Here is a 57,671-nt window from a genome sequence, read left to right on the forward strand (position 1 = left end):
ATTGGAATCCGTGCAGGTGCTGATGGTATCGAAAAGGATAAATACCAAAAGCTATCGGCTTTGAATACCGAAGGTACAACACCAACTTTCATAGCGACAACAGCACCGGTATTGATGACTGCTGCTGAGGTTTACTTCCTACGTGCCGAAGCAGCACTGAGAGGTTGGAACAATGCCGGCGGAACAGCGCAATCACTTTATGAAAAAGGAGTGGAAACTTCCTTTACGCAATGGGGTGTAACTTCAGGTTTAAGCACTTACCTAAATGATAATACAAGTAAGGCAGCAGCTTATGAGGATCCTTTCAATGCGAAGAATAATGCAGATTCACCAAGTGCTCTTACAATCAAATGGAATGAGGGCGCTACCAACGAAGAAAAATTGGAACGTATTATCACACAAAAATGGTTGGCGATCTTCCCGGAAGGACAAGAGGCTTGGAGTGAATTCCGCCGTACAGGATATCCACGTCTATTCCCAGTTGTTGTCAACAATAGCGGTGGACTGATCGATACTAAAATACAGATCCGTCGTTTACCGTTCCCACAAAATGAATACAATACAAATGCAGCTGAAGTACAATCTGCAATCTCCTTGTTGGGCGGACCTGACAACGGCGGTACCAGACTTTGGTGGGATGTAAATAAGGGTAATTTCTAATCGAGAAATCATCCGAAATAAATCTTAAACAGGGCTGTCCAAAACAATTGGACAGCCCTGTTTTTATGCAATTAATATCTATCCTCCAACTTTAACCAAGTCTCTTCTCTTCTCTTCTCTTCTCTTCTCACGGCTACGGCGACATACTCCAAGTTCGCTTAACAAAAACTTAATAGAGACCTCCTGTAGCAGAGATCAAAAATTACCCGTTTAGTTAAAAAACCAAGAAGAATATTATGAAAAATCTTTCCATTTTGGGTATAACCACCCTCTTAGCCTGCAGCATGCTATTTGTTGTCTGTAAATCAGAATCACATTTAGAAAATCCCTACAAGGACAAAACAGAAAAGGAACTTGAGTCGCTTTCCAATGAGAAGTACAGCAAAATCGTTGCCTTTGCTAGCCCAAAATCATGTACTGACGCTACAGAATGGAAAATGATGGAAATACGGACAATCTGCGGAATAAGTTACCTCCCCTACCACAAATCCGTAGACAAAACAAAATTGCAGAATATGATCAATGACAACAACAAACTGATGGAAATATACCAACCTATGATGGCTCCCCGAATAAATTGTGCCCCTTATCAAAAACCATTGAGCGTGATCTGTAAAGAAGGAAAAGCAGACATTAACTATGAAGAACCTGCTTCAAAATAGTCACACTAACCCAAGAAACGGCTCCATAAACGCATAAATTTTCGTAATTTAGCCATTCAAGAAGAATGGCTGAATTAAGTTTAATTACCCCCATAGAATACCTCAAAGGTGTAGGTCCACAAAAAGCAGATGTACTCAAAAAAGAGCTACAGGTATTTACCATTGGTGATCTGTTGACGCAATATCCTTTCCGTTATATCGACCGTACGGAGTTTCATAAAATCCGGAAACTCCATCCCGATATGATGGCTGCACAGGTTCTGGGCCGTCTGGTTTCTTTACAGCTCGTGGGCGAGAAGAGAACGAAACGTCTTGTCGGTTCCTTCAAAGATGAAACCGGCTCTATGGAACTCGTCTGGTTTCAGTCTATCCCATGGCTTCAAAAATCATTGAAAGTTGGTTCGGCCTATATTATTTATGGCAAGCCGAGTGAATTCAATGGACAACTATCCATTACCCATCCGGAAATGGATCTGTACAACCCGCAGGTAAAACAGATCGGCAATATGAGTTTACAGCCGGTTTATTCATCAACAGAAAAACTCAAAAAGTTCAATCTGGATACTAAAGGCATACAGCGCTTACAACAGACGGCTTTGGAAACCGTATTCCGTAGTATTGATGAATCGCTTCCCCAGGAAGTTCTCACTAAACATGGCCTCATATCGCGGCAGCAGGCTTTCGCGTCCATACATTTTCCAAGCGACCAAAAGGAGCTTAATCAAGCCATCAAACGCATCAAATTTGAAGAGCTATTTTTTATTCAGCTCAAGTTGCTCAACAACAAACAGCTCAATACCCAGAAGTTTAGAGGCCAGCGGTTCAATAAAGTCGGTGAAAAATTCAACACATTCTTTAATGAGCGCCTTCCGTTCCCGTTGACAGGCGCACAGAAGCGCGTTGTGAAGGAAATCCGTATCGATACCAATACAGGCGCGCAGATGAATCGTCTGGTGCAGGGTGATGTTGGCTCCGGCAAAACAGTTGTTGCCCTCATGAGTATGCTGCTCGCTGTCGACAATGGATTTCAGGCCTGCATGATGGCGCCAACAGAAATCCTGGCGACACAGCATTATCATGGACTCAAACAGCTGGTAGGCGATGATATCGTCAATATCAAGCTACTTACGGGATCCACAAGCACAAAGGAACGCCGTTTGATCCACCAGGCATTGGAAGATGGCAGCTTAGATATTTTAATTGGTACCCATGCCCTGATCGAGGATAAGGTGCAGTTCAAAAATCTGGGCTTCGTTGTTATTGACGAACAGCACCGCTTCGGCGTAGAACAACGGGCCAAACTTTGGCGGAAGAATGTCATTCCACCGCATATGTTGGTTATGACAGCCACACCAATTCCACGTACATTGGCGATGACCATGTACGGCGACTTGGACATCTCCGTGATAGACGAATTACCTGCTGGGCGTAAACCAATCAAGACTGTTCACTTTTTTGAAAGTTCGCGTTTGCGGATGTTTGGTTTTATGCGCGAGGAGATCGCCAAAGGCAGGCAGGTCTACCTGGTATATCCCCTCATCAAGGAAAGCGAAAAACTGGATCTGATTTATTTAGAAGCAGGCCTTGAGAACTTGCAACGCGAATTTCCGCTACCACAATACAAGATCAGTATTGTTCACGGCAAGATGCCCGTAAAAGATAAAGACTTTGAGATGCAACGCTTTGTCAAACATGAAACGCAGATCATGGTTGCCACCACCGTTATCGAGGTTGGAGTTAATGTCCCCAATGCCTCGGTCATGGTCATTGAAAATTCCGAACGTTTTGGGCTATCCCAGCTGCACCAATTGCGTGGCCGCGTAGGCCGTGGTGCTGAACAGTCTTTCTGTATCCTGATGTCGGGCAATAAGCTGAGCAAAGAAGGACGATTAAGGCTGGATACAATGGTGCGTACCAATGACGGATTTGAGATTGCGGAAGTCGACTTGCAGCTGCGTGGTCCGGGCGACATATCGGGCACCCAACAGTCGGGTGTACTTGACCTCAAGATGGCGAACCTAGCGACGGATCAGGCATTGCTTACCGAATGCCGTAACACCGTCATTGCTATCTTCAAAGAAGACCCAACACTACAAAGCGAAAAGAATCAGTTGCTGCGAAGCTTCCTCGCCAGAAAATCCGATGGCATTGCCTGGGACAAGATTTCTTAACCGCATGTCATTTTCGAAATAAAAAACGGGGCCAGCAAATCAATCAATAACGTGTTTAAGTGAATAAACAGAGCGCATTGGAATCTAAAGACCGATCGTCAACATAAATAGGATACGAATTGTTGTTAATTAGCGCTTGAAGACAATTTATCTTTTTTGTATATAAAACCAAATTTATTTACTTTTGCATCATTATGAACATGATATAGAAAAATATCCCTTCTTTTACTAGGCAAAAGATGGCGACCGAACGCTTACATATTTTGAGTTGCCCTGGTAAGCAAATCACAGGAAATTTATTGGTTAATGGAGAATTATGTCATAATCGGCATCAGTCTTGTGTGGTGTACAAACGCATAAATTCTTAAATTTACCTTTTCAAACAAAAACCGGGCTTGCGAGCTCATTGAAAATAATTAAAAAGTGAACGTATAACAAGAGGTAGGCAATAGCATACAGTGTAAAGCTTAATGACCTGCCGACTTCACTTGAAAGACTTAATAGTACAAAATGGCCAGATTTAAAATACACGATACAGCTATAAAACCCGAAACAGCCGTCTTGGTGAGTGTCATCACGCCAAGTGTGACGGAGACAAAAGCAAAGGAATACTTGGAGGAACTTGAATTTCTTGTACAGACTGCCGGTGGCGAGACCAAAGGTATGTTTACACAGAAACTGGGCTTCCCCGATCGCGCTACATTTGTCGGTAGTGGAAAGCTGGAAGAAATAAAAGCATACGTCGAAGCCGAGGAAATCGACATCGTTGTTTTCGACGATGAGCTTTCACCTTCGCAGTTGCGCAATATTGAAAAAGAACTGAAACGCAAGATATTGGACCGCTCCAATCTCATCCTGGACATCTTTGCCCGTCATGCCAAAACAGCACAGGCGAAGACACAGGTGGAATTGGCACAGCTGCAATACCTTTTACCTCGTTTGACCCGTATGTGGACCCACTTGGAACGTCAGCGCGGGGGTATTGGTATGCGTGGTCCGGGTGAGTCACAGATCGAGACCGATAGACGGATCATTCTGGACAAAATTTCCTTGTTCAAAGAACGCCTAAAAGCAATCGACAAGCAAAACGAGACACAACGAAAAAACCGTGGTGAGATGATCCGTGTAGCTTTGGTAGGTTATACCAATGTCGGAAAATCGACGATCATGAATATGATCTCCAAGTCTGATGTATTGATCGAGAATAAACTTTTCGCGACATTAGATACGACAGTACGTAAAGTTGTTATCGACAACCTTCCTTTTTTGCTTTCAGATACCGTTGGTTTTATCCGCAAACTGCCGCATCACTTGGTGGAATGTTTCAAATCCACATTGGATGAAGTTCGGGAAGCCGATGTCCTGATCCACGTGGTAGACATCTCGCATCCGAATTTTGAAGATCATATCCAGGCGGTAAACGAAACATTGAAGGACCTTAAAGCGCTGGACAAACCGGTGATTACGGTATTTAACAAAATTGACCTTTATAAACCAGCCGTCGAAGAAGGACACGATGGCGAGGAGATCGAGGTAACGTTGGATGATTTCCGTAATTCCTGGATGGCAAAAAATTCAGATCCCGCAATCTTTCTGTCAGCAACAAATAAAACGAATATCGAAGAGTTCAAACAAAAACTTTACGATATCATTGTGAAGATGCACAATGAACGTTATCCATACAATAACTTATTGTATTAATTTTGACAAACAATGCTGTGAATGGACCTTATGTCCATTCACAGCTTAAAAAAACACGAAATGAACAAAGAGGTGCAGTTTCAAGATTGGGGTCTTGTCGATTACCAAGAAGCCTGGGACAGACAAGAATCCATCTTTAAGGGAGTACTGGACATTAAGCACGACAATAGGGTCAACGCGACAGCAACCAGTACCCCGAATTACTTGATCTTTACAGCACATCCCCATGTTTATACCTTGGGGAAAAGCGGGCACGAAGAATACTTGCTGTTAGATGAAAAAGGGCTCGAAGAGAAAGAGGCCAAATTCTACAAGATCAACCGGGGTGGCGACATTACCTATCACGGTCCGGGACAGATTGTCGGTTACCCGATCCTGGATCTCGACAACTTCTTTACCGATATACATCTTTATCTGCGTACACTGGAAGAGGCCATCATACTAACCTGCGCTGATTTCGGTATCGAAGCCGGGAGATATCCCGGGTTTACCGGTGTATGGATAGAGCCCGATAAACCGACCGCACGCAAAATCTGTGCGATGGGGGTTCGCGCTTCACGCTGGGTGACCATGCATGGTTTTGCATTCAATGTCAACACAGACCTCGACTATTTTGGCAACATCATTCCTTGCGGTATCGACGATAAGGATGTAACGTCTTTAAAGCGGGAACTTGGCAAAGAAGTCGATATGGAAGACGTGAAAGAAAAATTGAAAGGACATATTGCAAAACTCTTTGAAATGCAAGTAGTCTAATTTAAGAATTCAATAACATCCAAAGGTCCTTTGAAAGCGGAGTTTTAATTCCCCTTCAAAGGGCCTTGTTTTTTGAGCATCCCTGTTCCTACTCGTTAATAAAATCCTTGCTAACATTACAAAGGAAGGACATTTTCAAACGCTTGGAAGTCTATACTTGACCCCGACACAATTTCGGAGTATTAACAATAATACATGCACTCATAGCTGGCCAGTTTTCCTTCGACAAATCTGAAAATAAATAACCCGGCATCGCCATTTTGAATATAGTACGTATGTGGCGTTGAAATCCAATCTGCCGAAAGCAGTTCACCAAAGTGGTTTACAAAGTCTCTTTCTGCGTAATTGGCATCCATTCGCTCGTTGCCTATGACAATGTTTTCGCCATCACTAAAAAACAGCTTATACATCGTACCGACCACTTTCCCCTTATAGTTTTCTTCAAAGGCAACGATCATATTCGGTGTTTTATAGTAATACCGCGGCTCCCAACCACATTCGGGCATATCGGGGATTTCGGAAACCCTTTGCAAAGCCAGTTGCTTCATCTGTGCATCCGTAATCTTGCCATCAGATAACGACACTCCTTTCCATTCAAAATGGAAATTCAGCGCTTTCAGTTTCTTTGCATAGACTTCGGATTGGAGCTCATTTTGGAATTTATTGGCCAAGAGTAATTCAAAGTCTATATCAACTTTGGGATCTACTATTCCCGCTTGGGCATAGGATTCCTTCCAATAGGTAAGGGCCTGTTTTAATTTGGGATACTTGGTCCAACCGATCTCACGCAGTCGGCCAACTGCTGCAAGCTCTTTCTCCTGGTCCTTTCCTTTTACGGCCAGATATTCTTTTAGCACCTTGTCATACGTTAGTTCAGACCCCAAAAATTTCATCTGAATATACTCCGGACTTTCATGAAAGTGGTCTCCGATGTAGACCCATCCATCTGTGTAGAGCGGCACATAATCGATACATACCATTTCATTGAGCCCTGCCCTACGCACAGCGGTACTTGTTGTATTGGGAGCCTTACGCACGCGCAATTGCGACACCTGAACATAGAAATGTGGGCATTGGGCATCTGTTGTTCCACGATAGAAATATTGTTTTGGCTCGCTGGCAGATCTTTTTCCGAACATTGCACTTTTCAAGGGCTGACGGTCAATATAGCCGATATCCCCATTACTCACCTGCACCTTATACTGTGTATTGGTGGAATCTAGCAGGTAGACAGGAGCCTCGGTCGGAAAAACCCCCAAGAGGTCTTTACTGTTTCCTGCTTCACGGTAAAGGTGCCCCCATGTTGAGGTATACATTGGGCGCTGACCCGCAGCCTGTGCTACTGCCTGATGCACAAAACAAGCTAAAAGCAGACAGCATATAACAAATACTTTTTTCGACATAAAATTAATTCTTTGAATAAAGGACTAGTGGCCGCTCCATTGCGATCAACCGCAGGGAACGAGACATCTATAAATGCAACAGAAACTTTTTCTGGCTGCCGGTCAAACATGCACCGTTACAATAACGAAATTAAAACAAAAAGGAGGCCAATGAAATCACCGGAATCAGGTATTTTTTTGGAGGAGATTATTTGGTTTCTAAACAACGCGATATGGCTATTTGCGCTGCAATAAACTCACCTGTCCTTCTAATGACTGGATTGTTTTTTCCTGTGCCTTGACTGTTTGCTCTAAGGCATTGACCAGCTGCCTATAAATTCCGAGGCCTTCGGCAGTAGAAGGAGCTGTTTCGGCAGGTGGAGCACTTACCACATTCCTCTCATCCTTCCGCATCATAGTTCCTTCCCCCATGAGTAACCAAGCTGGACTAATATCGGGATGTTTGGACAGTATAGCTACCATTGCATCCGAGCTGAGTGCAGTATTTTTCTGCCCTCCCTTAAAGTTTGCATAGGAAAGTTGCACATCTTTGAAAAATTCGGTTTTGCTGATCCCTTTGGTTTCAGCAATAAGCAGCACACGTTCCTTTACATTCACCTATAGGTCCCTTTTAAAAATCGTCGATTATTTACTAATTCTTTAAGGATTCGATCTCCCGCTCCAATGAAGACAATAATCTCTCCAAAGACATAATTGTCTTCTCTTGAGATTTAATCGTGATATTTTGTGAAGCTATAACCTGTCTCAAACTATTGATTACAGAGTTCGTAATTCCCTCCAATTCGGGAGTTAAATAAGTTTCCTCTTCTTCTTTTAATACGAGCTTAGGCTTTAGCATCTCGCCTTCACCTTTTAGTAACCACTCGGAAGAATATTGCGGATATTTTTCAACAAGATTTATTAGCCATTTAGATTGTATATCAGTTCCATTGGCAAGCGCACGAGTAAAAACCCCTTTACTGGCCCCTATTGTAGCTTCAAAAGCTGAAACACTCATCCCCTCCCTATCCGCAACAATCTTAATTCTCTTCAAAACAGAACTCATTACCGAAAATTTTAATATAAAATATTTGTTTTACCGAAAAATAGTTCTTAATTTAGTGTCAACGAAGACAATTATAAACTACTTTACAAACCAAAAAATTTATGAAACCAACAAGGCTTTAGATCAGTGCACAGATCGGTATATGCCCAAGTAGCAGTTTCATCAACTAAAAAAATATAATCTGATGAAAAATACGCAAAAGAAACTAAAAGCGAAACATTTTCGCTATTTAACCCAAGAATACATCGATGACCCGATGAAGTATCTTATAGAGTTTTTTGAAAGCGAAACATCCATACCTGACTGGTTAGCAGACCTAAATATGCTAATCAACGCGGCTTCAAACGCAAAGATGAACCCACCGCGTTCCTCTATCGGATATCTTACCAAAAAATTAATTGAACAGGTAGAATTGGCATATGTCATTTTTAGGAAATGTAACCTAAAAACAATAGAACAACCCCTGAAGTTCAACAAAGGCGTTTCAGACCACTGGAGTCAGCTATTAGCAACAGGCTCATCGGCACGTAATATTGATACTGCAGCAGACAGCATTAGCCGTTTTTTTTCATATGAGTCTTTACAACAATGGTACGACATTCTTGATGATTTATGGATAAGTTTAGGAGACAGAGATAACGGCTTTTTAGGCAATAACGGTCATGAAATACTTGCTGTAAAAGAATTCTTACTGTGTCTAGCGGCTTCTCTCGGAAAGATCTATGAAAATAAAATACTTCCAGACTATGTTAAAGAAAATCAAGAAGACATTGCAGATGAGCAGCGCCAAACCCAGCAATCTTTGGACGAAACAGAAGACGAAATACTTCACCCAAAAAAACGCATCATATCGCCCGAATGGCTTGCTTCCCAATCTTATTCCATCTCAGCATTAAAAGATTTCTTTGATAGAGACGATCTAAATGGCTGGCGAGAAGATATCCGATATTGGTACCAAACGGTCATCGACGAAAAAGAATTCTGGTCTGCTGATCATGAAAACAGTAAATTTTCGGGGGCAAATCTACTCTTTAACTATGCCTGTCTTTACGCCTTATTGGAGATGTTATCCAATAAATCTGAGGAATCCTCTAATCTACCAATCGGTATGGACAATTCATTTTCGATATTGCCCGAATGCCAATCAGTTTTGATTAGGCATGCAAAAGCGGAGATTATACTTTATTATGTATCGAATGAAGAACTAGACAATCCATTGTCAGCACTATTGGCAACAGTTAAAACATACGATCAACAAGAATGGAATGAAATCTTGTATGAATGGATCAACTATGGCCTCGCCAAAAACCGATATACCGGCGCCTATTCAGACTACAGTACACGAATTTACCAGACTATGATCAAAATAATAGAACTCGCCTATTTAACAGCTTTTTCTGAAGAGATAGAATCTCTCAATCAAAAACAAACAGCTCTTCTAGAAACAGAAATATAAAGCCCATTTATTCAATCCATATTATGAACACCGATATTAACCCTATTATCGAGGCAATCCTTCGTGCCGTTGCTGTCGATGAAATCTACCATTGGACTTTTGACCACGATAGTAAAAAGTATCAGATGCTACAGATTAATATAGCATCAAATACAGGAATGCGACATTCGGATCCCCGTAGCCTGATTAACAAAATCGTCAAAAACCGCCCATCAGACTTATATATCAAAGTGTGCCTTACGCACGAAGCACAAAAACAACTGGATCTCGGACAGGCTCGCACTTATCTTATCTACCAGCCTGAAAATCGCGTTTATCAAAATCCGGTGCAAGAAATCCCACTGATCTTTCCGAATTATACAGCTATGGAGATTATCGAAAAAACACGAACATATATCGATAAGGAAAAGGGCAAGATTCGATCTTTTATAGATGGCTACAATTTCTATTTCGAGCATAAAAATTATGCACACGCAGCCTTTATGCTACATCAGGCCATCGAACTATCCTTGAAAACCGCAGAACATATCCTTTTAAATGATGATCGAAAATCACATTCGCTTACAGGTAGTATGGGCTACCTTAAAACTTTTGACTCCAAACTGGCGAGACTAATCGACAACAAAGAAGAAAAACAAGCCTTAGCTAAAATCGATGAAGCTTATATTGGTTATCGTTATAATCAAGACTATTTTATCGATGAAGCTGTATTAGAAACAGGCTATCAAATTTTAATAAACACGTTAAACTGGATCTACGATTATTCCAATCTTTTATTCGAAGAAATTAAGTCAAAACTTAACCCAGTCCCAGCAGCTAACAACGAAGTCGAAAATTGCAAAAATAACAATGAAATATACAAACAAAACTATTGTAACGCCAATTATCGAGACCTCATTCTAAACGCTATAGAGCGCTATTGCACTCCTGCGCTGGTAGTATGTTTCGGTTATGATTCTGATCATCACAACTATCAGAATGCGCTCCGAAGAGCAAAAAATGATTGTATCACGCATGCCTACTATATTTTTGTCGCTTATGATATTTTAAGCGCCGAGATCAATAATATAACGCAGCTCATAACGGATTTGCTCCCCAACAATGTATCGCTTACGCTCGCCCCTGAAAACACCACCACTTTCAGCAAACAGCTTTCAAAGGGTCATCCCTTTTTTCTTTCGCTCCTGAAAGCTGGTGACATCTGGTTTCAGAATCCATCAATAGCAAATATCGATCTGGAAAGTATCGTTGCCCCACAGCTTAATCTGGATTATGTACATCAACAGTGGAAGACACGCTATAATAATGCGCGCACATTATATTTACCCTACGAGGAAGACTGGTCGTCAATAAGCATCGAGGCCACATATTATATGCTATCGCAAGCGTTGGAGCAGGCTTGTCTCGGGGTAATCAATTCCGTCATCCAATACAAACCGCAACGTGTCAACCTGACTTTTCTGATGACGCTCTGCAAATTGATAGTCCCTAATGCCTACGCAACATTTTGCCTAGATCATGAGGATCATCTTCACGCCTTTAAAAACATTACGGAAGCACAACAGCAATTTAGGCACAATGCAAATTACCAAGCGAATCCGCTAACCATCCTAAGATTACAGGAACTCACCAAAACGTTTATCGAAAAATGTAACGAAGAGATGGAAATCTATTTTGAGAAGATTTCCAGCCAACAGCTGCTCGAAAAAATTGAATAAAAGAGATTAAAACAGAAGCCTGAGTACCATGATTCAAATGCTATTCAAGACCAATAAACGCTCTAAAATTATCCTTTGAGATTACCTGAACATCTGCACTATAGGCTTCTACAAAATTTGATGGTATTTTTGCTTTCGCCTTAGGATTCCATTTAAATTCGTAGCCAGTTATTTTACCATTCGCTTCTTCTACGTAATCAATTTCTTGCTGCTGTTTTGTTCGCCAAAAGTACTTATTAACAAAATGCCGGCTATAACTGTTATTTTTTAAGCGTTCTGAAATCAAAAAGTTCTCCCAAAGGGCACCCACATCATCTCTTAATTCAATTGGATTAAAGTTTTGTATCACAGCATTGCGGATTCCGTTGTCATAAAAATATATCTTTCGATTTGTCTTTATTTCATTACGCAGGTTTCGGCTAAAGGATGTCAGGGGAAATATAATGTAAGAAATTTCCAAGAGATGGATATAATTAGACACGGTGTTTTTATCAACTCCTGTCAGCTGGGCAATTTCATTATAACTAACTTCAGATCCGATTTGAAAAGCCAAAGCTTGAAGGATTTTTTCGAGAACTTCTGGCTTTTTTATATTCGCCAAGGCTAAAATATCCCGATATAAATAACTTTGAGAAATCTCATTGAGGACTTCCCGCTCTTCACCGCGGCTAGTTATCGATTCTGGGTAAAATCCATAAACCAATCTAGTTTCCAAATCGCCTGCAGCATTAAGAAAACCAGTATTATTCTCATATTCGGCATAGGAAATAGGAAATAGATTGAACTCTCTCTTACGTCCTGTCAATGGTTCATGTGTATGCGTTTTCAGCTCAAGAGCCGAGGATCCGCTTAGAATAAGCTGCACATCTTTAAATTGATCGTGTATAATTTTTGCCGTTAAACCAATATTTTCGATGCGCTGTGCTTCATCAATAAATACCACTTTAGCTTGACCAATAATTGTTTCAATCTCTTTTGTATTAGGGTTATTTAGATAAGTCCTTATCAAGGGATCATCTCCATCCAAAAACAAATAATCGTCACCAGAGAGTATCTCTTTGATCAGTGTAGTTTTACCTACTTGCCGCGGACCAATTAATAGGATAGTTTTTCCTTTAAAAAGTGCTTGCTCCAAATTATTTTTGATTAATCGCTGTATCATAACCCATTTTATATTCACCAAAAGTAATGCTTTTTGGTGAGTATATTCACCAAAAAGCATTACTTTTGGTGAATTTGAAATTTTATAAAACTTTTTTATAAAATCTAATATTGCTTTAAATGTGATTGAATCCGCAAAAATCCATCAGTTGAAACCTTTAAGAATTCCCCAAAACGTTTATCGAAAAATGTAACGAAGAGATGGAAATCTATTTTGAGAAAATTTCCAGCCAACAGCTGCTCGAAAAAATCGAATAATCCAAAAAATTGATATTTTTATCTTATGAAAGAACTGAAACTAACACTTTCCGAACAAGATCAATTGGAAGCCATACTTTTTAGCATGTCCAAATCTCCACAGATCATCAAAGCCCGTAAAAATGCCCGCTTACTTTTCTTGTTGTTGATGCTGATCCTCGCAGTTCCTTTCTTTTATTATGAAAAATTTCTGGCAATTCTAATTATCCTTGTCGGCCTACTCGCGTTCCTATTTTTTCAAAAATACCTGGGAATATACTATAAGAGATACGGCACCAGATATGTCAGGAGCCAAGAGTTCAAAAACCGCATCGACCTTGTCCATACCATCACTTTTGAAGATGATCATCTGGAAATCAAAAGTGATCAAATGGAAGCTAAATATCAATTCAACCAATTTGAATATATAACGGAAACGTCCTCGGCTTTTTTTATAAAATTAAAAATGGCTGACCAATTATTTTTTCCAAAAAATCAACTATCAGAAATCGCTGAATTCAACGTTTTCCTGCAGCAACTTTGTCAGCGTCTTCAAATAGACTATCGGGAAGAACTAAACTGGAAATGGGCATAACCATAACATCCCGAACGGTTTAAGCCAAAGCGCGAATATCTTTAACCTCCAATATATTCTTAACACCATCTCTTTCCACTGCATGTATCATCGCCCTTCCGACCTCATGCAAGGATAGTACTGCCGAAGGGGCAAAAAACTTGATGATTTTGGCCACAAAAGCAAAGGGATTGGCATGCTTTTGCCCTGCAACAGTCGTCATTGCCCCCGGTCTAAAGTTATACTCCTTTTTGAACGGTAATTTGGCCAGATCATTCTCTGTCTTACCCTTAACCCTAGCCCACATCACCTTGCCTTGCTCCGTGCTATCGGTGCTTCCTCCGGACACATAAATAAAACTGATCTCCGGATTAATTTCCAGCAGGGACTTTGCAAAAGCTAGTGTCGTATCATACGTAATATAACGGTACTTGTCTTCTTTCATTCCTACAGAACTTACACCTGCACAGTAAAAGCAGGCATCATATCCTGCAATCGCATCTCTAAATAGCGAAAGTTTAGTAAAGTCTTCAACCAAAAGTTCCTTCAATTTAGGATGTTGAATTGCCGCGGTACGACGCGAAATGCTCAGCACAGCTGTTACCTTTTCGTTTTGGAGGCATTCCAGCAAAACGCCTTCGCCAACCATTCCGGTGGCTCCTGTTATGATTACTTTCATATTTTATCGTGGCTCCTTTGGAGCCTTTTGTTATACAAGTATTATTCTCGTCGGTCGCTTTACACAACTACATGGTTAGATCCGCCGCAATCGCTCTTCTTCCAAGTCGAGTTGATATAACTGCGAACGAACAATCCCCTCATCAATGGTCGACTCACAGTTTAGCTTCTGAAGATACTCCCGTTGCACATCCAAAAGCTCCATAAATATCAATTTCGTTTTTTCGTTCATCCAGGAATCATCCGCCGCATTCACCTTTTCCTCCCAATGTTTCAAAATACGGTCCATAACATCGCGATTGTGCAGTTCTTTCTCATGTTTATCTTTTAGAAATTGGTAAACATGATGTTTTAACCCTTGCTTCATGCGAGTACGAACCTGCTCTTCGGGCTCTTCTTCAAAAGTTTCAAATAGTCTGGTCCTTTTGATCAAGTAGGGCAAGGTAAGTCCTTGTATCAAGAGCGTGGATAAGATCACCACAAAGGTGATAAATAAGATCAGATTTCGCTGCGGAACAGCCACACCGTTCATAACGACAGGAATGGACAATGCTGCTGCCAGTGATACAACTCCGCGCATGCCGGTCCAGCCCAACAAAAGGGGCATTAGAAAACGCTGTTTAGGGGACCTTGACCTTGGAGCAACAGCAGGGCGGAAAATTAAGGTAGCAATCATAGCCGCATACGAGCTGATAATACGGGCAAGGATCAAAACTGCCGTTACCAAAAGACCGTACCCGATGGCTTCCCGCAGTGAAGTTCCATTGGATCGCAGACCGTCAACAATCTCCGGAAGATCCAATCCAATAATAAAAAATACAATACCATTTAAGATAAATACAAAACTCTCCCAGACACTCAGACCACGTACCCGACTTGTACTATTGAGAAATGTCAACCGTTGACCGGACATCAAAAGACCTCCAGCAACAACAGCCAACACACCTGAACTATGGAATTGCTCTGCGATCCAATACATAAAATAGGGTTCAATCAAGGTAAGTGCAATATCCGACGGTGCATCGGTCGGTAGACGTTTGTGTGCCTGTATAAAGAACCAACCCAATAACAGGCCAATACCCACACCACCGACAAGCATCCAGATAAAGGATACCGCAGCTTGTCCCCATACAAATTGCCCTGTCCCAACGGCAATAAGGGCAAAACGGACAATGATCAAGGAAGAAGCATCATTCAATAGACTTTCGCCTTCCAAGATAGCAGAAGTGGCTTTGGGAACTTTTACAAATTTCATAATCGCCCCCGTACTGACAGCATCCGGTGGTGACACAATGCCCCCCAACAGAAAACCCAGCGCTAGTGTAAACCCCGGTATATAATAATTGGCAACCACCGCAACGGAAAGTGCGGTAAAGAATACAACCAAGAAGGCAAAACTCCCTATAATACGCCACCATTTCTTCATCTCCTTAAACGAAATAGACCAAGAGGCCTCGCAGAGCAGTGGTGGTAGAAAAATGAGGAAGATGACATCCGGATCAATTGTCACTACGGGCAAAGTGGGAATAAAACTGATCAATAGCCCCGCCAGAACCAAGAGAATGGGATAGGCTATCCGTAGTTTGGTGGCCCACATTTCGATCAATACGATGATCGCGATCATCGCGATAAATAAAGGAAACAAGCTATGCATACGAGTTCATAATTTATGGATCCAGAGATATCCTTTTCCTTGTGTAAAGATCTCAAATGGAAATTAAAAAAACTCATGGTCATCTTATTTTTTTCTGTACCCTTATTTTAACAGCACTCTGTACCTAAACAGCATCCTGTACCCTTCTTAAATTAGCAAAAAGATTTATTCTTATGGCGACAACTGCAAATCAACCGTATCTGATCAGACAAGTGGATCTTTCTGATTTAGCGCTTATCAAAGAAATACTCAACAAAAAACAACTGGATTCAGACTCCATAGGCATGCCTTTTATGGCACTCGATCAATGTAATCAATTAACAGCTTTTTCGTCCGTAACAATCTGCAAAAAAAATCTGTTATCGATCGAAATTACCTACGAAGCGCCTATTTCGGACACGCTCTCCAAAGTATTCACGGAAAAAGCACAATCCTTCTTCGAGCACCAGTTGATTGATCTATTTGGTTCGGAAGAATTGCTCAGAAAAGGAATCCATCGATATAACACCTGGTTAAATCAAAACAGAAACAGTAAATTAGCATAAGCATGGAGCAGCAACTGTTATATAAGAAAATAGCCAATATTGTTGAGAGCCAGATCAAAAATGGCTCTTTGGTCTATGGAGATCGTCTGCCCTCTGTCCGGAGCGCTCAGAAGCTATACAATGTAAGTTTAAACACAGCAAAAAGTGCCTATATGGAATTAGAGAGTAGATCTCTCATTGAGTCACGACCAAAATCAGGCTATTTCGTTAGTCGGTCGGGGCTTCGTCGGATGGCTATTCCGTCTATTTCCACATTTAAAATCGACGAAAAGAAACAAGATCCTGCAGCATTGATCGATAAAGTTTTTCACTCCCTGGAAGACAAGGAAATTACACGCTTTTCACTGGGTTTACCCAGTGCATCATTACTTCCGATTCAGAAACTCAATCGATGCATTATAGAGTCGGTTCATGAACTGCATGATTACGGTGATCAATACGGACAGGTACAGGGAAGTCCAAGCTTACGGAAAGAAATTGCCAAATGGTCAATGGTACTTGAAGGAAAAATAAGTGACGAGGATCTTATTATCACGTCGGGCGCCATGAATGCGATCTACAGCTGCCTTCGCGCAGTAACTAAGCCTGGCGATACCATCGCGGTGGAAAGCCCCCTTTATTTTGGTTTTATTCAGGCCTTTCAACTACTGGGTCTCAAAACCATCGAGATCCCGACCCACCCTATTACGGGAATTGAATTAGATGCCCTGAAAAAAGTTATTCATAAAATTGATGTCTGTTGCTTCGTTACCAACTTTAGCAATCCATTGGGCGCGCTAATGCCTGAAGAACACAAGAAAGAGCTTGTCAAACTGCTCGCACACCACCATATTCCATTGATTGAAGACGACCTGTATGGAAACATCTATTTCGGTTCGTCACGGCCCAAACCATGCAAATATTTTGATGAAGAGGGACTGGTGATGTGGTGTGGATCATTTACCAAAGTATTGGCACCAAGTTTTCGAATCGGATGGGTTGAGCCCGGGCAATACAAGGATAAAATCCTAAAACAAAAACTCATACAGACGATTTCGCAGCCCGCAATTTATCAAGAGGCCATTGCCAAGTTCCTACAGATCGGACGTTATGACCACCACCTCAATAGTTTAAGGCAAAAGTTGTACAGCAATTATATCAATTTCAGAAACAGCATTGAGGCCCATTTTCCAGAAAACACAAAAATGTCACAGCCTGAGGGTGGGTTTGTACTTTGGCTAGAGATGGACCCTAAAATAGACTCGACCCTGCTCTACGACTATGCCCTCAGGCAAAAGCTGAGTTTCGCTCCAGGAAGGATGTTTACACAGCACGATCAGTTTAAGAATTGTATTCGGCTCAACTATGCCGTGGACTGGAACGAAAAGACTGCACAGGATCTGATGCGCCTTGGGCGATTTTTCAAAGCCGTACGCTAAGAAAGCCGTACTCCAAGTAAATCAATCCCAGTCTATTTCATCAACCTGAATGGGAGGAGGAATATCATTGGGGACCTTCTTTGGAAAAATTACCACTTTTCCATCAAGGATCAACATGGCATCAAAGATTTTTCCCAAGCCTTACCCTATAAACGTTCCAAGGGCACCTTGTGAGCGCCCTTGGAATTAAAAAACGAAGTGTACTTACTTCGCAGAGAGAAAAGAATCTTTGTTAACGAATAGTCTCAAAGAATTTTTTAGTCTTGTTATAGGCGATTATACCGATGATACCGATCATAAGCCATAAAAAGTCTACGACAAAAATATCACGCTGTCCATTGCGAAATGTATCCCAGATCCAGTTACCAGTTATAAAACCATTGACTAGTGGAATAAAAAATGCCAATATGCTTCCAACCAGCAATGTTTCGCGATTGGTGCGTCGAATGCTTCTCCGTATAATATAATACAGTGAAAGTACAAGCCAACTATAGAAATACACACGGTAAATAAAATCCTGATTAACCTCTGGACTCAATTTAATGGCAATGAAAGTCAGCGCTGTAACAGGTAGCATGGTCAGACATATTGCCGTGAAGATATTGGCCGCCCAGAAATTGAATTTCCGTTTTCGTGGAATTACATTGTTTTTGTCACGTGCTACCAGCCAGATTAATATACCTGAGATAATGACCAGACAGCCCATGACACCTAAAATAAAGTATACCATCTTAAGCGGATAGCCCCCATAATCACCATAATGCAGACGGTATAAAAGACTGCGGACACCATCGGCATAGGTAGGGTCACTGACCGGAGATTTCTCAGCAACCACTTTATTGTCGATAGCTCTCACAGACAATAGACCGGATCCAGCAAAGCTCTTGTTAAACTGCGGTTCCAGCTCCATGACAACATGCATATTGGAATCTGCATAGTTTTTTATCGTAATGCGCTGAAAATCGGATTCAGGCCATTTATATTTTGCCAGATCCAAAAATGGAGCGATCTTAATGTCTGCCTTTAAAGGCTTGTAGGTATAAGGAAAATCGGTCTCGGCACTAACTCCCATCTCCTGATACATTTTTTGTTGATCGCCATCATACAACAACTTGCTCAGCGGCAAAGCCAGGACAGAATTAATGATCAAAAACGTGCCTGTTACCGCAAAGATAAATTGAAACGGAAAACCAATAACACCCAATGCCGTATGCATATCGGTCCATACCGTTTTCCATTTACTAAAGGGTCTGAACACGAAGAAATTTGAGACGATCTTGTCCCAATGCAACAATAATCCTGTAATAAGAGCAAATAGGAAAATAAAAGCGGTAATTCCAGCAATAAGATAACCAAAGGGGGCTATACCTACGCGAATTGGCACCTGATTGAGCTGAGCCATGAAGTGTAAGCGAAACAGAAATTCGCCCATATCGTAATTCTGCGTATAATCACCTGACTTCTTATTTGCAAAATTATAGGTAAAGTTCTTTGAATCATCATCGCCACCTCTTCTGCGGCCCTTCTGTTTTGCTGCTTTCTGTTCAGGCGTTACCTTTGCTAGATTTTCTTTGTTGAGGATGCTATCGTTAGATGCACTCAAGCCCACATAGGCTGAGGTCCCTTCCCGGTGCATATAAAACGTGATATCGCGTCCATGCAAATTTGTTTGTCCTTTGAGCGAATCGAGCAAACGATCAAAGTTTTGGTGATCTTCGCGATAGGTCTTATAGGACGTATTATTCTGCCAGGCAGCAATTTCATTCCTAAAAAATGCAAATGATCCCGCAAAAAATATCACATACAGGATGGCGCAAATAATAATGCCACTAATGGTATGCGTATTGAAATAGATATTATAATTTCGGTTATTCATGGTCAATTACATGTTGAAAAAATAAGGCAGCGAAAAAACTGCAGCCAAGAGTAAATATATTCCCCATATTTTCCATCCGTTCTTTGCAAGGAAAGCAAACAGTAAGAGTACTGCCCATAGGAGATAGCCCGTGAAGCAAGCCGTAACAACAACATCCTTTTTCTCAAAAATATGTGTGACCAAGACGTGAAAAGAGATCATGACAACATAACCACCGATAAATCCGGCTGTAATTTTCAGGAACCGCTGAAAGGGCGTACTGAGGTATTTTTTATTAGCAGGCATATTTAATCGGTTAGGAAATCAATAATTCAACACAAAGGCTAAATACATACAATCCCACAATTGGGTATAATTTGAAATAGCGATAAGGATTCAATAGCACCACGAGACACATCATGCACATGAAATAGGCGAAAAATGCAAAAAAGCCCGCGCCAAATCCTTGCATATAGAGAACAGTGCCAAATGGAAAGAGCAGCAGCAATATGCTCAAAGTGCGCACAAACTTAGTTTGTGCGCACAGTTTTTCCAGCCATTGTGGCCTAGGGCCAAATTTCACCTTTTTGCTCGTGTTGTAAAAAAGGTATGCTCCAAAGAGTATAACGATTAGTAATGTACTATACATCGATTCTATAATTTATCGAGATCGTTTATTTAAAACTTATAGGTAACCCCCATACGGAAATTACGTCTAGCTTCTACGATATAGGTGTAATAACTAACACTTTCTGTAACACTCGCATTTTTTGCAGTTGTCGAACCTGAGGTCAGCAACTTCCTGTTATCTAACAAGTTATTTACCATCACAGAAATACTATATTTCCCACTTTGATAGCTGATTCCACCATCCGTTCTTATATAATTCTTAAAGTTACTTTCTTTTGTCGTACCAATAGCACGATCGAACATTCCCTGAACGCTACCTGTTAGCCCCAGTCCTTTCAATGGTCCCTGCTGCAAACGGTAGGTTAACCAAGCATTTGCAGTGTGTTTCGCTGTATTCGGTGTGATATTTCCGATATTTTCTTCTTTTCCATCTTTCGATATTTTGGAATCTGTCAATGCATAGTTGGCATTAACATTTAATCCCTTGACAATTTCACCCGTAATATCGAACTCTATCCCCTTACTTGTCGTTTCGCCAAGGGCGATTTTAAAGAAACTATTACCACCTGCAATTGGATGGTCCAGATCATCTGTTAAAGCATTCTTACGTTTGATCTGGTATGCACTCAACGTAGAAATCCATTTTCCATTACCCCACTCTTTCTTAATACCTGCCTCTAGATCATTACCTCTGACGGGCTTAAAAGCATTTCCTTCCCAATCGGTACCAGCCTGCGGAACAAAAGACTGGTCAAATAATCCATACACACTTGTTGATTTGTCTATGGAATAACTTAATCCAACACGTGGTGTAAATGCTTTATCCGTCCGATCCGCTACAGCCGTTTTCCCTACAGTTTGGGCTATTGTATAACGTAAGCCTAAAGACAAACGTAGTTTTTCTTCCAAAAATGCCATTTCATCATGTACATACAAAGACGAATACGATACCGAGTTAACATAATTTTGTCCCCCTGCCCTTACTTTAATACTTTTGGATCTGTCGGGATTAGGTATTGCCGCTTCCGCGATTCCATAAACAGGATTATAGACATTCAATGGTTTTGTGACCAATGTATCTTTTGCCAGTGCCGAAAAATCACCCCAGAATTTTTTAGTACCAAAGTCAGCACCAGCCAAAATACGATGACGAACGCTACCGGTATATTCTTCTCCTGTAAACGAGAATTGGCCAAATTTGTTTTCCCCTGCTTCATCAGCCATATTATAGGTTCGAGACATGTCACCGTTGGCACGCATCGCACCCACCCACGAACTGGTAGCGATCATTTTAAAATTAAAATAAGCAAGCTGCCCATGGAAATTCCATTTAGAATTTAGTTTTCGATCAAAATATACGTATGCACTATGATCTTTGATTTTATTTGGCGCAAATGAAGGATCTCCTGCAAAAAAATCATTTGAAATACCTGGATCGGCGAATCCTTTTGGCGAAAATGCATAATTACCATTTGACAAGTAGGTAGAACCTTGATAGGTATATTCAAATGTCAATGAAGTTAATGAATCCATCTTGTAAGTCACGACAGGAGCAATCACAATACGGTCACTATAGTTATATTTTGTATAGAAATCCTTCTGTTGACCAGCTACATTCAGACGGTAAAGTAGCTTTCCATCTTTCCGCAATTTACCATCTAAATCAAGAGCAGCACGATACGTACTAAAACTACCTGTATTCAGCGTCACAGATCCCTTGGTATTTCCTGTCGGTTTTTTAGTTACGACATTATAAAACCCGCCAGGTTCACCGTTTGCAAGCATAAAACCCGCAGGCCCCTTTACAAACTCGATCCGCTCAATCATACTCGCGTCTTCGGCTGTAGGTCCCCAAGAAGCTTCGATATTCATCCCGTTACGGAATGCTGGGATCTTAGAGCCACGCATACGTATATTGGCATATTGGTTGTCCCAATGGCCTTGACGTGTAGCCCCGCTAATATTACGCGTAATACCATCCACAATATCAAAAACTTGCTGATCGGCCATTAAATCAGCAGAAATAACCTGTATATTTTGAGGTAACTCTAAGATTGGTGTTTTAAGACGTAACGATCCGGAGATACTGTCAAACTTATAATGCTCATAGTATTTACCATAAACCGCAACTTCGTCGATGGCCTGCGATTGGTCTTTTACGATGATGGGCCCAAGGTTTGTCACCTCATCTTTTGCATTCACCTCCATCGTATGCTTACTATAACCAATCGCCTTAATCTCAATATGATAAGTTTTGGATGAAAGCTTATGAAAAGCGAAATGCCCCTCATTATCGGTACTGGTGGTCGCACCCGTGTTGGTTAATTTTACTGTCGCCCCTGTGATCGGTTCAGATTTTTCATTGATAAGAATTCCCTCAATTATTTTGTTCGTCTGTGCCTGTGCAACAGAGAAAACCGAACTAATCATAGGAATAGCCAGAAAGGATAAAGTTTTATTCATGAATGTAGTGTGGTAGATGTTTTTTATAGTAGATATTCTTTTTTTGCAAGGATCCATTGGTGTTTCCATCGTTTCAGATGGACCCTTTACTATTTTGTCTGCGCTGTATCTGCAGTTATTTGATGGTAATAAAAGTTGTACTTCCCTGCCATGCCGAAGCATAGGGTTTTCCTTCATGTTCACCTGCTGTCTCAGCAAACGTACTTGCTTCCAAAACGTATGGCCCCGACCAAATTGCATCAAATGTCAGGATACCATTCTCGTCCGCAACAAACTCTTTTCCCCAACCAGTAGCCGAAAAAACAGAAACTTTGGCCTGAGGCACAACTTTGCCAAAGCTGGTGATCTTTGCTTGTACGCTTTGTCCTTTTTTTGCGTTAGCCGCACCAAGCAACTCAATCTGCAATGGGCTTTTTACGGCCGTATAATCAAGTGTTGCAGACTTTCCTACGACAACAGGTACTAAGGAAGAAAATTCATACTTCGTTTTGCCGCCGAGATCTTTAGGTGCTTTAACTATTGACAGGAAATAGGTTCCTGCTGCTGTAGGTTGAAATGAACCGCTAAAGTGATCACCTTTATTCGTCAACTGAATCTTGACAGGCTCCTTTCCAGGGGCATGCAACATTAATGAGAAGTCCTTCACGTCGGAGTACCATTTGTCGATCTGATCTCTTTCATTCGTTGCAAACTCACCGTAATATACCTTGACTTCATGGGATTGGTTTAACGTCCCATAAGAAGATGATTCAATCCAAAGGGCATGTGCATGACTGGTATGACTACACAGTAATACCGCAAGAAATGTAAAAAATGAAATTAAAATTTTCATAATATGTTGATTGATGTTTAGTTTTCTTCAACTTATTATGGGAGAATTTGCTGGTTTAAGCGAGCTCTACAACGAATAAAACAATAAAATTCGTTATCTTGCAAGTTCTTCCATATCGTATATCGGGAGTAACTGACACAGCGTGCTGTTTCAGTCACCTACATTCAGTTGCCGCTGTATGTAGATTTACGCCATGTGATAGATTGCCGTCTATTACATGGTGTTTTTGTTTCTCTTTGTCCAAGTAAGCATACCATGAGTTATTTAGACTGATTAAAAACAAAGCAAATATAATAGGAAATCTTTTTAAATCAACTAATTTTTTTATTTTACAGTATTCTTACGCTTTAGTTGAAGACATAAAACGAACAAAAAGAGCATTTTAAACTAGGAAGAGAGTGCAGAAGGAATTGAAAAAGCTGTTACATGATTCTCTAGCACAACTTTCAGGTCGAATAATTCTGTTTCCTGATAGCGTGTTGCTACATGAAGCTGGATACGTTCGCAGTGTGGTTCGAAAGTTTGCTGCACCAGATCGACCGTATTATTCTCACCGGAGAGGTGAGTTAAGATAAGATGTTTAAGGCGATCGGTTTTATAAGCGTTAAACAGTTCGACGGCAACACGATTTGAAAGGTGTCCCCAACCACTGCTGATCCGGTTTTTCAGAAAATACGAATAGCGTCCTGTACGCAACATTTCCTCATCATAATTTGATTCCAGAAGCAATACATCCGAATGCTGAATAACATGCTGTACATTTTCACAAGGCCGTCCTATATCCGTCAATACCCCGATATTGTATGTTCCATCTGAAACAAGGAAACTACAGGGTTCTTTGGCATCGTGATATTTGGGAATACCATACACCTTGAGACCTCCAATTTCAACGACTTCGTCCGGAGAGATTATATGGACCAAATGGGATGGAAGATGCAATCGGGTACCATCGTAACTCCCCTTGGTGATATAAACCGGTAGATTATATTTTTTGGCAAATACTGATAGGCCTCTGATATGATCAGAATGTTCATGGGTAATGAAAATTGCTTTGATCTGAGTCGGTAAAAGCCCCAGATTGTACATCCGAAGGTGTATATGTTTGCTGTTGATTCCAGCATCTATCAAAATAGCAGAATCATCTTTAGCCACATAATAACAGTTTCCATTACTTCCGGAGGCGATTGCACAATATTTCATTCGTTTACGCTATTTATAAGAATATATCTATTTTACCGCGTCAAAGATACGAAAAACGAGAAAACTCAGACAGTCATTAACATTCCGGCAAACTCAATGGAATATTGACGGCAAGTCCACCGTCTGCTGTTTCTTTATATTTAGCATTCATATCCAAAGCGGTCTCCCACATCGTCTTAACCACAGTATCCAGGCTCACTTTTGCCTTATCTGGGTTCGATTGCAGTGCTAACTGCGCAGCAGTAATTGCCTTAATGGCTCCCATAGTATTACGCTCAATACATGGAATCTGAACCAATCCACCAATTGGATCACATGTTAATCCAAGATGATGTTCCATCGCAATCTCGGCAGCCATCAGAACCTGACGCTGCGATCCACCCAACACTTCTGTCAGCGCTCCGGCAGCCATCGCTGAGGAAACGCCAATCTCCGCTTGACAGCCACCCATTGCAGCAGAGATCGTTGCATTTTTCTTAAAGATCGAACCGATTTCAGATGCTGTAAGAATAAATTGGATAATTTTGTTCTCACGCATTCCGTCGTGGAAAGTAATATAATATTGCAATACAGCCGGGATAACGCCCGAAGCTCCATTGGTAGGCGCTGTAACCACGCGTCCGAAAGAGGCGTTTTCTTCATTTACGGCAAGTGCAAAACAACTTACCCAATCAAGAATATATTGGAAGTTTTGGCCGCCCTCACGAATGGCCGCTATCCAGGACTCGTAATCTTGATAACTGCGTCCCTGCATTAATTTCTTATTTAGTTTGGCTGCTCTACGTTCAACATTTAAGCCCCCAGGTAATGTTCCGCCTGTATGACAGCCCCGGTAGATACATTCGTGTATTGTTTTATAAATATTCAATACGCCTGCTACGGTTTCACTTTCTTCACGCCATGCACATTCATTTTCAAGGACCAGCTCAGAGATTTTCAGCCCTGTTTTCATCGTCCAATGCAAGAGTTCGTGTGCAGTATCCACAGGGAATGGAAGATCTACTTCAGACAGGACGCTTTCCGTATCATTTTCTTGGACCACAAAACCGCCACCTATAGAATAATAAGTTTCGGTAATCGCCCTACCACTGGATAGGAAGGCCTGAAAGGTAACGGCATTGGGATGAAAAGGTAAGCTTTCGGCATATAGAAACAGGAGGTCTTCCTGGTAAGAAAAAGGAATCGTCCGTTCGCCAGCGACTTCCAGTTCACCGACCGCCTTGATATGTTCGACTTTGGGTGTCACTCGATTGACATCAAAGGTAACCGGATCATCTCCACTTAGCCCCAGTAGAACGGCAATATCAGTACCGTGCCCGGCACCAGTTTTCGCCAAAGAACCATATAGCAGAATTTTGACTTGTTCGACTTCATGCAATAGGCCTTTTGACTTGAGAACAGCGGTAAATTGCTGGGCTGCACGCCAAGGTCCTAAGGTATGCGAACTCGAGGGGCCGATACCAATCTTAAACATGTCAAAAACGGATATTTGTTCTTTGCTCATAATCTTTTTTATTGCGGTTAGCTGATCAAGCTATTGCTTTTGTGAAAACCGCATCTAAATTAGCACAAATAAAGTACAATGTTACCTGTATTTGCATTATTATCAATTTGAAAACCAAGCTCAGGTTCTTTTAACAAGTATCCAACAAACATCTTACATTTTTTAGGGAAAAAGTAAGAAATGCTTCCCTATCTTTGTTGGCTATAATTTATAGAATGACGGGAAAAACATATTCATATTCTTTTTTTACCATTGTTATCTGTTTATTTTCGATTAGAACGTATTCCCAACAACTACCTAAGCGGGAGTTTCGTGGAGTGTGGGTTGCAACCATAGGTAATATAGACTGGCCCTCTGTCAAAGCGGGCAATAATGTCGCACTGCAAAAACAGGAGTTTATTGATTTACTGGACCAACACCGCAGCGCGGGGCTGAATGCGATTATTTTGCAGGTGCGTCCTGCTGCCGATGCTTTCTATGCAAAGGGCAGAGAACCCTGGAGTAGATACCTGACCGGAAAACAAGGCCTGCCTCCGTCACCATTTTATGACCCCCTGGAATTTGCGATCACCGAGGCCCACAAAAGAGGGATGGAGCTACATGCCTGGTTCAATCCGTATCGCGCATCAACAACATTAAATCCGGCCCATTTTTCGGATGACCATATTACCAAGCGCCACCCAGAATGGTTCTTCACCTATGCTGGCAAGAAGCTTTTCAACCCAGGTATTCCGGAAGTGCGTAAATATATCATTGATGTGATTATGGATGTAGTCAAAAACTACGATGTAGATGGTATTCATTTCGATGATTACTTTTACCCCTATCCTGATAGTAGAAATACACCGGTACCGGATCAGATTACCTTTGGTCAATATAACAACGGAATCGAGAAAATTGACGACTGGCGACGCAACAATGTCAACGTACTGGTACACGATCTTGGTGTTGCCATCAAAAAGATAAAACCTTATGTAAAATATGGCATTAGCCCCTGTGGCGTATGGGACAACAAAGAAAATAATTCTGCTGGCTCAGATACCCGTGGGCTGAGTGCTTACCGTGAACTATATGCTGATGGTGTAAAATGGATGCAGGAAGGCTGGATAGACTACATCAATCCCCAGATCTACTTTCCTTTCAAAAATCGTGCTGCAGCATATGAGATCTTAGTTGACTGGTGGCAGAAACACACCTATGGCCGTCACTTTTATGTGGGGCATGGGGCTTATCGTGTTACAGAAAATAAAATAGGCTGGACAGACCGCAGCCAAATTCCCAGACAGGTACGCCACTTAAGAGAGGAGCACGACGTGGAAGGAAGTATTTATTTCAGTTCCAAATCACTCACGGACAATCTTGTTGGACTGCAGGATTCCATGCGAAATGACCTATATCGTACACCAGCTTTACCCCCTACAATGCCGTGGTTAGATAGTATCCCACCCAATGCACCTTTCGGTCTTCTGGTTAAAAATTCGGCCAATGGTAAAATGAACACCTTATTTTGGCAAAAACCAGATTTGGCCACTGATGGGGAGTCTGCTTATGGCTACGTGGTCTATCGGTTCAATCTCGATGAAAAAGTGAACATTAAGGATCCTGGAAAAATCATCTTTATCACCTTTGATGGCGATAAGCTTCAATATACGGATGACGATATCAAGCAGCATCAACAGTACAAATATGTCGTTACAGCTATTGATCGCATGAAAAATGAAAGTAAGCCATCAGATAGCAGGAGTGCTAACGAAGAAATTTAGAATTTGACAAAAAAATGCCTCTTCCTAAATGGCTTTGCTAATGCAATGGGACCATTTTCGGAAGAGGCATCCTGTTTGTGTGATTTTATAATACGTTATTTCCCCTGTCCGTATTTAAATTTTTTGTTGATCGTAACCGGAAGTTTTCCTTTCGGCGTATTTTGCCCCAAAATCGTTTTTACTGCTGCTTTCTGCATGAAGGCATCATTTTGATAAGCCAGCAAAATTGTCTTTGCTTTTTTCGTCGCCTCAAAACCATCCAAAGCATAGGCATTGGTAAATAAGGTCAAGATCGATTTTTTCGCAAATTTCTTCATCAAGCTCTGAACATCTTTATTCAATACCATGGTCGGACGTGGACGAAGTCTCGTGTCATGCACGGCGATAATAAATTGTTTATTTTTCTTGATTTCTTTGGTAATACGTTTAATATCATCCTTACTCATGCTGTCTGTGACGAAATACTGTGTTTCATTGGTCAGCGCACTCGCTAATTCATTCTGGAAAGTCTGATTAGCCGTAATTCCGATATTGATAATAGCGGTAGGTAAATCCTTTTTGAATGATTTTATTTTTTCGGTAGAATTTAATGCTGTGATCGCTGCATTTGACAGTTCGTCAATGAGCTGAACCGCTGAGGCACGATGTAAATCATTGTATAGATTCTGTTGTGCTGTGGCCTGATATTTATCTAAACCAAGCCATAATTTGGCGGCCAGCACTCTTTTAACACGCGCATCAATATCTGCCTGTGCGATACGTCCCTCTTCAATGGCTTTTAGGATCAAGTCGATCGCACGTTTGCTATTCTCCGATACTTCAAGTAAGTCATGTCCTGCGATAATCGCCTGTACGTCGGCTTCTCCATTTGGGAAAAACTTCTTTACGCCTTTCATATCCATTGCATCGGTGACTGCTAGCCCTTTAAAGCCAAGTTCGTTACGTAAAAGGTCCGTAACGACCTTTTTAGAGATGGAAGATGGCATATTAGGTGTATCGTCCAAACTCGGGATATTCATGTGCGCCACCATAACAGCAGGTGCTCCAGCTTTAATAAGTTCTTTGAACGGATACATTTCCAGGGTATCTAAGCGTTTTTTGTCAAAAGGAAGTTGTGGCAAATCATAATGAGAATCCACATCTGTATCTCCATGACCCGGAAAGTGTTTAATGGAAGCTAATATACCGCCATCCACCATACCGTCCATATACGCTTTTGCTTTCTGGGTTACATTATATTTATTATCACCAAAGGAGCGGATACCAATTACCGGATTTTTAGGGTTATTGTTGATATCCACATCGGGTGCAAAATTGAAATGCATACCTATACGTTGGAAATCTAAGGCAACCTCACGTCCCATGCGATAGATCAACTGATTATCTTGGACGGCTCCTAAAGTCATCTGATAAGGAAAGGACAATGTTGAATCCGGCATACGCATGCCCAATCCCCACTCGCCATCAAAAGTCATCATCAAAGGTACCTTGGACAGGGATTGATAGCGATTGAACATGTCGACATGACGAACAGGACCACCCTGGAAAACAACGAGACCGCCCAAATGTTGGTCTTGTATAACCTGAGCCACTGAATCAATATACTTCTGTCCTAGATTGGTGTGTGCTCTAACCAAAAATAACTGAGCGATTTTTTCTTTTGGCGTCAAGGTATTGAATACCGCATCGACCCATTCATGCTGGGAGTTGATGTATTTCACAAAATCTTTTTTGTCCTGAGCTTTCAAAAAAGAAATTGTACCGACTAATGCCAATATTCCCAGACCGAGTTTTTTGAACATAAATTAGTTTGTATAATGTATTTAAAATAGAAATACTAAGAACGTTATTATTTTGGACAATATGAAATTGTTTTTGCAACAATTTCATATAAACATGCATAAAACGGCAATTCATTAACATACCAAGCTGAAATATACCGCACACTAATTGGTGGAAGCAATAATAACACGACGAAGCCATTCTGTGCGGTGGTAAAATATCGGATATTATCCCATCTACGACATTGCTATTCCCAACGACTACAGTGAGCTAGATCTGTTGGTACAATAAACAATACCATAAGTGAGGAAACGACATTTTGGAAACAGGCTAAAATCTTGCCTTAAAATCTAAATCAGATGATACTTTTTCTCGAGAAAGAGTGTCAACTCCATGGTATTTTCGAGTTCTCCAATGGCTTCTTTTTTCCAAAGGGTATCGATTATCAGCAGCAAAAATTCTGTCTCAAACTCAGGGCTCTCATAGCCCAGCTCCTTAAAAGCACGATGAATAATAGGCTGAACAGGTTTCATAAATTGTTCATGCTGTTGTTTGGAAAAAGGATGATGAGACAAACGCTCCTGCAATCTCCAGAATATGGGTTCTGCACTGACCAACTTGCCCGGGAGGTTTATCATAGTCCGCAGAAATTCCTTTGGTTCACGATAAGTCATCATACCACGGTGATGCGTCAGAACCTTACGATAACCTGATTTAATCAGATAAACCAACAGAGCGTCTTTATTCCCAAAATGTTTAAAGATTAATGCTTCGGAGACTCCTGCATTTTGGGCAATCGTTTTGGTAGAGGTATTCGTATAGCCTTGATCTGAAAAAAGCAACAATGCTTCTTTCATAATACGCTCTTTTCTACTCAAAACACTTTCTTTCATCTTTTATTTTTTTAATCTATATCCGCATATCACTAGATCGTTATACGGATTTGTTCAGTTGATCTTATAATTCTACTGCAAATATATCTAATCTTTCCATTCACTTGGGGTTATTGTAACTAAAATGATAATAATTCATAACAAATAGTGCCATATTTTTGGGAAATAAAATTATATAACCGTCAACAACACATTAAAACACATTTGTACCTCGACCGATGAAGACCAAACTTTGGACCATTTTGATCTTTTCTATCTGCTTATTATTGGGTACAAACGGGCAAGCCCAACAGTATATTACGGGCAAGTTGCTCGATAATACGACTTCGCAGCCTATCAGAGGTGCAAGCATCACCATTATCGCGGTAAAAGATTCCAGTAAAGTACAGGTTCCTACAGATATTTTGGGCAGGTTCAGCAGTAGCACACTTCCCAATGGAGATTATCTGGTCAGTACACAGCCGATGGGCTACAGCATGGATCTTCGGCGTGTAAAACTAATCGGCCAAACGATCGATCTAACGTTCAAACTCACTAATGCCGAAATTGTACTGGATGAAATTAACATTTCTTCGAGCAGTATACAGGTTAAAGGGGATACACTTGAATTTGACACCAAGAAATATGTCACACAGGATTTTGCAGATGCCGACGAATTGGTCAAACAGATTCCCGGTGTTGAAATTGATGACGATGGCAATGTAAAAGCACAGGGAGAACCTGTCAATAAGATTATTATTGACGGTAGGGAGTTTTTTAGCACCGATCCGAAGGTTGCCTTAAAAAACCTTCCGGCCGATGTGATTGCTAAGATCCAGATTATCGATGACAAAACTGAGCAGGCCAAATTTAGTGGTTTTGACGATGGAAAACGTATGAAAGTGATCAATATCGTCACCAAGCCCGAGAAAAGAAAATCATATTTTGGCAAGCTCTCTGGAGGAGTGGGTCCCGACCAGAAATATGCTATAAATACCCAGGTGACCAAAATGAATCCCAAACGTCAGTATGCTATCGACATCAATACCAACAATGTCAATCAGCCCAACGGCTTTGCTCCACGTGGAAACACAAGAGGACGTACCGGACAGGGAGTGACAACTCGCTTCAACGCCGGGTTCAACTATTTGGATCGTTTTTTCGATGACCGAATGGATTTCAATGCGAATTACACGTACAACTACACGGACAATAATATCCTCAGCCAAAGTAAAACAGAATATACGGCAGGCAACCGGGCCAACCAAATCAACAATCAGGATCAATTAAACAGCACTTACAGCAACAATCATGCACTCTCTATCCGCGCAAACTGGAAGATAGATTCTATTCAGAAACTTGACTTTCAACCTAATTTTTCCTATCAGAATAATGACAGGAATACAAGTTCTACAGGCAATACGTTATTAAATCTTACAGAAATACTTAATAGCTCTGATCGTAGGAACAACAGTTTTGGAGAAAATTTCAACTGGGGAGGAGACCTCACTTACATGCGGAGACTCAACAAACCGGGGCGCACGATCAGTTTTAATTTCAATGGTTCATTTAACAGCAACAAGAGCCATGCTGAAAATTTTGCACTGAATTCCTATTATAAAGACGGGCTATTTAACCGGGTCGATACCGTCAACAACAGGAATTACTCCATTGGTGATAATAATGGTTTTCGCTCAAAGATAGCTTATACCGAGATGTTCGGTACGTATTCACGGCTGCAAGGGAATTATACTTTTCGGAATACTGCGCGCTACTCGGACCGCAAGACCTATGAATTTCTGGTCGAAACAGGTCAGCTAGGTGAATTAAAAAACCGTCTTTCCAATGAATTTCGTAATGATTTTGTTTACCATAGCGGTGGAGTATCCTACTTATTTAACAAAAAAGACAGTATAAGATTTCAGATTGGCTTAGATTATCAGACGGCTTCCCAAGTCAATGATAAATTGTTTCCCATTACACTGACCACAAAAAGCCACTTCAATAGTTTGCTGCCCAATCTAAACTTCCAGTATAATTTCAATAAAGACACGCGGGTTGAGTTTCGGTATAATGCAAAGACGAACACTCCTTCTATCGAGCAATTACAGGATTTTATAGACAATCAAAACCCACTACGCATTAGCTCGGGGAATCCGGATCTAAAGCAAGAATATGACCACAACCTTGTGGTACAATTTAGATCAATCAATAAAGGTTCGGGCAGAAGTTTTACCTCCGACTTTACAGCAGATTTTATTGAGCATAAAATCTCCAATACCATTTTCACCACAGATTCAGCCTTTACGATCACAGCGGATGTTATACTCGGGCCGGGGGGGCAATACATCAGGCCTGAAAATTTCAATGGTGTCTATAACCTCAAATGGCAAAATAGCCTTGGATACCGCTTTGAACCATTGAAACTTAATTTCAACCTAAACAATAACCTCTATTTCAACCAGAATTACACCTTATTGAATCTCGAAAAGGTCAATGCGCAAACCTACGGCCTAAGTCAACGGGTCGGTGTAAACACGGCATTTAGCAAGGATATCATCATCGGATTGGATTACAATGGAAACATCGCCTTTTCCAAGAACTCCGCAAGCGAGAAATCGAATTATTCGGTCTATAAACATACCATTGGCAATTCCATTGCATTGACCTTGTTAAAAACATGGACGCTCAATTCAACATTCAACTACCTTTACAATGGCAGCATTCTGAATTCACCAAGTACAACAAGTTTGTTATGGAATGTCTCTATAGGCAAGAAATTGTTCAAGCGTAGGAATGCCGAAATCAATCTCACGGTTTTTGATCTATTTAATGACAATAAAAACATCAATCAGCAGGTCAGTGATCTTTGGGTACGAGTTTCGCAATCCAACGCCATAACGCGCTATGCCATATTAAGTTTTACCTACCATATCCGGGGACTTGGCGGAAAAGGAGAAATGAAAACCCGTCGTTAATATGCACCATCATCGCCAATCCACGTGGAACACCTCTCAATCGACGGTAAGCATGTAGCCCACTCCTCTGACATTGATAATCTTGATGCGATCATCCTGACTGAGGTATTTCCGGATACGGCTGATGAACACATCCAGACTCCGTCCCGTGAAATACTTATCATGGCTCCAATAGGCTCGCATGATATCCTCCCGCGGTATGACTTTATCTTTTTGTTCATACAGTTTCCGCAGCAGTTCACTTTCGCGGAAAGACAGCTTAAGTACCTCACCCTGATAAGTCAACTGATGTTTTAAGCTATCGAGGCTATAGTCTCCTATCATCAGCTTTTGGCCGAATAACATCTTAGGACTATTTTTCAACAAGGATTCTATCCGCACAACGAGCTCTTCAATCTTAAACGGCTTTTTGACATAATCGTCCCCGCCCAAACGAAATCCCCTCACAACATCCTCTGTCTGCACTTTGGCTGTCAAGAAGATAATGGGCACCTGCGTATCTGATTCGCGTATTTTTGTCGCCAATGTAAAGCCATCCATGACGGGCATCATGACATCGACGACCAAAATATCTGGCCGAGCCGCTGTAAATGCTTCCAAAGCTTCGTGACCATTACTGCAATGGGTAACATGAAATCCATTAGCTTCCAGGCTATCGGCAACGATCATTCCGAGACTTGGCTCGTCTTCTACATATAAAATTTCAATCATAGGGTTGTCATTCAATCAAAATATATTTCGGCCTTGTTTCAAAGACATCTTTCGGATAAATCAGCCTATTTACTGCGCTATAAAAAGCCCTATTTCCGCTCAGAAAAATAAATAATGCTGTTTATTCGTACGGTAATCGGATATTAAAGGTACTTCCTTTTTCCAGTTCACTATCGACGGTAATCTTGCCATCGTGCCTCTTTACCACCTGCTTGACATAAGCAAGCCCCAAACCAAAGCCCTTTACATCGTGCAGATTACCCGAAGGAACCCGAAAGAACATATCAAAAATCTGATTATGGTATTCTGAAGGAATTCCCTTACCATTATCTGTAATACGAATATGGACATTTTCTTTCATTTCCTTTACTTCCACTTCAATATAAACCTGCTGTCCAGCGTATTTTATCGCATTTTCCAACAAATTATTGATCACATTCTTTAGATGGGCTTCGTCGCCATTGATCCTTATTTCACTTGGAACAGCAATAAGCTTAAAGTCCACTTGCTTAATTTTATTCAGCTGAGCAACTTCAATGGCTCCCTTCACCATGGCGACAAGATCGAAGTCAGTACGTTGCAAAACAATGCCCCTTGTTGCATCGATATCCATTTGAAGTACTTTTTCAATCATATTGGATAGATGTTCCAGTTCTTTTTTGGAGATATTCAGATAGCGATTCATCTTTTCCCTATCATCCTGTACACCATACAACTGTATCGCTTCTATGGCTGCCATGACTGTAGATACCGGTGTTTTGAGTTCATGTGTCATGTTATCAACGAAGTTCTTACGCAGCTCGGCCATCTTATTTTGGTTGAGAATGGTTTTCATCAAATAGAAGAACGTCCCGAGCAGCAGTCCAATCAAGAGCAGTGAGATGAGCAGCTGCCAGCTTAAGCTATACAGCAGATACTTCCAATCCTCCTGAAACTTGATCACAAGAAATTCATTTTTTAATGGGTTGACCATCATGGGCCTTGTCCAAGCAAGATTTGCTTCGCGGTACTTACGGCGCGCATCTTTGATTTGATCGTGTGGAATCGTGACAATAGCCATTTCAAATGGTACTGAAATGCTCTTATTGTTCAGGGATTCTTTAAACTTTCTTTCGATTAAATTCAGGTTGGCTTTGTTCATCTCAAAGTCGCGGAACAGAAAGGGCGGAACAATTGCGCCTTGCCCTTCCCGGTCTTTGGGAAACATTTTCTCCCGTCTGTTGTGGATCTCGCGATCAAATCGCTCTGTTTTAGGCCGTTCGGTATTTACACGTTGTAAAGCCTTATCCAATTCAGCAGCGGGCACTAAAGCCGAGAGCTCCCGTTTTACATCTTGGAGGAGGCGATTCCGGTCCGCTTCTGGCCCATCTAACTGCCGATCACCATTGCGCGCTTGGTATGCCTCCTGGACCGCATTGAAGAGCGAACGCTCAGCGGTAGAAAGAAACAGGTCGCGGCGATTTGTGTAACTTCCATAAAGCCAAATCCCCAGTACAACAGTAATTCCTGCCCCTATTAAAACGATCAAACTGATCAGTAATTTAAATCTTCTACCCATAACTAAAACAAATTTAAATTACTAGATTTGCAATCGCTGTGGTAATTAACCATATTTAACAAAATATAACACTGATTAACAGTTCGCATTGATTACTTTTGCACTATTCAAAAATTAATATGATTAAAGACTTTAAGAGACGTAGTATTCAACTTTTACTTCCACTTTTTACATTGGCCGCTTTTGTTGGTTGTAATAAAGACATTTCGCTCTCATTGGATAGTTCAAGAGATGAAACAATCGGTTTAGTACCAATTGATACGGTTTCCGCCAAAGTTTCGACTTATCAATTGGACGATATTCCGACTTCCTCTACTGGAACAATGCTCGTTGGAAAGAACAGCAATGCTGTTACGGGTAGTATGAAGTCTACCGCTTATATGCGTCTTGGAGTGGGAACGATAAGTAATGCTTCTATTCCAGATGACGCTACCTTGGATTCTGTGACCTTGGTATTAACACCTAACAAATACTCTTACGGCGACACAACGAAAGTACAAAAGATATCGGTACACCGTGTTACGGAAGAAATTACGCAAACACAGATTGATTTAACCAAACCAGTTGATGAACGTCCTGTTTTTGTCACTTCAGCGGCAATCTTCAGTAAGCAAAAGTTTGCCTATGAAAATACGCCACTGGCAGAACTATCCTTTAAACCACGTATACAATCAGCAGATTCATTATTCTTTAGATTCAACAGTACCATTAGCAATGAGCTGTTTACGATGATCAAAAATAATGACAACCGGATTCAGAACAGCACAAGCTTTCAGGAGTATTTCAAAGGATTGGCACTTGTTCCTGACAACGGAAACACGGCTTTGATCGGTTTTAAAGACACCGTATTTCTACAAGTTCACTATTCATTCCTGAATAATGAAGGAACGAAATCTGTTGGTAAGCAATATTTTTCCATTGATAACAAGGCCTATCAGTACAATCAAATTGAAGCAGATCGCTCTGCAACAAAGTTTGCGCCAATGAGTTTAAAAAATCCTCAAATTGCGAGTCAACAAACTGATGGAAATGTGTTTTTAGAGGGCTCAACGGGTGTTGTAGCAAAAATTGAATTCCCAACGTTATTAGAATTGGTTAACAATCCATCAATTGCGATTAATAAGGCTGAACTTGTCATTGAAGTCCCTAATGGAGCTTCCAGCATTTTTGATCAGCCTCAGAGTTTGGTCTTAATGGTGGCAAGTAATAATGGAAATCCGATTAGTTTGGTAACTTCACCTTATTCGACAACAACACAACAAGCAACATTAGTGCGAGGAAATGATTTTGGTTCGAATGGAACATATACTTTCAATCTGATTGAATATTTAACAAAAATTAAAACAACAGCATACAATAATACTTCATTATATCTATCTTTACCGACATCGGGTTTGTTTTCAACTGGAAATAGGTTAATATTGGCAAAAGATAATGAGAATGATCCGAAAATTAAATTAAACATCCTTTATACTAAATTTCAATAATTTATGAACAAGAAAAATTGGCTACTCGTTTTATTAGCTTTTGTATTTACAGTTACAACTTTCTCTTCTTGTAAAAAAAGTGACGACAGCGAAGACAAATCAGACGAATGGTTTGCAAAAGCTGCTTTTAAAGGCCCACAAACTTCATCTGCTGCTAGCTTTTTGATAAATAATGTTGCGTATGTTACTACTGGTCTAGCAAGTAATGCTGGTGGTAAGCCATTTCGTGTGAAAGACACGTATGCATATGACGCAGCATCAGATACATGGGCTGAAAAAGCGCCTTTCACAGGTGTTGAGAGAAACGGTGCCATCGGTTTTTCCATTGGTAATATCGGTTATGTTGGTGGTGGAAATGACGGAACAAACAACCTAACAGATTTCTACAAATTTGATCCTACAGCTAATGACGGAAAAGGTGCTTGGTCAAGCATTGCTCCACTTCCTATTGCTTTGTCTAATGCAGTAGCTTTTACTTTAAATGGCGCTGCTTATGTTGGAACAGGTGAAACTGTCGTTAGTGGTGGAACAACAAATACAAATGAGTTCTACAAATATGATCCAGCTGCTAATACTTGGCAAGCAATCAGTGATGCTCCATTTTCAGCGAAAAGAAAAGCAGCTTTCTCTTTTGTTGTCAATAATGTAGCCTATGTAGGTGGTGGTATCTCTAACGGTTCTTACCCAAAAGATTTCTATAAATTTGATGGTAGCAAATGGACTAAATTGAACGATCTAAATAGAGCAGATGATTCATATACTTACGATTTGACTCGTTCAAATGCTTCTGCTTTCGCAATCAATGGTACTCCATTCGTTGTTGGCGGTTACAAAAATGCCGTAATCAACAGCACATGGAAATATAATATTTCTGGTGACTACTGGACAAATGACAACGGCGCTTTCGCTGGTTCAGCACGCCAAGATGCTGTTGGTTTCGCTGTAGGAAACAACGGTTACATCACTACTGGACTTAATGGTTCATCTCGTTTTGACGATACTTGGATGTTTACTCCGATTTATTAATCGAAATAAAATCAATATAAAGAAAGGAATGGAGTTTCAAACTTCATTCCTTTTTTTTGCTTCAAATATTTTGTTTCTATTGGTTAAAAAAGATTTCTAGCTCCCTTTTATGGCTGTCCGCTATATCGAAATAAGTCATCAATAATAGCATACATCCAGCTACTATTTACTAATATAGGGCAACTCTCTTGTTTTTCATTAATTGAGGCGCACCTGACGAGAGATCTGCTCGTCATAATGTTTCTCTCCATGCAGTTTTAAAAGCTTCCGATACAGTTTTAAAGCGATCTGTCTCTGCCCCGGGCCGCCATTATAAAAAAGCTGGAATTGAAAGCCTCACACGATAATATCCATACTTTAAAGAAGAATGGGGGCAATAAAAAAAACCTTGTCAGATAATTCTGACAAGGTTTCCATTTTCTTCGAATGTGCAATACTGTCTGCCTCACAAAGGAGGATCAAGATTTGAAGTTCATTTATTTTTCAACTGTCTTGATCTCGAATAATGTATTCCATAACTTCCCTGTTATAAAGAGACGCTTTCCAGCTTGGTCGTAAGCAATTCCATTCAATTCATTGTCATAAGCGGAAGTATGCTCATAGATACCCACAAGATTAATCCGTCCTTCTACCGCTCCTGTTTGCGGATTGATTATAACAATAACATCTTTTTGATAGACATTTGCGTAGACTTTGCCGTCTATATATTCCAGTTCATTAAGTTCATCCACTGGTCCAGCTTCATCGTAAACTCCGATAGCGTTTAGCTCCTTACCGGTCGTTGCATCTAAAAAGAACAATTTATTGGATCCATCAGACTTTATCAAATGCTGCCCGTCGTAGGTCAAGCCCCACCCCTCTTTGCTATTTTCATATTTAAAGGAACTTTCCTTTACAAAAGAGTTTTTATCAAAGACATATCCTTCTCCCTGTTGCCACGTTAACATAAATAATTTATTACCTACCAATGTCATTCCTTCGGCAAAAGTCTTTTCATCAAATTTGATTTCCTTGAGTACTTTACCTGTTTTTAGGTCGACCTTTCTCAAGTTTGACTCACCATAACGGCCATTAGATTCGTAGAGAATGCCATCAGCAAACTGTAGCCCTTGTGTAAAAGCAGTCGTATCGTGCGGGTATTTGTTGACAACCTCAAAACCATAGTTCTTCGCATTTTCAGGTACAACATAAAATGTACTTGAAACAGAATCGGGTTTTCCAGCATTGTATACCAAGGCGGAAATATTGCGTGTGCCATAAGCCATGTCTTTGGTATCTACTGTAATTGCCGTAGTATCAGTTGATGAACCCACATGTTTATCATCGACAAAATAAGCCACAGAGTCCATTGATACTGATTCAAATTTCAATTTCAACTGGACTTGAGCACCTTTTAAAACAGCTTGATTTGCTCCAGGGGATGCAAATTCCAAACTTGATTTTTTTGACTTACAAGAAGCAAAAGCTAGCGCTGCAATTGCCATAAAATAAGTGATTTTTCTCATCTATGTATAATTATTTATAAGTACGTATCCTTAGCTATCCCAAAATGCATCTTTGATATGGGTGAGTACTGTTTTGGGGGATCTTGTTATTGCGACAACATCAAATCTGACTTCACCGACATAACCTGTTTTAAGGATATAAGCCTGTGCTGCACGAATTAGCAATCGCTGTTTTTTGCGATCTACAAATTCGTAGGGTTCGCCGAAATCCGTTCCCGACCGTGTTTTTACTTCAACGAATACCAAGGTATCCCTGTCCACGACAATCAAATCTACTTCTAAATTCTTAAATCGCCAATTTCTTAACACTATTTTATAGCCTTGCTCCACGAGGTATTCCATGGCCATTTGCTCACCCCATTCGCCCGTTTCAAGATGCTTGGCCATATCAAGTATTACTTAACAATCGTATTTCCCAGAAAGCCTCCCAAGAGCCGTTCGGCTTCTTTAAGTTTCTGATATTTAAAAATAAGGACTTCTAGGTTTGCCACATCTTGTTCATGTTTCATTTCTTCACGAATATGATGCATTTCTGCCTCAATCTTACGCTTCTTGATCCGATAGATCGCTGTAACAACAAGTTGTTTTAAATGCTCATATTCTTGCGTTACATAAATTTTACGCTTATCGTCATTCCAATTTTCGCTGAGCGAATATTTGCTGGCAACACTATTAATCGCCAAATCGGATATTGTTGTATCCGAATTCGAATAAAACTGCTTGGCATCTGGAATTTCGTAATTTTCTGCAGCATCTCTATAGACTTTTAAAATATAGGCCGCAGCTTTATCCTTAAATTCGATGTCGCTGATATTTCCCAGTAGCAGTCCTGCAACGGGAATATCCCCATCACCTTCCCAGGTTGCCAGATAATCCCCATAGTTGATTAGAATACGGACAATCTCTCGTTCCTGAAGAATTTCCGAAGTCAGTTGTACCGGTTGTTCGACATTCTCCATAGGAGCTACTCCCCCTCTTTCATCATCTGTCATGAAGAAATCCGGGGGTGGACCATCCATCCCAAAAGGTGGCATCCCTGCATTAGGCGGCGGGCTCTGCGGTTTACGAGCGGCATCCTTATCGGCCTTCTTTGCTCTATTGAGCCTAATCTTGTTGAGTTCTGCCAATAAAATACGCTCTTCGATATCCAAAAGGCTGCTACATTCCCGGATAAAAACAGAAACCTTAATTTCATCGGGAATCAATGCAATACTCTCGACGACATCACGGATTACCGAAGCCCTTTTTATTGGATCGTTATTGGCATCGCGAAGCAGAATATTCGTTTTGTAGAAAATAAAGTCCTGCTGATTGGATTTGACATAATCTTTAAAAGCCGTGGCACCAAACTTTTGAACATAAGAGTCGGGGTCATTACCGTCGGGAAAAAGCAGCACTTTAACGTTTAAGCCTTCTTCGAGCAGCATATCTGTACCGCGTAGGGAGGCTTTGATACCTGCTTCATCCCCATCATAAAGTATGGTCACATTCTTTGTAAATCTGGAAATAAGCTTGATCTGACCTGTTGTCAAAGACGTTCCCGAGGAGGAAACAACATTTTCGACTCCAGCTTGATGTACCGAAAGAACATCGGCATAGCCCTCTACCAAGTAGCAATTATCCTCTTCCATAATTGCTTTTTTTGCAAAATTCAATCCATACAGCACATCGGATTTATGGTAGATTTCGCTTTCGGGAGAGTTTACATATTTGGCGACCTTTTTATCCGTCTTTAGTGTCCGACCACCAAAGCCAATTACACGCCCTGTCAGGTTATGAATCGGAAACATGACCCGGCCACGGAAACGATCATATAAAGATTTATCATCACGTTCAATAGCCAAACCACTTGCAGCCAAATAATCTGGGTGAAAACCAGCTACCTGTGCTTTATCGACCAATGCAGTCCATTCTTCAGGCGAATAGCCCAATTCAAATTTTTTGATGATATCTTCTCGGTAGCCACGCTCCTTGAAATAGTTGAGTCCGATGACCTGACCCATTTCAGTTTTCCAGAGTTGTTCGGCAAAGAATTTACTGGCCCAAGCACTCAGGACATATAGACTTTCCCGTTTATCCTGCGCAGCAAGCTGGGCCGGTGAACGCTCGATTTCTTCAATTTGAATCGAATATTTATCGGCTAAATAACGGATCGCTTCCGGGTAAGAGAACTTTTCCAGTTCCATGACGAATTTAAGGGAATCTCCACCAACACCACAACCAAAACACTTATAGATACCCTTTGCAACTGAAACGTGGAAGGAGGGCGTCTTTTCATGGTGAAAAGGACAATTTCCAATCAGAGAAGTTCCCCGTTTCTTTAAATCAACGAAGTCCCCCACCACCTCTTCTATCCGTGCTGTTTCCAGTACTTTATCAATAACTTCCTGCTTTATCAAACCGTTTCTTTTTTAATGTAAAATTAGAATAAATCTTTTGTATCTCCACTACGAAATGGTATTGGGATCAAGTGATTTTGATGAATGATTATCAAAAACAGCGATTTGCAGATAACATTATCCAAACATTGTATAATACTGTATCGGGCAAAAAGATTGCATTCTTAGGCTGGGCATTCAAAAAAGACACCAATGATACGCGTGAATCTGCAGCGATTTATGTTGCAGATTATCTATTGAGTGAACAAGCTGAAATCACGGTCTATGACCCCAAAGTGTCTGCTGAACGCATCTATGCCGACCTAGATTATCTGAATACGCGCTCTTCGGAAGAAAACCGAGCTTTGGTAAAGGTTGTCAATACCGCCTATGAGGCTTGCAATGATGCACATGCAATTGCAGTATTGACTGAATGGGATGAATTTAAGCATTATGATTGGGCCAAAATTAAGGAGCATATGAAAAAACCTGCATTTGTGTTCGATGGCCGTAAACTATTGAACCGTAAGGAACTTGAAGACCTTGATTTTAAATATTACGCGATAGGCGAGTAATCAATATATAGCTAAAAAGAACCCTCAGCATATAGTCGCATAAGTGTATGCGACTATAACTGAGGGTTTTGTTTGTGCCTGTTGTCAACGCGTAAGGAAAGAGAGATGAAACACAAGCGATGCAACAGGACTTTTTATCTTAATTATTCAGCATTCCATAAAACTCATTCATGTAATAAGATTCTTGGAGTGCATCCCTGAAATTCTGCCATTGTTCTTCATCAAATGAAAATACGATATCTGGATAAGGTGTTTTCATAATCAACCGAAATTCACCATCTGGGAATGTGCTAAAAAAGAGCTCATCACCATTACTTTTCGTAATATTCAAGAAATCGAAGAATTTATTCCTCGTAAATGTCAGTACAAAACTTTGTTGCCAGATATAATATGTTTGACACTTATGGCAAACACTAATATGGGTATCTCCTCTTTGGCTTAGAATTTTTGTGTCACACATACTACCTACATTTATTTAGACTCATTATAAATAATATTCAAATGTAAGAATAGTTTTTAGAATAACAAGTACCTGAACAAAAAAAAGGCGATATATTTCTATATCGCCTTTTTTTAATTAGAGAGCATTAGTTCAAACCTCTCTTTTTCAATAGATATTTTGGATCTGGATCTGCACCTCTAAATGTACGGTACATTTTAGCAGGATCATCAGTACCTCCTTTTTCAAGGATATTTTTACGGAAAGAATCCGCTGTCACTTGATCATACAATGATTTTTCCTTGAAAGCTGCGAAGGCATCTGAATCCAATACTTCAGACCAGATATAGGCATAATAACCTGCAGAATATCCACCAGCGAAGATATGTTGAAAATATGTACTTCTATAGCGCGGAATAATAGCATCAATAATACCTATCTTTTTCATTGCTGTTTTTTCAAAGCCATTAATGTCTTTTGAAATTTCTTTTGTGGTAGCATGATAATCCATGTCTAACAACGCGGCAGAAAGGTATTCAACCGTTGCAAATCCTTGATCAAAGGTACCGGCCTTTTCCATTTTTTGAATCAATGAATCTGGCATTGCTTCTTTGGTCTTATAATGCTTAGCATATGTTCTTAACACCTCTGGATCTGCTGCCCAATTTTCCATCACTTGTGAAGGTAGTTCAACAAAGTCACGGGGTACAGAAGTTCCGGCCATAGAGCGGTATCTCACATTGGAAAGAAGACCATGCAGAGCATGTCCAAACTCATGGAATAAAGTAGTCGCTTCATCAAATGTCAACAAGGCAGGATTTTTTCCCACTGGTTTTGTGAAATTGCATACGATGGAAATTACTGGTGCAACACGTTTGCCATCTTTTGTCGACTGGTTACGGTAAGAAGTCATCCAGGCTCCCCCTCGTTTTGACTCACGTGGGAAGAAATCGGCATATAGCAGACCTAAATGTGAACCGTCTTTGTCTTTAACTTCATACACTTCCACATCTTTATGGTAAGTTGGTACATTGTTTAAGGCTACGAACGTCAAACCATATAATTTATTGGCTACAGCAAACGCACCTTCACGAACTGCAGGAAGACTCAAATAAGGTTTAATTTCGTCCTCATTCAATGCGAAACGTTTTTTGCGAATAATTTCTGTATAATATCTCCAATCGTAAGGGGCCACAGCAAAATTACCTCCTTCAGCCTTTATTTCCTTTGCTATATCTGCTTCTTCACCCTTTGCTTTAGCGAGTGCTGGAGTCCAAAGTTTATTTAACAGTGCATAGACATTGGTCGGATTCTTCGCCATTGATTCCTCTAGTACATAGGCCGCATGTGAAGAATAACCCAATAATTTTGCTTTTTGAAGGCGTAGGTTTACAATTTTTTGAATGATCGCCTTGTTATCGTTGGTGTTATCTTGATTACCGCGTAGCTGATAAGCCTCCCAAAGTTGCTTTCTCAGTTCACGATTTTTTGCATATTGAAGAAAGGGCATAATGGAAGGATTCTGTAAAGTAAACACCCACTTATCCTTCTTTCCTTTTGCTATGGCTTCTTCAGCTGCTGCCGTTTTCAACGATTCAGGCAAGCCTTCCAATTGGCTAGCAGAATCAACGACCAGTGTATAAGCATTGGTTTCAGCAAGCAAATTTTGTCCGAATTGCGTTGTTAATGTTGAAAGCTCAGCATTAATTTTTTTCATTTTTTCCTTATCAGCATCCTTTAAATTCGCTCCGGAACGTACAAAACTCTTATAGGTTTCCTCCAACAGTTTATTGTCCTGTTCGTCTAATCCAAGTGTATTTCGACTGCTCCAAACTGTTTTGATACGGTCAAATAGTTTGGTATTCATCGAAATTTCATCAGAATGACTCGATAAGATGGGAGCCAAATCTTTTGCTATCGCCTGAATACTGTCATTTGTATTGGCACTATTTAGATTATAAAATACAGTAGATACATTCTTCAATAATCCACCTGCATTTTCCAGGGCGACTATCGTATTTTGAAATGTTGCTTTATCCGAATTGTTGACTATCGTGTCAATTTCCAAATTGTGTACTTTTATCGCTTCATCAAAAGCTGGCCTAAAATGCTCTGTTTTAATCTTGTCAAAAGGTGGTACATTAAATGGGGTTTCGTAAGCCAATAAAAGAGGATTATCTGTCATCACTTTTTTTTCCTCACAACCAACAAATGCAGTTGCCACTATCGCAAAAAATGGCAAAAGTTGTCTTTTCTTCATATTATCTGATTATTCCTGATTTTTTTCAAAGATAATAAAATTAGGCAAATGGTCCGCCTTCTTGGAAAGGGGTTGCAGAGGAACATAAAAACAGTCATCGTATTGTAAAACAAAAACTTATTCATAAACCTTGTTAAAAATAATCTGTCAATTTGGGTAAAAATATTTTAATGAGCGATATTAACCGTTTCTTTTGGAGATGTGCGGGGGTACATCAAGAAACTCTTGAAAAATATCCGGAAGAGCATAGTAAGTACACAGCCATAGGTGCTACTATTTTTTTTACGGGATTGTTTGCCAGCCTTTCGGGTGGCTATGCCATGTATTTCGTATTTAGTGGAGGGGCATTTGACTGGCTTTTGGCCATTGTATTTGGCATCATTTGGGGTTTAGCGATATTCAATATGGATCGCTATATTGTACTCAGTATAAATAAATCAAAAAGCGGCCTTATGCAGCTTATGCAGGCTCTTCCTCGAATTTTATTGGCAATTTTGATTGGTTTGGTTATCTCTAGGCCGTTGGAGTTAAAAATCTTCGATAAAGAGATTCGAGAAAACCTCCGTGTACGTTTTCTCGCAGATCAACGCGCTAAAATCGACACGCTCAACAGTACGTTCAATAAGAAATATGCCAATGAAGTTTCGCTTTTAAAAGCGATTACGGTCGAACGTGATTCATTAGAAGCCAGTATTAAAAATGACCGTACAAAATTGAATTACGAGATATTCGGTAACAAAACAACTGAAACATCCGGTGTCATGGGATATGGCCCTTATGCCAAAATGAAAGAAGAAGAGCTGAAGAAAAAAGAGGGCTATTTGGACACTTTACGGAACAAGATAACGACCCAACAAAACGCAATACGTCAGAAACAGAAATTTGAAGGGATATTGGACCAAAAAGTCTTATCCAACGCTTCTTTGGACAGCGCTGTCAATGTCGCTGGTTTTGCAGACCGCAACTCTGCTCTGGGCAATCTAAGGTACGATGCCAATGGAAAGGTCAACGAATCCAATGCAAATGCTGTGTTTTTTATTGCGCTGCTTTTTGTCTTCCTCGAATGTCTTCCGGTAATCGTCAAGCTCTTGGCAGGAAAGGATCCTTATGACAACGAAGTCCAAAACCAAAGGACTATTCATGATTACGAATCAGACAGCAATGTCACTGTTCAAAAAGAAGCTGTAGATCGTTTAAAGGATACGTATGTGGATGTTTCCATCAATAAGCGGATGAAAGAGCTTTAGCAAAACTTTTAGCATAAGTTAGCAGAACAGGCTTTGCTTTGCACGGTTAAAAATTAAAAACGGGCTTACCTTTCGGCAAGCCCGTTTTTGTTAATCTTCCGCATCTAAAAATTTGGAATCGATCTGTTTATTTGCTTTGGCTCCTAAACGTTTTAATTTCTCCACTTTTCCGATAACGTTCCCAGCGCCTGTAGAGAGCTTTTTAGTTGCATCTTCATGGCTTTTTAATGCGCGCTCCAATTGATTTTGCACCTGTTCCATATCGTTCAGAAAGCTCACAAACTTATCGTAAAGGCTCCCCGCTTCTTTCGCTATTTCAATTACATTCCTGGTCTGACGTTCCTGCTTCCAGATACTGGCGATAGTACGCAATGTCGCCAACAATGTCGAAGGGCTAACGATTACAACCTTACGATCCCAAGCATCGCTGAATAGATCCGGTTTTTCAGCGACGGACATACTCAATGCAGATTCGATCGGCATAAACAGCAATACAAATTCTGGCGATTCTATACCATATAACTCGTGATAGTTTTTTGCGGAAAGTTCTTTCACGTGATTTTCCACAGACTGTACATGTTGTTTTGCGAAAATTGCGCGGTCCTCATCCGTCTCAGCATTGACCCAACGTTCGTAGGCAATCAGCGAAACTTTTGAATCTACAATCAGATGTTTATCTTCAGGAAGGTCGATAATCGCGTCGGGTTGCATTCTTCTTCCTTCGGCATCCATCAGAGAGACCTGTAATCTAAATTCGCGATCGCGCATAAGTCCCGAACGCTCTAAAACCCGCTCTAAAATTACCTCGCCCCAATTGCCCTGCTTTTTGGTATCCCCTTTTAATGCCTTGGTTAAGCTATTGGCTTCGTCTTTAATTTTAAGACTCTGTTCGACCAGCTGAAGGACAACTCCCTTTAAAGAATTTCTTTCCGCGGCCTCTTGATTGTAATTTTTATCGACTTTCTCTTCAAACAATTTGATTTTTTCCTTCAATGGATCCAAGATCAAGCCCAGGGAACGATGATTGGTCTCTGTAAACTTTTGTGTCTTCTCTTCCAATATTTTATTGGCAATAACCTGAAACTCATTGTTGAATTGTCGTTTAATCTCTGCGATTTCATTCTTCTGTTCCTGAAATTTATCGAGCTGCGCCTCATAAAAAGAACGTGTACTCTCTAAAGACCGCTCTGCGACCAGAAGATTCTCCCGTTCCTTATCCAATTCATTTTTTAGCATAAGACGTTCTTCCAGCAAACTTTGTTCCCGCTGTTGCGATCTAGCAAGCTCAATTTTTAGTGTTTCAACCTCTTTACTGTACGCAGGACCGGTACTGGTATCGGTATTCTTTTTTAGTACCAATACGATCAAAATGACCAATAACAATACGATTCCCGCAAAGAAAAATATTTCCATGATTTGTATTTTCTGAAGATGGTGTATGCTTACCTGAGCAGGTCTATTTTGCCATCACTGCATTTAACTAAACCTATAACGTCTCAATCTTAATGAATCGGCACCACTAAAAAACAGATAACTCCAATCTGTTATCAGTTTGCACGATGTATTACACACTTCTCTATGGTAAGGCGTAATACCAATGTCCCCACTTAGTGGTACATTATTGTAACTTTTGGTGTGTTTTCCACCATAGATCAGGCATTTCACCTGAAATAGCCAATTGGTAGTCTTCATAACGGCAAGGAACGAGGTAATAGCGTTCATTGACTGATTTAGATCCAAAATAAGGCACTTGAATCCACCAGCGGTCTGATTTTTTACTTTTCACAAAGACCAATTCATGCTCTTCATTTTCCAGTGTCGTGCGATAAATGATATAAGATGATTTGGGGTACAGTGGCGTATCTTGTTTGCGGTTATAGTAACCATCAATAAAGCACCAGATCATTTGGGAGACCAACATAGCCGTCTGCTCCATTGGATCAAATGTTGGATTGAATTCATAAAAACCGATGGAAGAACATTTATCCGACATCCCGGCATAGCGGGCGAGTTGACAAGCTTCATCGCCAAATAAACCATTGGGCATTGCATTGGCATTTCCAGGTGCTTCAGAGGCCCGAATGGCTCCTATGTCAAAACTAATTAAATCCGCTGCTCGGATCAAAGGCTCTGATTGGTCCATTTTACCGGCAATCATACCGACTCGTGTTGCATTAAAAAATAGTTTATCATACATATTGATAGACTCTTTACTTACGAGATAGGTTTGATAGGCTATGGCATTTAAATTGAATAAATAGTCCGGCTGGTGCAAGATAATATGGTTCACATAAGATCGGGAATTCAGGCTTACATTTTCAGCATTTTCCTCATCAAGGTCAAAACGAGCATCTATAATTGCCAGCTCTATCTTTCGCTCTAAGTTTTGATACCCCAAATATTGTGCATAGGTAAGGTCCTGTCCACCACCAATGATAATCGGAAGAATATTTTCTTTGACCAGTTCTTCTACGACAGATTTTAAAGCGATATAGGTATCTTGAATTGTATTACCGGCTTTGATATTTCCCAAATCAACGATATTCATCTTATAATCGCCCTGATATAGCGCATAGAGATGTTTTCGTACTGCATCCGGCGCCTTATCCGTTCCGTTATTATTCATGGATGCACGGTCTTCCTCCACACCGACAATAGCCAATTGAGGCTGTTTATCCACTTCCCAGCTCGGAAAATCTATTTCATAGGCTTGAATAATGTTCCCTAGTTGAGAACTCAAGAACCCATGCTCAGGAGCAAAACCTGTAATTGAAATCGGGCTAAAGAATACGGACAGTGATGACATAAGCTATAATTTGTAAAATTTCCTATTTGTTCTGAAAACGACTGTTTTAATTGGACTGAAAGAATCTACCTTGGCTTTCATGGCGTTTGATACCCGCGAAAGCATGAAGGTTTTCAGGATGCAATTCACACAAATATCCATTTATTAACTAACTTTTGAAAACATTATTTTTAACAGTATCTTTATCAAGTGATATTAATAACTGGAGGAACAGGTTTTTTAGGGTCTACACTAATCAGACAGTTGATAGACCAAGGAATTGACGTCATTGCCATCAAAAGAGCTCAATCGACTATTCCGGCCTCGTTGTTATCGTCTTCGTTGGTCCAATGGATCGACGCTGATATCAACAATTATTTTGAATTAGAAGATGCTCTTGATGGGGTTACTAAAGTATTCCATTGTGCAGCATTGGTTTCCTACCAAAAGAAAGACGCTAAGGCACTCTTTAAAGTGAACGTGGAAGGAACGACAAATCTGGTCAATCTTTGCCTTGAAAAGGGCATTCGCCTACTTCATGTCAGCTCGATCGCAGCTTTAGGGACAAATCGAGACAACCTTCCGGTATCCGAGAAAGACCATTGGGAACACAATTCATTGACATCGAACTATTCGTTATCAAAATATCAGGCGGAGATGGAGGTCTGGCGTGGCATTACCGAAGGTTTAAGTGCAGTTATTGTCAACCCCTCAGTAATTTTAGGTGCTTCGGCAAAAGAGAAAGGCTCTGGAGCTATTTTTTCGATGATCAATAAAGGTCTACGATTTTACCCGAAAGGAAGTGTCGGCGTTGTTGATGTTGAAGATGTAGCTGCGATCATGATTCAATTGATGGGAAGAGATGATATCACGGCTGAGCGCTATATCATCAATCATCTCAATATAAGCAACAAGGATTTGTTGAGCGTGGCGAGTGTATTAATGAACAAGCCTGAACCGACAATCGAAGTTTCCGAAACCTTACTCCAAATTGCCTCTACTGTTTCCAGCATGCTTTCCGTATTTAAAAAATCGGATACGACATTGACAAAGGAAACAGCGGCAGCTTCAAGTGCCAAATTGCAGTATTCCAACGCTAAAATCCAGGAACTTCTAAACCACAGTTATCGACCTTTGGAACAAACGCTAAAGGAAATTGCCGATTTATATAACAAACAGTAAAACTATAACATAACAAACAACCAAACCTTGAAACCGTCGGAAACCTACCGATATCGGAGATCAGCATTCAGCGTTATTGCTCACGATCGTTTCATAAAAAAATAACAAGATGAAAAACTATTACATCATTGATTTTGATAGTACATTTACGCAAGTAGAGGCACTTGATGAACTTGCAAGGATCTCCCTTGAGGACCATCCGGATCGCGAATCTATCTATCACGAAATTGAGCGGTACACCAATCTTGCCATGGAGGGTAAACTATCTTTCCGTGAGGCTTTGGCTGGTCGCGTAAAACTCTTAAATGCCAATAAATCTCATCTGGATAAACTTGTTTCACATCTTAAGAAAAAGGTTTCAACCTCTTTTTCCCGAAATCGTGAATTTTTCAAGAAACACGCCGACACCGCATGGATTGTTTCAGGAGGTTTTAAGGAGTTTATTACTCCTGTTGTTACACCATATCATATCAAGACTGAAAATATCTATGCCAATACATTCAGATTTGATGAAGAAGGTAATATCATCGGTTTTGATGAAGAGAATCCTTTATCAAATGAAGGTGGAAAAGTGCAATTATTAAAACAATTAAATATTGAAGGAAGACTGTTTGGCATTGGTGACGGTTATTCAGATTTTCAACTGAAAGAATCGGGATTGATTGAAAAATTCTTTGCATTTACAGAGAATATCCAACGTAAAAGTGTCACTGAGAAAGCAGACTTCATCACACCTAGTTTTGATGAGTTTTTATATGTAAATGATCTGCCCCGTGCAATATCCTATCCTAAAAACCGTATCCTTTGTTTGATCGTGGGTGATGTACCAGAAATAGCGGCTCATATCTTAAAAAGAGACGGTTTTTCTATCCGCACAAAAGACACCTTCGAAGAAAAGTATGTGAAAGATGTAGGGATGCTTCTATTGGGGGACAATATCGATATCAGTGATGAACAACTGCAACATGCTGACAAATTAAAAACGATCGGATATTTGGGTGATATCAGAGGCCATATCAATAAGGATATCTGCAATGCTAAAGGTATTGTCGTTTTCGATGATAAGAAAAATAAAAAGAAAAATTCCGAGTTTATACCTCGGCGGATGGCCGATTTTATCAACAATGGTGATACTTATTTAAGTCGCAACTTCCCAAATCTGATTTTACCAAAAGTAAAACAGGTAACGAGATTATTGCATATCCACCAAAACGTTCCCGGAATTATGGCGCAGATCAATAAGGTCTATGCCCAAAATAACATCAATATTGTTGCCCAATTTCTAATGACAAAAAGTGATATTGGCTATGCGGTAACAGATATACAAGGTGAATATGATAAAGATCTATTGAAACAACTCAAACAGATCGACAATACAATTAAGTTCAGAATATTGTATTAATAGCAAACAGTCGTAAATATGGGCGGCAGCTATTGCCTGCTTAAATTCCGGCTTATAAAACGAGAAATTTAGTCAGGCACACCGAAAGTGTGCCTGACTTTTCGCTCAACAACTCTTTTTACACTAAAACATAGATTATGTCCTTACATCAAGATGCCGAATTAAAGAAAGCTGTCCTTGACCTACCTCAGAAGGAAAAAGACAAACTCCTTGTACGCCTGATAAGCAAGGACAAAATGCTGATCAAACAATTACATTTCCAATTACTGGAAAATGCGGACGATTTAGAGGAACGTATTGAAAAACTACGAAAGCAACTGGCGCAATTGTTCGATATTGGTTTAAGTCAAATTGGCAATACGCCACAACACAGTCATTTTATTGCACTTAGCAAGCTTGTGAAACAAGCAAGCGGTTTAGTGAATGAACACGAAAAAGTCACCAAGGACAAAATCAGTGAAGTAGAATTTAGATGCTATATCCTGAAGAGAACCATTGCTGATTACGACAGGCTTTTCGACTCCTCTTATCAGTCTGCCGCCCACAAATTGCATAAATATATAACAGGGCGCATAAAGCATGCGGTGGGTAAATACAGTAAACTTCATGAGGACTTTCAGTTTGACTATCGGGAAGATTTTCAAAATACACTGGATGCTTTTGGTAATACAACACTTAAAAGCTATATTAGTGAACAGAAGATTGACCTCGACCTAAATTAGTCATGAGAAATAGCAAAAACCGCGTTAAAATTGGATCCTTTCATGTTACAGCTTACGAGCAATATAAATTAATTTACTTGGCCACATTATTGGTGTTGCTCGCTTTTGCCTACACCTTTTACCTCGCGAAATAAACTCCCGCACAGATCAATCTGTTATAGCTTTTGAGTTCTCCAAAGTCATGCCCTTCTTAACGAGGGATTCGGCCATTTTTTTACCAAAAAAATTAGCACTTCATACCCAATACTTGATACTATTTCGTTAAATTCGCAATTATTCGAAATTTTTGCTCGTGGGAATTCAAGAAATATTAGAAAAATACAGCCAAAGCGAATCTGTCCAGTCGCTCACCAAGGCTATACAATCCAAAAACCCAAAGATTCAGCTGAAAGGGCTTATTGGATCTTCGGATGCGTTCATAGCCGTATCTTCTTACAACTTACAGGAACGTCCAATGGTCTTTATTTTACCAACTCATGAAGACGCTTCTTATTTTTTAAGTGATCTGGAAAGCCTGTTGGATAAGCAGGTTCTTTTTTTCCCTTCGTCTTATCGCAAAGCTTTTGATTTTACACAAACTGACTCTGCCAATGTATTGCAACGTGCGGAGACTTTAAGTTCACTCAACCATACTTCGGAATTACCGAAAATGGTTGTGACTTATCCGGAGGCTATTGCTGAGAAAGTGATCAACCGCAACGATCTGGATAAAAATACGTTGGAAATAACAGAAAACACCGCTCTAAGTATTGATTTCATCAACGAATTTTTGATCGAATATGATTTCGAACGTGTAGACTTTGTGTATGAACCGGGGCAATTTGCGATACGCGGTGGCATTGTAGATATCTTCTCTTTTTCGAATGACCTCCCATACCGTATTGAATTCTTTGGCGATGACATCGAAAGCATACGTACATTTGACATTGAGTCCCAGCTGTCTGTCAAAAAAATCCACAAAGTAACCATTGTACCGAATGTCCAAGCGAAATTCCTGACATCCCAACACATTTCCTTATTGGAATATGTAGATCAGGACGCTACGATCTGGATCAAAGACGCTCAATTTACGTTAGATATTGTAAAAGATGGGTTAAAAAAAGCGGAAAAATTATGGGCGGGGCTAACAGATAAGCAGAAAAAGGATAATCCCGAATGGCATAATCCAGCCTATGAGTTTACAGATGAGAAGAATCTCAATGCCTTATTCTTTGAGTTCCCTATCATCGAATTCGGCAAACAGTTCTTTTATAAAGCTGAGGTAACACTCAAGTTCGATATCCACCCGCAACCTTCGTTCAATAAGGATTTTAATCTCTTAATCCATAATTTCAAGGAGAATGAGGGCCAGCGGATCCAGAATCTGATCTTTTCAGATTCAACCAAACAGGTCGAACGTATCTATACGATTCTAGAAGATCTCGATAAATCAGCGACCTTTATTCCAATTCATAAAGCTTTACGCGAAGGTTTTAGAGACGACAGTTTAAAGTTTGCTTGTTATACTGATCACCAAATATTTGACCGCTATTATAAATATAAACGCAAGAAGGCTTACGAGCGCTCGCAGGCAATTACGCTCAAAGATTTACGGGATCTTAAACCTGGTGACTTCATTACCCATATTGACCACGGTGTCGGCCGCTACGGTGGTTTGGAAAAAGTGGACGTCAACGGTAAATCTCAGGAAATGATCCGCCTGATCTATGCAGACAACGATCTTTTGTATGTGAACATCAACTCCTTAAACCGTATCTCCAAATATTCCGGAAAAGAGGGTACTGTTCCCAAAATGAATAAACTGGGTACCGACGCCTGGGACAAACTCAAAAAGACGACCAAGAAAAAAGTTAAGGATATTGCGCGCGACCTGATCATGCTTTATGCCAAACGAAAGGCCCAGCATGGAAATGCGTTCTCACCGGATAGCTACTTACAGAATGAACTGGAGGCCTCCTTTATCTATGAGGATACACCTGATCAGGAAAAGGCTACTGCCGATGTAAAAAAGGATATGGAATCGCCGCATCCGATGGACCGATTGATCTGTGGGGATGTTGGCTTCGGAAAAACGGAGGTTGCCATCCGTGCAGCCTTCAAAGCTGTAGCAGACAGTAAACAAGTTGCTGTCCTGGTACCGACGACAATTCTTGCATTACAGCACTACCGGACATTTTCGGAGCGCCTAAAGGGCCTTCCATGCACGATCGACTATATTAATCGTTTCAAAACGAGCAAACAGATCAAAGATACCTTAGCCAGGCTCGCTGAAGGAAAAATAGACATTATCATTGGCACCCATCGCCTTGTTAGCAAAGATGTCAAGTTCAAAGATCTTGGTCTAATGATCATTGATGAGGAACAAAAGTTTGGGGTTGCAGTAAAGGAAAAATTGAAGGTCATGCGTGCGAATGTAGACTCACTGACATTGACAGCAACGCCAATTCCAAGAACATTGCACTTTTCATTGATGGGCGCCCGCGATCTGAGTATCATCTCGACCCCACCACCCAACCGGCAGCCTGTACAGACCGAACTCCACGTTTTCAATGAAACACTGATCGGAGAGGCCGTCAGTTACGAACTTGATCGTGGTGGACAGGTATTCTTTATCCATAATCGGGTCGCAGATCTTCCGCAGCTGGGCAATTTGATTCGCAAGCTGGTTCCAGGAGCACGGGTCGGTGTTGCACATGGCCAATTGGAGGGTGATGAGCTTGAGGATGTGATGCTTAAGTTTATCAATCACGATTTCGATGTCTTAATCGCAACAACAATTATTGAAGCGGGTCTTGATATTCCAAACGCGAATACGATTATTATTAATCATGCACATATGTTCGGACTGAGTGACCTGCACCAAATGCGGGGTCGGGTCGGTCGCTCTAATAAAAAGGCCTTCTGTTATCTACTGAGTCCACCATTGTCGACTTTAACACCGGAAGCCTATAAACGACTTTCTGCGATAGAAGAATTCTCTGAACTCGGCTCTGGATTTAATGTTGCCATGCGCGATTTGGATATACGTGGCTCGGGAAACCTATTAGGTGGCGAACAGTCGGGATTTATTGCCGAGATCGGTTTCGAGATGTATCATAAAATCTTGGACGAAGCTATTCAGGAACTGAAAGAGGATGAGTTTTCAGCAGTATTCGCTGATGAGAAAGAACGAAAATATGTGTCCTTTACACAGATTGACACCGACCTCGAGGTATTGATCCCGGATGAATATGTAACCAATATCACTGAACGATATAATCTGTATACGGAACTCTCTAAATTGGAAAACGAGCAGCAATTGGCAGCGTTTGAAAAAGAACTTGAAGATCGCTTTGGCCCTATCCCACGAGAAGTCTTTGAATTATTCAATACACTCCGTTTACAGTGGTTTGGCAAAACGATCGGATTCGAAAAAATAGCCTATAAAAAGCATACACTGAAAGGTTATTTTGTCAATAACCCCAAGTCGAGCTACTTTGAATCTGATCAATTCGGCCGAGTACTGTCCTTTGTACAAAGCCATCCGGAGATCAGCAACCTCAAAGAAGTCAAAGGCCAGCTTCGTTTAGCATTAAACAATGTGAATACCATTGGATATGCATTGAGCCTGCTGAGAGAAATGTTGTAAGATATATTGATGCATCCGATATAAATAAAATCTACATATTGAGTAGATTTTATTTATATTTGATATACAAGACAAACCTTCTTCGAGCTGTTAGCACCAACAGTGCTTTCAAACGAGCTAAGGGTTCCTTACGATCAAAGATTCGACAAGATCGAGTTATGGATTCTTAAGGCGATACAAGCATCAATCAATATTATTAGTATGGCTACCAATACCGAAACGATACTCGTCCATGAAGGACAGCAATTCAACCAGACATCTGCAGTAACTACTCCAATCTATCAGACATCCACATACATTGCAGATCCTGACCCAACGGAATACATCAAGGCTGCTACCGAACCGAAACACCCTTATTTTTATCATCGCCATGGCAACCCAACGAATAGCCAAGTAGCGTCCATCCTAGCAAAATTGGAAAAAACGGAGGATGCACTTGTATTTGCAACAGGTATGGCAGCGATCAGTACAGCCATATTGGCCATCGTTAAATCGGGCGATCATATTGTCGCCCAACATGCACATTATTCCGGAACAGCTATTTTCTTTAAAGAGTTCCTAACGGATTATGGCATCACGGTTACGGCTGTGGATCAAACAGATGTTTCAGCTTTTGAAAAGGCTATTCAAACAAATACCAAACTGATTTATATAGAGACTCCATCGAATCCAAACCTCAACATTAGCGATTTAAAAGCACTCGGAGAGCTTGCCAGAAAACATGGAATCCAGAGTATGGTCGATAATACATTTGCCTCCCCTATCAACCAAACACCAACAGATTTTGGAATAGACGTCGTTGTCCACAGCGCCACGAAATATTTGGGCGGACACAGCGACCTCACTGCGGGTATCGTCTGCGGTACGCAGCACTATATCGCCAGCGTATGGAAACGATCCGTCGCTTTGGGAGCATCACTTGCACCGCTTGATTCCTGGTTACTATTACGGGGATTGAAAACATTAAGTCTACGCGTCAAACAGATCAATACAAATGCGCTGAAGCTAGCCGAATTTCTGGATCAACATCCAAAAATAAAAAAAGTCA

At 40.6% G+C, this 57,671-nt stretch carries 45 protein-coding genes (2 of these 45 running past the window's edge); 21 read left to right on the plus strand and 24 right to left on the minus strand.

All coding sequences use genetic code 11. The features are described from left to right. From BV902_RS26765 to lipB, 5 genes are all read left to right on the plus strand, one after another. Positions 1-660, plus strand: partial view of a RagB/SusD family nutrient uptake outer membrane protein gene (locus BV902_RS26765; RefSeq protein ID WP_075995010.1) — the end only. Its footprint begins 1,011 nt before the window's first position; only the last 660 of its 1,671 coding nucleotides appear in the window; the start codon falls outside the window, past its left edge; the stop codon is at positions 658-660. Between the two features lie 236 nt (positions 661-896). After that, positions 897-1,322, plus strand: a complete 426-nt coding sequence (locus tag BV902_RS26770) for a hypothetical protein (protein WP_075994497.1) — start codon at positions 897-899, stop codon at positions 1,320-1,322. 65 nt (positions 1,323-1,387) lie between these two features. Next, entirely contained in the window at positions 1,388-3,493 is a 2,106-nt protein-coding gene (recG, locus tag BV902_RS26775) for an ATP-dependent DNA helicase RecG (protein WP_075994498.1), read from the plus strand. Positions 3,494-4,003: 510 nt separating this feature from the next. Continuing rightward, the gene (gene hflX / locus BV902_RS26780; RefSeq protein WP_075994499.1) at positions 4,004-5,194 is read left to right on the plus strand and encodes a GTPase HflX; all 1,191 of its coding nucleotides are present in this window, start codon (positions 4,004-4,006) and stop codon (positions 5,192-5,194) included. Positions 5,195-5,254: 60 nt separating this feature from the next. Then, a complete protein-coding gene (gene lipB / locus BV902_RS26785; protein WP_075995011.1) occupies positions 5,255-5,950 on the plus strand; it encodes a lipoyl(octanoyl) transferase LipB in 696 nt (231 codons plus the stop codon). Between the two features lie 182 nt (positions 5,951-6,132). On the opposite strand, the gene BV902_RS26790 is transcribed toward lipB, so the two are convergent. The 3 genes from BV902_RS26790 to BV902_RS26800 all read right to left on the minus strand — a co-directional run bounded on the left by BV902_RS26790 (position 6,133) and on the right by BV902_RS26800 (position 8,398). Continuing rightward, positions 6,133-7,353 (minus strand): hypothetical protein, encoded by a 1,221-nt coding sequence (locus BV902_RS26790; protein ID WP_157626255.1) that lies wholly within the window; start codon positions 7,351-7,353, stop codon positions 6,133-6,135. A gap of 216 nt (positions 7,354-7,569) precedes the next feature. Beyond that, positions 7,570-7,950, minus strand: a complete 381-nt coding sequence (locus BV902_RS26795; protein WP_075994501.1) for a hypothetical protein — start codon at positions 7,948-7,950, stop codon at positions 7,570-7,572. A gap of 34 nt (positions 7,951-7,984) precedes the next feature. Further along, entirely contained in the window at positions 7,985-8,398 is a 414-nt protein-coding gene (locus BV902_RS26800) for a hypothetical protein (protein WP_075994502.1), read from the minus strand. 184 nt (positions 8,399-8,582) lie between these two features. Between BV902_RS26800 and BV902_RS26805 the strand changes: the two genes are divergently transcribed. Continuing rightward, the gene (locus BV902_RS26805; protein WP_075994503.1) at positions 8,583-9,854 is read left to right on the plus strand and encodes a hypothetical protein; all 1,272 of its coding nucleotides are present in this window, start codon (positions 8,583-8,585) and stop codon (positions 9,852-9,854) included. 23 nt (positions 9,855-9,877) lie between these two features. Beyond that, positions 9,878-11,572, plus strand: coding sequence for a HEPN domain-containing protein (locus tag BV902_RS26810; protein WP_075994504.1), 1,695 nt, complete (start codon positions 9,878-9,880; stop codon positions 11,570-11,572). Between the two features lie 40 nt (positions 11,573-11,612). Here BV902_RS26810 and BV902_RS26815 read toward each other — a convergent pair whose 3' ends face one another. Continuing rightward, positions 11,613-12,734 (minus strand): ATP-binding protein, encoded by a 1,122-nt coding sequence (locus BV902_RS26815; protein WP_075995012.1) that lies wholly within the window; start codon positions 12,732-12,734, stop codon positions 11,613-11,615. A gap of 282 nt (positions 12,735-13,016) precedes the next feature. On the opposite strand from BV902_RS26815, the gene BV902_RS26820 reads away from it, so the two are divergent. Further along, positions 13,017-13,565, plus strand: coding sequence for a YcxB family protein (locus BV902_RS26820; protein WP_075994505.1), 549 nt, complete (start codon positions 13,017-13,019; stop codon positions 13,563-13,565). Positions 13,566-13,584: 19 nt separating this feature from the next. Here BV902_RS26820 and BV902_RS26825 read toward each other — a convergent pair whose 3' ends face one another. After that, positions 13,585-14,223 carry an NAD-dependent epimerase/dehydratase family protein gene (locus BV902_RS26825; RefSeq protein WP_075994506.1) on the minus strand — a complete coding sequence of 213 codons (639 nt, stop codon included), beginning with the start codon at positions 14,221-14,223 and terminating at the stop codon, positions 13,585-13,587. 75 nt (positions 14,224-14,298) lie between these two features. Further along, the gene (locus BV902_RS26830; protein ID WP_075994507.1) at positions 14,299-15,876 is read right to left on the minus strand and encodes a Na+/H+ antiporter; all 1,578 of its coding nucleotides are present in this window, start codon (positions 15,874-15,876) and stop codon (positions 14,299-14,301) included. Positions 15,877-16,049: 173 nt separating this feature from the next. Between BV902_RS26830 and BV902_RS26835 the strand changes: the two genes are divergently transcribed. Next, on the plus strand, positions 16,050-16,421 hold the full coding sequence (locus BV902_RS26835; protein WP_075994508.1) for a hypothetical protein: 372 nt from the start codon (positions 16,050-16,052) through the stop codon (positions 16,419-16,421). 2 nt (positions 16,422-16,423) lie between these two features. Beyond that, complete coding sequence (locus BV902_RS26840; protein ID WP_075994509.1) at positions 16,424-17,839, plus strand: aminotransferase-like domain-containing protein; 1,416 nt, start codon at positions 16,424-16,426, stop codon at positions 17,837-17,839. 232 nt (positions 17,840-18,071) lie between these two features. Here BV902_RS26840 and BV902_RS26845 read toward each other — a convergent pair whose 3' ends face one another. The 7 genes from BV902_RS26845 to BV902_RS26875 form a co-directional block, all read right to left on the minus strand. Further along, positions 18,072-19,715 (minus strand): PepSY-associated TM helix domain-containing protein, encoded by a 1,644-nt coding sequence (locus BV902_RS26845; protein WP_075994510.1) that lies wholly within the window; start codon positions 19,713-19,715, stop codon positions 18,072-18,074. 6 nt (positions 19,716-19,721) lie between these two features. Then, positions 19,722-20,000, minus strand: a complete 279-nt coding sequence (locus tag BV902_RS26850) for a hypothetical protein (RefSeq protein WP_075994511.1) — start codon at positions 19,998-20,000, stop codon at positions 19,722-19,724. Between the two features lie 10 nt (positions 20,001-20,010). After that, positions 20,011-20,343, minus strand: coding sequence for a hypothetical protein (locus BV902_RS26855; protein WP_075994512.1), 333 nt, complete (start codon positions 20,341-20,343; stop codon positions 20,011-20,013). A 29-nt stretch (positions 20,344-20,372) separates the two neighbouring features. Continuing rightward, the gene (locus BV902_RS26860; RefSeq protein ID WP_075994513.1) at positions 20,373-22,787 is read right to left on the minus strand and encodes a TonB-dependent siderophore receptor; all 2,415 of its coding nucleotides are present in this window, start codon (positions 22,785-22,787) and stop codon (positions 20,373-20,375) included. 115 nt (positions 22,788-22,902) lie between these two features. Further along, complete coding sequence (locus BV902_RS26865; RefSeq protein WP_075994514.1) at positions 22,903-23,619, minus strand: DUF4198 domain-containing protein; 717 nt, start codon at positions 23,617-23,619, stop codon at positions 22,903-22,905. Positions 23,620-24,006: 387 nt separating this feature from the next. After that, positions 24,007-24,819, minus strand: a complete 813-nt coding sequence (locus BV902_RS26870) for an MBL fold metallo-hydrolase (RefSeq protein WP_075994515.1) — start codon at positions 24,817-24,819, stop codon at positions 24,007-24,009. A 76-nt stretch (positions 24,820-24,895) separates the two neighbouring features. Continuing rightward, positions 24,896-26,323 carry an L-serine ammonia-lyase gene (locus tag BV902_RS26875; RefSeq protein ID WP_075994516.1) on the minus strand — a complete coding sequence of 476 codons (1,428 nt, stop codon included), beginning with the start codon at positions 26,321-26,323 and terminating at the stop codon, positions 24,896-24,898. Between the two features lie 215 nt (positions 26,324-26,538). Between BV902_RS26875 and BV902_RS26880 the strand changes: the two genes are divergently transcribed. Then, the gene (locus BV902_RS26880; RefSeq protein WP_075994517.1) at positions 26,539-28,086 is read left to right on the plus strand and encodes a glycoside hydrolase family 10 protein; all 1,548 of its coding nucleotides are present in this window, start codon (positions 26,539-26,541) and stop codon (positions 28,084-28,086) included. Between the two features lie 95 nt (positions 28,087-28,181). Here the strand turns inward: BV902_RS26880 and BV902_RS26885 are convergent, their stop codons facing one another. Together BV902_RS26885 and BV902_RS26890 are read right to left on the minus strand one after the other, a co-directional pair. Then, positions 28,182-29,888, minus strand: a complete 1,707-nt coding sequence (locus BV902_RS26885; RefSeq protein ID WP_075994518.1) for a glycoside hydrolase family 3 protein — start codon at positions 29,886-29,888, stop codon at positions 28,182-28,184. Positions 29,889-30,218: 330 nt separating this feature from the next. Beyond that, positions 30,219-30,761 carry a TetR/AcrR family transcriptional regulator gene (locus tag BV902_RS26890; protein ID WP_075994519.1) on the minus strand — a complete coding sequence of 181 codons (543 nt, stop codon included), beginning with the start codon at positions 30,759-30,761 and terminating at the stop codon, positions 30,219-30,221. Positions 30,762-30,979: 218 nt separating this feature from the next. On the opposite strand from BV902_RS26890, the gene BV902_RS26895 reads away from it, so the two are divergent. After that, complete coding sequence (locus BV902_RS26895) at positions 30,980-33,718, plus strand: outer membrane beta-barrel protein (RefSeq protein WP_075994520.1); 2,739 nt, start codon at positions 30,980-30,982, stop codon at positions 33,716-33,718. 36 nt (positions 33,719-33,754) lie between these two features. On the opposite strand, the gene BV902_RS26900 is transcribed toward BV902_RS26895, so the two are convergent. Further along, complete coding sequence (locus tag BV902_RS26900) at positions 33,755-34,429, minus strand: response regulator transcription factor (protein WP_075994521.1); 675 nt, start codon at positions 34,427-34,429, stop codon at positions 33,755-33,757. A 121-nt stretch (positions 34,430-34,550) separates the two neighbouring features. After that, complete coding sequence (locus tag BV902_RS26905) at positions 34,551-35,987, minus strand: sensor histidine kinase (RefSeq protein ID WP_075994522.1); 1,437 nt, start codon at positions 35,985-35,987, stop codon at positions 34,551-34,553. 119 nt (positions 35,988-36,106) lie between these two features. On the opposite strand from BV902_RS26905, the gene BV902_RS26910 reads away from it, so the two are divergent. Together BV902_RS26910 and BV902_RS26915 are read left to right on the plus strand one after the other, a co-directional pair. Beyond that, the gene (locus BV902_RS26910) at positions 36,107-37,474 is read left to right on the plus strand and encodes a DUF4270 family protein (protein WP_075994523.1); all 1,368 of its coding nucleotides are present in this window, start codon (positions 36,107-36,109) and stop codon (positions 37,472-37,474) included. Between the two features lie 3 nt (positions 37,475-37,477). Continuing rightward, positions 37,478-38,500 (plus strand): Kelch repeat-containing protein, encoded by a 1,023-nt coding sequence (locus BV902_RS26915; protein ID WP_075994524.1) that lies wholly within the window; start codon positions 37,478-37,480, stop codon positions 38,498-38,500. A 476-nt stretch (positions 38,501-38,976) separates the two neighbouring features. Here BV902_RS26915 and BV902_RS26920 read toward each other — a convergent pair whose 3' ends face one another. From BV902_RS26920 to dnaG, 3 genes are read right to left on the minus strand one after another with little or no spacing between them, the layout of a single operon-like run. Next, positions 38,977-40,005, minus strand: coding sequence for a glutaminyl-peptide cyclotransferase (locus BV902_RS26920; protein WP_075994525.1), 1,029 nt, complete (start codon positions 40,003-40,005; stop codon positions 38,977-38,979). Positions 40,006-40,035: 30 nt separating this feature from the next. Beyond that, positions 40,036-40,392 carry a YraN family protein gene (locus BV902_RS26925; RefSeq protein WP_075994526.1) on the minus strand — a complete coding sequence of 119 codons (357 nt, stop codon included), beginning with the start codon at positions 40,390-40,392 and terminating at the stop codon, positions 40,036-40,038. Between the two features lie 8 nt (positions 40,393-40,400). After that, positions 40,401-42,404 carry a DNA primase gene (gene dnaG, locus BV902_RS26930; RefSeq protein ID WP_075994527.1) on the minus strand — a complete coding sequence of 668 codons (2,004 nt, stop codon included), beginning with the start codon at positions 42,402-42,404 and terminating at the stop codon, positions 40,401-40,403. An 80-nt stretch (positions 42,405-42,484) separates the two neighbouring features. Here dnaG and BV902_RS26935 point away from each other — a divergent pair, with 80 nt between their 5' ends. Next, on the plus strand, positions 42,485-42,958 hold the full coding sequence (locus BV902_RS26935) for a UDP binding domain-containing protein (RefSeq protein WP_232475637.1): 474 nt from the start codon (positions 42,485-42,487) through the stop codon (positions 42,956-42,958). A gap of 139 nt (positions 42,959-43,097) precedes the next feature. Here BV902_RS26935 and BV902_RS28335 read toward each other — a convergent pair whose 3' ends face one another. Together BV902_RS28335 and BV902_RS26945 are read right to left on the minus strand one after the other, a co-directional pair. Beyond that, complete coding sequence (locus BV902_RS28335) at positions 43,098-43,289, minus strand: hypothetical protein (protein WP_228280105.1); 192 nt, start codon at positions 43,287-43,289, stop codon at positions 43,098-43,100. Between the two features lie 256 nt (positions 43,290-43,545). After that, positions 43,546-45,657 (minus strand): M3 family metallopeptidase, encoded by a 2,112-nt coding sequence (locus tag BV902_RS26945; RefSeq protein ID WP_075994529.1) that lies wholly within the window; start codon positions 45,655-45,657, stop codon positions 43,546-43,548. Between the two features lie 170 nt (positions 45,658-45,827). On the opposite strand from BV902_RS26945, the gene BV902_RS26950 reads away from it, so the two are divergent. Next, positions 45,828-46,904, plus strand: coding sequence for a DUF4407 domain-containing protein (locus tag BV902_RS26950; protein ID WP_075994530.1), 1,077 nt, complete (start codon positions 45,828-45,830; stop codon positions 46,902-46,904). A 90-nt stretch (positions 46,905-46,994) separates the two neighbouring features. Here BV902_RS26950 and rmuC read toward each other — a convergent pair whose 3' ends face one another. Both rmuC and BV902_RS26960 read right to left on the minus strand, forming a co-directional pair. Then, positions 46,995-48,317 carry a DNA recombination protein RmuC gene (gene rmuC / locus BV902_RS26955; RefSeq protein WP_075994531.1) on the minus strand — a complete coding sequence of 441 codons (1,323 nt, stop codon included), beginning with the start codon at positions 48,315-48,317 and terminating at the stop codon, positions 46,995-46,997. A gap of 205 nt (positions 48,318-48,522) precedes the next feature. After that, the gene (locus BV902_RS26960) at positions 48,523-49,710 is read right to left on the minus strand and encodes a formimidoylglutamase (protein WP_075994532.1); all 1,188 of its coding nucleotides are present in this window, start codon (positions 49,708-49,710) and stop codon (positions 48,523-48,525) included. A 189-nt stretch (positions 49,711-49,899) separates the two neighbouring features. Here BV902_RS26960 and BV902_RS26965 point away from each other — a divergent pair, with 189 nt between their 5' ends. From BV902_RS26965 to BV902_RS26985, 5 genes are all read left to right on the plus strand, one after another. Then, the gene (locus BV902_RS26965) at positions 49,900-50,871 is read left to right on the plus strand and encodes an NAD-dependent epimerase/dehydratase family protein (protein ID WP_075994533.1); all 972 of its coding nucleotides are present in this window, start codon (positions 49,900-49,902) and stop codon (positions 50,869-50,871) included. A gap of 109 nt (positions 50,872-50,980) precedes the next feature. After that, a complete protein-coding gene (locus BV902_RS26970; RefSeq protein ID WP_075994534.1) occupies positions 50,981-52,273 on the plus strand; it encodes an HAD-IB family phosphatase in 1,293 nt (430 codons plus the stop codon). A gap of 137 nt (positions 52,274-52,410) precedes the next feature. Then, the gene (locus BV902_RS26975; RefSeq protein ID WP_075994535.1) at positions 52,411-52,995 is read left to right on the plus strand and encodes a hypothetical protein; all 585 of its coding nucleotides are present in this window, start codon (positions 52,411-52,413) and stop codon (positions 52,993-52,995) included. A gap of 292 nt (positions 52,996-53,287) precedes the next feature. Then, positions 53,288-56,623: a transcription-repair coupling factor gene (gene mfd, locus BV902_RS26980; protein WP_075994536.1), complete on the plus strand. Its 3,336-nt coding sequence runs from the start codon at positions 53,288-53,290 to the stop codon at positions 56,621-56,623. Between the two features lie 201 nt (positions 56,624-56,824). Further along, positions 56,825-57,671: the 5' portion of a trans-sulfuration enzyme family protein gene (locus BV902_RS26985; protein ID WP_075994537.1), read on the plus strand. 344 nt of this gene lie beyond the right edge of the window; only the first 847 of its 1,191 coding nucleotides appear in the window; it begins with the start codon at positions 56,825-56,827; its stop codon lies beyond the right edge, outside the window.

The organism is Sphingobacterium sp. B29, assembly GCF_001952815.1.
Taxonomy (GTDB): domain Bacteria; phylum Bacteroidota; class Bacteroidia; order Sphingobacteriales; family Sphingobacteriaceae; genus Sphingobacterium; species Sphingobacterium siyangense.

What these genes read in the sequence shown, in the direction of transcription:
- BV902_RS26770 (WP_075994497.1), top strand. Translation starts at nt 897, where the DNA reads ATGAAAAATCTTTCCATTTTGGGTATAACCACCCTCTTAGCCTGCAGC.
- recG (WP_075994498.1), top strand. Translation starts at nt 1,388, where the DNA reads ATGGCTGAATTAAGTTTAATTACCCCCATAGAATACCTCAAAGGTGTA.
- hflX (WP_075994499.1), top strand. Translation starts at nt 4,004, where the DNA reads ATGGCCAGATTTAAAATACACGATACAGCTATAAAACCCGAAACAGCC.
- lipB (WP_075995011.1), top strand. Translation starts at nt 5,255, where the DNA reads ATGAACAAAGAGGTGCAGTTTCAAGATTGGGGTCTTGTCGATTACCAA.
- BV902_RS26790 (WP_157626255.1), bottom strand. Translation starts at nt 7,353, where the DNA reads ATGTCGAAAAAAGTATTTGTTATATGCTGTCTGCTTTTAGCTTGTTTT.
- BV902_RS26800 (WP_075994502.1), bottom strand. Translation starts at nt 8,398, where the DNA reads ATGAGTTCTGTTTTGAAGAGAATTAAGATTGTTGCGGATAGGGAGGGG.
- BV902_RS26805 (WP_075994503.1), top strand. Translation starts at nt 8,583, where the DNA reads ATGAAAAATACGCAAAAGAAACTAAAAGCGAAACATTTTCGCTATTTA.
- BV902_RS26810 (WP_075994504.1), top strand. Translation starts at nt 9,878, where the DNA reads ATGAACACCGATATTAACCCTATTATCGAGGCAATCCTTCGTGCCGTT.
- BV902_RS26815 (WP_075995012.1), bottom strand. Translation starts at nt 12,734, where the DNA reads ATGATACAGCGATTAATCAAAAATAATTTGGAGCAAGCACTTTTTAAA.
- BV902_RS26820 (WP_075994505.1), top strand. Translation starts at nt 13,017, where the DNA reads ATGAAAGAACTGAAACTAACACTTTCCGAACAAGATCAATTGGAAGCC.
- BV902_RS26825 (WP_075994506.1), bottom strand. Translation starts at nt 14,223, where the DNA reads ATGAAAGTAATCATAACAGGAGCCACCGGAATGGTTGGCGAAGGCGTT.
- BV902_RS26830 (WP_075994507.1), bottom strand. Translation starts at nt 15,876, where the DNA reads ATGCATAGCTTGTTTCCTTTATTTATCGCGATGATCGCGATCATCGTA.
- BV902_RS26835 (WP_075994508.1), top strand. Translation starts at nt 16,050, where the DNA reads ATGGCGACAACTGCAAATCAACCGTATCTGATCAGACAAGTGGATCTT.
- BV902_RS26840 (WP_075994509.1), top strand. Translation starts at nt 16,424, where the DNA reads ATGGAGCAGCAACTGTTATATAAGAAAATAGCCAATATTGTTGAGAGC.
- BV902_RS26845 (WP_075994510.1), bottom strand. Translation starts at nt 19,715, where the DNA reads ATGAATAACCGAAATTATAATATCTATTTCAATACGCATACCATTAGT.
- BV902_RS26850 (WP_075994511.1), bottom strand. Translation starts at nt 20,000, where the DNA reads ATGCCTGCTAATAAAAAATACCTCAGTACGCCCTTTCAGCGGTTCCTG.
- BV902_RS26855 (WP_075994512.1), bottom strand. Translation starts at nt 20,343, where the DNA reads ATGTATAGTACATTACTAATCGTTATACTCTTTGGAGCATACCTTTTT.
- BV902_RS26860 (WP_075994513.1), bottom strand. Translation starts at nt 22,787, where the DNA reads ATGAATAAAACTTTATCCTTTCTGGCTATTCCTATGATTAGTTCGGTT.
- BV902_RS26865 (WP_075994514.1), bottom strand. Translation starts at nt 23,619, where the DNA reads ATGAAAATTTTAATTTCATTTTTTACATTTCTTGCGGTATTACTGTGT.
- BV902_RS26870 (WP_075994515.1), bottom strand. Translation starts at nt 24,819, where the DNA reads ATGAAATATTGTGCAATCGCCTCCGGAAGTAATGGAAACTGTTATTAT.
- BV902_RS26875 (WP_075994516.1), bottom strand. Translation starts at nt 26,323, where the DNA reads ATGAGCAAAGAACAAATATCCGTTTTTGACATGTTTAAGATTGGTATC.
- BV902_RS26880 (WP_075994517.1), top strand. Translation starts at nt 26,539, where the DNA reads ATGACGGGAAAAACATATTCATATTCTTTTTTTACCATTGTTATCTGT.
- BV902_RS26885 (WP_075994518.1), bottom strand. Translation starts at nt 29,888, where the DNA reads ATGTTCAAAAAACTCGGTCTGGGAATATTGGCATTAGTCGGTACAATT.
- BV902_RS26890 (WP_075994519.1), bottom strand. Translation starts at nt 30,761, where the DNA reads ATGAAAGAAAGTGTTTTGAGTAGAAAAGAGCGTATTATGAAAGAAGCA.
- BV902_RS26895 (WP_075994520.1), top strand. Translation starts at nt 30,980, where the DNA reads ATGAAGACCAAACTTTGGACCATTTTGATCTTTTCTATCTGCTTATTA.
- BV902_RS26900 (WP_075994521.1), bottom strand. Translation starts at nt 34,429, where the DNA reads ATGATTGAAATTTTATATGTAGAAGACGAGCCAAGTCTCGGAATGATC.
- BV902_RS26905 (WP_075994522.1), bottom strand. Translation starts at nt 35,987, where the DNA reads ATGGGTAGAAGATTTAAATTACTGATCAGTTTGATCGTTTTAATAGGG.
- BV902_RS26910 (WP_075994523.1), top strand. Translation starts at nt 36,107, where the DNA reads ATGATTAAAGACTTTAAGAGACGTAGTATTCAACTTTTACTTCCACTT.
- BV902_RS26915 (WP_075994524.1), top strand. Translation starts at nt 37,478, where the DNA reads ATGAACAAGAAAAATTGGCTACTCGTTTTATTAGCTTTTGTATTTACA.
- BV902_RS26920 (WP_075994525.1), bottom strand. Translation starts at nt 40,005, where the DNA reads ATGAGAAAAATCACTTATTTTATGGCAATTGCAGCGCTAGCTTTTGCT.
- BV902_RS26925 (WP_075994526.1), bottom strand. Translation starts at nt 40,392, where the DNA reads ATGGCCAAGCATCTTGAAACGGGCGAATGGGGTGAGCAAATGGCCATG.
- BV902_RS26935 (WP_232475637.1), top strand. Translation starts at nt 42,485, where the DNA reads ATGAATGATTATCAAAAACAGCGATTTGCAGATAACATTATCCAAACA.
- BV902_RS26945 (WP_075994529.1), bottom strand. Translation starts at nt 45,657, where the DNA reads ATGAAGAAAAGACAACTTTTGCCATTTTTTGCGATAGTGGCAACTGCA.
- BV902_RS26950 (WP_075994530.1), top strand. Translation starts at nt 45,828, where the DNA reads ATGAGCGATATTAACCGTTTCTTTTGGAGATGTGCGGGGGTACATCAA.
- rmuC (WP_075994531.1), bottom strand. Translation starts at nt 48,317, where the DNA reads ATGGAAATATTTTTCTTTGCGGGAATCGTATTGTTATTGGTCATTTTG.
- BV902_RS26960 (WP_075994532.1), bottom strand. Translation starts at nt 49,710, where the DNA reads ATGTCATCACTGTCCGTATTCTTTAGCCCGATTTCAATTACAGGTTTT.
- BV902_RS26970 (WP_075994534.1), top strand. Translation starts at nt 50,981, where the DNA reads ATGAAAAACTATTACATCATTGATTTTGATAGTACATTTACGCAAGTA.
- BV902_RS26975 (WP_075994535.1), top strand. Translation starts at nt 52,411, where the DNA reads ATGTCCTTACATCAAGATGCCGAATTAAAGAAAGCTGTCCTTGACCTA.